This is a genomic window from Pseudomonas versuta, from assembly GCF_001294575.1.
Classification (GTDB): Bacteria; Pseudomonadota; Gammaproteobacteria; order Pseudomonadales; family Pseudomonadaceae; genus Aquipseudomonas; species Aquipseudomonas versuta.
Genome location: NZ_CP012676.1, coordinates 457,731 through 513,999 on the forward strand (window position 1 = coordinate 457,731; position 56,269 = coordinate 513,999).

Below are 56,269 nucleotides of genomic sequence, written 5' to 3' on the forward strand. Positions count from 1 at the left end.
TCACTGGCTTGAGCATGGTGGCGCACAAGGCCGGGGTGAAGATCAAGGCAACCAGTACCGACAGGGCCATCGCCGAAACAATGGTGATCGAGAACTGTTTGTAAATCACGCCGGTAGAACCGCTGAAGAAAGCCATTGGCAGCAGTACCGCCGACAGCACCAGGGCGATACCGACCAGAGCACCCTGGATCTGCTCCATGGACTTTTTGGTGGCTTCCTTGGGGGGCAGACCTTCTTCGGTCATGACCCTCTCGACGTTTTCCACCACCACAATTGCATCGTCCACCAGCAACCCGATGGCCAGCACCATGCCGAACATGGTCAGGGTGTTAATGCTGAAGCCTGCAGCGGCCAGAATCCCGAAAGTACCGAGCAATACTACCGGCACGGTCATCGTGGTGATGATGGTGGCGCGGAAGTTTTGCAGGAACAGGAACATTACCAGGAACACCAGTACGACAGCTTCGACCAGGGTTTCGAGAACCCCTTCGATCGATGCGGAAACCACCGGAGTGGTGTCATACGGGTAAACGACTTTCATGCCCGGCGGAAAGAAGGGCTCCAGGTCGCTGATGGTGGCGTGCAGAGCCTTGGCCGTATCCAGAGCGTTTGAACCCGGTGCCAGCTTGATCGCCAGACCCGAGGACGGTTTGCCGTTGTACTGGGCGCTGATGCTGTAGTTCTCGCCACCCAGGGCGACTTCGGCTACATCGCTCAGGCGTACCTGAGAGCCGTCGGTGTTGACCTTGAGCAAGATCTTTTTGAACTGCTCGGCGTTCTGCAGACGGGTTTTACCGATGATGGTAGCGTTCAGCTCCTGACCCTTGACGGCAGGCAGGCCGCCCAGTTGCCCGGAGGACACCTGTACGTTCTGCGCGCTGATGGCCGCTTTAACGTCCACCGGAGTCAGGTTGTATTTGTTCAGCTTGGCCGGGTCCAGCCAGATACGCATGGCGTACTGGGCACCGAACACCTGGAAGTCGCCCACACCTTCGGTACGGGAGATCGGGTCCTGCATGTTGGAGACGATGTAGTTCGACAAGTCGTCCTTGTTCATGCTGCCGTCTTCAGACACCACGCCGATTACCATCAGGAAGTTTTTCACTGCCTTGGTTACACGGATGCCTTGCTGCTGTACTTCTTGAGGCAGCAGTGGCGTTGCCAGGTTGAGCTTGTTCTGCACCTGAACCTGAGCGGTGTCAGGGTCGGTGCCTTGCTCGAACGTGGCCGTGATGGTCATGCTGCCGTCGGAGTTACTTTCCGAGGCTACATAACGCAGGTGGTCAATCCCGTTGAGCTGTTGCTCGATCACCTGAACCACGGTGTCCTGTACGGTTTGCGCCGAAGCGCCCGGGTAGGTCACAGAGATCGAAATGGCCGGAGGCGCGATGCTCGGGTATTGGTTTATCGGTAGTTTGAGGATCGATAGAGCTCCGACCAGCATGATCACCAGGGCAATTACCCAAGCGAAAATCGGACGGTCGATAAAAAATTTCGACATGGTTTACTCCCCTTTACTGCCTGCAGCTTTTTCTGTTGCCGGGGCAGATGCCGGGGTTTCGCCTTGTGGTTTTTCCATGATTTTCACTTCAGCACCAGGCTTGATGAATTGCAGCCCGTCGACGATCAGGCGATCACCTGCGTTCAGACCTTTTTCTACCAGCCAGTCACTGCCCACGGTGCGGGAAGCTTGCAGCACTCGCAGTTCCACTTTGTTGTCCGGCCCAACAATCAGAGCCGTCGGTTGACCCTTGAGGTTGTGGGTCACGCCGATTTGAGGGGCCAGAATTGCATCGCTGTTGATACCGGCTTCCAGTTGCGCATGCACAAACATGCCCGGCAACAGAGTGTCGTCAGGGTTTGGGAACACGGCGCGCAGGGTCACGGAACCAGTAGTCTCATCGACTGAGACTTCGGTGAATTCAAGACGACCTTCTTGCTGGTATTCACTGCCGTCCGGAAGTGTCAGCTTGACCTTGGCGGCATTTTCACCGGCCTTCTTCAAGCGGCCACTGGCCAGATCACGGCGCAGTTCGAGCATTTCGACCGAGGACTGAGTCACGTCAACATAGATCGGGTCCAGTTGGGTGATTACGGCCAAAGCGTCAGCCTGGCCACTGGTTACCAGTGCGCCTTCAGTAAACAGCGAGCGACCGATGCGGCCGGTCAGAGGTGCCAGGACCTTGGTGTAGCGCAGGTTGACCTGAGCGGTATTCAAGGTTGCTTCAGCTTCCAGGCGGGCGGACTCGGCGTTGTCGTATTCCTGACGGCTTACGGCTTGCTCTGCGACCAATTGCTTGTAGCGGTCAGCAAGTGATTTTGCTGACTGCAACGTGGCCTTGGCGCTCAGTACGTTGCTTTCGTAGATCGAAGGATCGATCTGATACAACTGCTGGCCGACTTTAACGTCGCTGCCTTCTTTGAACAGGCGCTTGAGAATGATTCCGTTCACCTGTGGGCGGACTTCTGCCGAGCGATAGGACGTGGTGCGGCCTGGCAGGTCAGTGGTCAAGGTAAAGGGTTGGGTTTTCAGCGTCACGACGCCGACCTGAGGGATTTGCGGGGCAGGTGCCGCCTCTTCCTTTTTACATCCGCTGAGCAGCGAAGCTAGGGCGATGGCAGCAACCAGAGCGGTAACAGCTGGCTTGAATTGCATGAAAATCCTCGGGTCAGGCACGCGAAAGCGCACAAGAATAGTGGAAGGGTAAAGAAAGCTGTTCCGGGTGGATAAGTAGCTTGCTAAGGAATATACTTACATTCGTGTATGTTTGTAAATAGCAGGGGCGTGTCGCAACAGGCGTCGCAAAGCCCTTTTCAACGTATGAAGTAGTCCGGGATAAGGCAGAACAAACGCCACCCGATATCGGTTTGGACGAGTGACCGCAATTGTCCGGACCCTCCTGATTGAGGTTTGTATTGCCATGGTGCGTCGTACCAAAGAAGAAGCTCAGGAAACCCGGAGCAATATCCTTGAAGCTGCCGAGCAGGCCTTTTATGAACGGGGCGTTGCGCGTACTACGCTGGCTGATATTGCAGCGCTGGCGGGCGTGACCCGGGGCGCGATTTACTGGCATTTCAGCAACAAGGCCGAGCTGGTACAGGCCATGCTGGACAGCTTGCATGAACCTCTGGAGGAGCTGGCCAAAGCCAGTGAAAGCCAGGACGAACTTGATCCGCTCGGGTGCACGCGCAAGCTGTTGATTCATTTGTTTCGCCAAGTTGCCATCGATCCAAAAACCCGGCGTATCAATGAGATTTTGTTTCATAAATGCGAGTTCACTGACGAGATGTGTGATTTGCGTCGTCAACGCCAGGTGGCGAGCGTCGATTGTAACAGTCGAATCGAGCTCGCCCTGAGTAATGCCATTCATCGCGAGCAACTCCCGAAAAACCTTGATGCCCGCCGTGCAGCTATCTGTCTGCATGCCTATATCGACGGTATTCTCGGTCAATGGCTGCTGGTTCCCGACAGTTTCGAGCTTCACAAGGAGGCTGAGTCCTGGGTCGACATCGGTATCGAGATGCTGAGTCTGAGCCCGGGTTTACGCAACTAAGGGCAAATTCGTGATGAGTCTAGTCGGATCGAACGATAAGGCGAGGGAAGATTCACCTCAGCTGTGCGTAGGCCTTCGAGAAGCCTTTATATACGTCTAGGGCGAGGCTTTAAAGGTAGCGAGCTAAGTATTTTGTAGGCCAATTGTTAAGCACGCTGGCGATCCTGCTTTATGTCGGCTAATAAGCTGCCTGTCATTTATTTCAAGGCAGGTGCTGCCTGTAATTATTTCTGCGGATGTATCACTGATCCCTAGAGTTCGCGTTCCAGCATCCCCTACACTCGGTCAACGCTCAGGCTTCAGGCCTTAGCAGCCAACATCGCAGAGCGGGCGTCTGTCAGCATGTTTGCGCGCTCTGACTCAAGCAAACCCGCTGCGACCGGGTTGTATGCGTCGTGGCAAATTCGAGGAGCAAAATGTGAACAAGATTTACTCGAGTGCTGAATCCGCTTTGCAGGGGCTGGTCGAAGACGGCATGACCCTGGCCGTGGGTGGTTTTGGGTTGTGCGGTATCCCGGAGGCCCTGATCGCGGCCTTGCGTGACACGGGCAAACGCGAGCTGACGGTGATCAGCAACAATGCAGGCGTGGACGGGTTCGGGCTTGGTCAACTATTGACGACTCGTCAGATCCGAAAAATGATTTCTTCTTATGTTGGCGAGAACAAAGAGTTTGAACGCCAGTACCTGGCCGGCGAGCTTGAGCTGGAGTTTACGCCCCAGGGGACGCTGGCAGAAAAACTGCGTGCAGGCGGCGCGGGGATTCCGGCGTTTTACACCAAGACCGGTTACGGCACCCTGGTGGCAGAAGGCAAGGAAACACGTGAGTTCGATGGCGAATGGTATGTGATGGAGCGTTCATTACGCGCCGACGTAGCCCTGGTTAAAGCCTGGAAGGCCGATAAGTCCGGCAATCTGTTATTCAATAAAACCGCGCGCAATTTCAACCCGCTGGCAGCAATGGCGGCCAAGGTCTGCGTGGTTGAAGTAGAAGAAATCGTCGAAATAGGCGAGATCGAACCTGATCAGGTTCATTTGCCCGGGATTTACGTACAGCGTCTGGTACTTAACGCCACCCCGGAAAAACGCATCGAACAACGCACTGTGCGGAGCGCCTGAACATGGCCTGGACTCGTGAAGAAATGGCGCATCGCGCCGCCCAAGAATTGCAGGACGGTTTTTACGTCAACCTTGGTATTGGTTTGCCGACTTTGGTAGCCAACTATATCCCCGAAGGTATGGACGTCTGGCTGCAAAGTGAAAACGGCCTGTTGGGTATTGGCCCTTTTCCTGGCGAAGACGAAGTGGATGCTGACCTGATCAACGCAGGCAAACAAACCATTACCACCTTGCCCGGCAGCAGCTTTTTCAATAGCGCTGATTCGTTCGCGATGATCCGCGGCGGGCACATCAACTTGTCGATTTTGGGAGCCATGCAGGTCTCCGAGAAGGGCGATCTGGCTAACTGGATGATTCCGGGCAAGATGGTGAAAGGCATGGGCGGAGCCATGGACCTGGTCGCTGGAGTCAAACGTGTGGTGGTGCTGATGGAGCACACCGCCAAGGGCGGGGCTCACAAGTTGCTCAAACAGTGCGATCTGCCGCTCACAGGCGTGGGCGTGGTTGACCGGATCATTACCGATCTGGCCGTGCTCGATGTCACCGATCAAGGGCTAAAGCTGGTTGAACTGGCTTCAGGTGTCACGCTGGAACAACTCAAAGAGGCGACCGGCTGCGCAATTAACGGCTGACCAGCTATCTGAGGGTGGATTGCGGCCGTATCGCCAGCAAGCCGGCTCCCACACTGTAGCTGTCCTTCACATACGCACTGATACCTCACTCATTCCCTGTGGGAGCCGGCTTGCCGGCGATACAGGCGACGCGATGGATCAGGCCTGTCGCCCAAAACACAAAAAAGCCCCGGCTCGAAGGAGACGGGGCTTTTTGCTGCAGCGTGAATCAGCGTTCCAGATCTTTGATCTTGCCTTTCACACCATCAAACTCTTCCGCGTCCGGCAGAGCGTCTTTCTTCTCAGTGATGTTTGGCCAGATTTCAGCCAGCTCAACATTCAACTGAATGAACTCTTGCATGTCCGCTGGCACTTCATCTTCAGAGAAGATGGCTTGCGCCGGGCATTCAGGCTCACAAAGCGCGCAGTCGATGCACTCATCCGGGTGAATCACCAGGAAGTTCGGGCCTTCGTAAAAGCAGTCCACCGGACAGACTTCTACGCAGTCGGTGTACTTGCACTTGATGCAGTTGTCGGTGACGACGAAGGTCATTTCTAATTTTCTCCTCAGGCGGCGGCAGCGAAGCCCTTCCAGGACGGGTTCGCCGGGTTCGGGAGTGATATCTACAGACCAGGCTAAAAGGCCAGTAGCATCCCGAACCGCGCGCGATTCTATCAGCTTGAAAGCATCAGCGTTAGATGCGTGTCTTTAATGTGTAGAGCAAATCAAGTGCTTTACGCGGCGTCATGTTGTCCAGATCTAGCTTGGATAGGTCGTCCAGCACCGGATGAGGCAGGCTGGCAAACATGTCGCTTTGCTGTGGCGGCGATTTTTTACCGGGCGTCGGACGAGGCGCTTCATGGGGCAGGCTGGTTGTCTCCAGACGGCTCAAGTGTTCGCGGGCACGTGTGATTACCTGAGGGGGGACGCCGGCCAGCTGGGCTACTGCCAGGCCATAGCTCTGACTCGCCGGGCCCGGTAATACATGGTGCAGGAACACGATTCGCTCATTGTGCTCGGTTGCGCTCAAGTGCACGTTAGCCACCAGCGGCTCATTTTCGGGCAGTACGGTCAGCTCGAAATAGTGCGTGGCAAACAAGGTGTAAGCGCGCAGTTGGGCGAGACGTTCGGCCGCAGCCCAGGCTAGAGAAAGACCGTCGAAAGTACTGGTACCGCGTCCAACTTCATCCATCAGCACCAGGCTGCGTTCGGTGGCGTTATGCAGGATGTTGGCGGTTTCACTCATTTCAACCATGAAGGTCGAACGCCCGCCCGCCAGGTCATCGCTGGAGCCGATCCGGGTAAAGATCCGGTCCACCAGCGACAGCTCGCAACTGGCAGCAGGTACGAAACTGCCGATGTGTGCCAGCAAGACGATCAATGCGGTCTGGCGCATGTAAGTAGATTTACCGCCCATATTAGGACCGGTAATAACCAGCATGCGGGTGTTGTCATCCAGTGCCAGGTCGTTGGCCACAAACGGTGTAGTCAACACTTGCTCGACCACCGGATGACGCCCCTGGTTGATGCGCATGCACGGCTCATCGACAAAGCGCGGGCAGTTCAGGTCGAGGTTCAGCGCGCGTTCGGCCAGGTTGCTCAGTACATCCAGTTCGGCCAGCGCCGCGGCGGTGTCTTGCAGTGGCGGCAGCTCGCCGATCAGGGTTTCGAGCAGTGCTTCGTAGAGCATTTTCTCGCGGGCCAGTGCACGGCTTTTCGCAGACAGGGCTTTATCTTCGAAGGCTTTAAGTTCCGGGGTGATAAAGCGCTCGGCACCTTTTAATGTCTGGCGGCGGATGTAATCAGCCGGGGCTTGCTCGGCCTGCTTGCTTGGCAGCTCGATAAAGTAGCCATGCACCCGGTTGTAACCGACCTTCAAATTGGCCAGGCCGGTCCGGGCTTTTTCACGGGCTTCCAGATCAATCAGAAATTGTCCGGCGTTCTCGCTCAGTGATTGCAGCTCATCCAGCTCGGCGTCGTAACCGGTTTTCAACACTCCACCGTCGCGGATCACCGCAGGCGGGTTGTCGTTAATCGCTTTTTCCAGCAAGGCGGCCAGCTCGGGATAAGTACCGGTGCTGATGGCCAATTGCTGCAAATGCGGCGCTTCGAGCCCGAGCATTGCGTCTTGCAGTTCGGGCAGGGCGCTCAAGGCATCGCGCAATCGCGCCAGATCTCGCGGGCGTGCATTGCGCAGGCCGATGCGGGCCAGAATACGTTCCAGATCGCCAATTTCTTTGAGCTGCGGCTGCAGTTTTTCGAACCGGTAGCCATCCAGTACGCAGGTAATCGACGACTGGCGGGCCAGCAGCACAGGCAAGTCGCGCAGCGGACGGTTCAGCCAGCGGGTCAGCAAGCGGCTGCCCATCGATGTCTGGCAGCGGTCTACTACCGACTGCAACGTATTGTCGCGGCCACCGGCCAGGTTGGTGTCCAGCTCCAGGTTGCGTCGACTGGCACCGTCAAGCACCACGGTATCGTCTAGGCGTTCATGGCGCAGGCTGCGTAAATGGGGCAGGGCGGTACGCTGGGTTTCCTTGGCGTAGCTGAGCAAGCAGCCGGCGGCACCGATGGCCAGGGTCAGGTTCTCGCAACCAAAGCCTTTAAGGTCCTGGGTCGAGAACTGTTGGCACAGGCTTTTCAGGGCCGAGTCGCGCTCAAAGTCCCACGGAGCGCGGCGCCGAACGCCACGGCGTTTTTCGGCCGGCAGGCCTTGAGGCCAGTCGTCCGGGATCATCAATTCAACCGGGTTTATACGCTCAAGCTCGGCCAGCAGGTTTTCCCAGCCTTTGATTTCCAGCACCGAGAAATTGCCGCTGGTGATGTCCAACACCGCCAGGCCAAACAAGCGCTCGTCGCCCAGCACTGCTGCAATCAGATTGTCACGACGCTCATCCAGCAGTGCCTCATCGCTGACCGTACCTGGTGTGATGATGCGCACTACCTGACGGTCAACCGGGCCTTTGCTGGTTGCCGGGTCGCCGACCTGCTCGCAAATTACCACCGACTCGCCGAGTTTAACCAGCTTGGCCAGGTACCCTTCGGCCGCATGATAGGGAATCCCGCACATCGGGATCGCCTGCCCGGCAGACTGCCCTCGCGCCGTGAGCGTAATATCCAGCAACTTGGCGGCCTTCTTCGCGTCTTCATAGAAGATCTCGTAGAAGTCGCCCATGCGATAGAACATCAACTGATCAGGGTGCTGGTTTTTCAGGCGCCAGTACTGCTGCATCATCGGCGTGTGGCTGGAGAGGTCCGAGGTGTTTTTACTCATGAGGGGGCTTTGGCGGATTCGTTTTAAAAGTTGGGAAAGGCAGGCGCGCAGCCTGAGGTTTCATAATGGGCGCAAGGTTAACATGTCAGCCGCCCGTATCTACAGGGGCGCTCCGGCCTGCTATTAATAGAAGAAATTGCGTTTGCCATCTCTAAACTGCACCAGCACTATTCCCGCCATGCCTAAACGAACTGTTTCAACTGTCCTCAAAGAACTGCTAGTGCATCACCGGATCAGCGCCATGGCGCTGCACCGCAGCACCGGTGTGCCGCAGTCCACGCTGTCGCGAATTTTGAGCGGCAAGATTGTCGATCCCTCTGATCGGCACATCTCCAGAATTGCTGAATACTTTCACATCAGCACAGACCGGTTGCGCGGTCGGGACGATAGCCATCTGCTTTCACCGACCGAACCCGAGCAGCTGCACCCCGAGTTGCACGATATCTGCCTGTGGGATGACGACACCCCTGTGGCGGAGGACGAGGTATGCATTGCGTTCTTGCGTCAGGTTGAACTGGCGGCAGGCACGGGGCGATTTTCCATTGAGGAGAGCGAGCGTGCCAGGCTGCGTTTTGGCAAGCGCAGCCTGCGCCACAACGGTGTGGAGTTCGACCAGGCGAAGTGCGTGACAGTGCGCGGGGACAGTATGCTGCCGGTGTTGCGCGATGGTGCAACCGTTGGCGTCAATGCGGGCAAGCGCACGATCGAGGAGGTCATCGACGGTGATCTATATGCGATCAATCACAACGGGCAACTGCGGGTAAAGCAGCTCTATCGTTTGGCGGGCGGCATTCGCTTACGCAGCTTTAATCGTGATGAGTACCCGGATGAGGACTACGGCTACAGCGAGCTGGAGGACGAGCAACTGGTGATTCTAGGCCATGTGTTCTGGTGGGGGATGTACGCCCGGTAGTGCTGATTATCAGAAACAGCCCACGTAACAGTGGGCTTTTTTTTGCTTTTTATCAGACTGTTCCTACAGCTTTTGTCCTGAGCGCAGGCTTGTGAAGACGTATTGAAAAATATATGCATTGATGCATTGACTGTATATCCATACATGCATAGTCTTTGCTTCATGGCGGTCCTCAAGCGCAGGGAGGCGACGTTACCGATAGCGCCCGCTTTACAGCCCAGGCCAAAGATTGGCGCTTATCAATAAGGATTCAGGAGTGATGACATGATGAATGAACCGCAAGTGCTGCTGGAGATGCCGGTTTTTCTGGTCATCCTTCTCGCCTTGGTGGGTGGCGTCTTTGGTGAAATGTGGCGGGCCGACAAAGACGGCGCCAGCGGGTGGTTGCTGGTCCGGCGGCTGGCACTGCGCTCGGGGGCGTGCATGGTGTGCGGGGTCTCGACTTTTATGCTGCTGTACGCGGCAGGCATGTCCATTCTGGCGGCAGGGGCTTTTGGTTGCCTGACGGCTTTGGCCGGAGCGGATGCGGCCATCAGTCTGTACCAGCGCTGGGCTGCAAAGCGGCTTGGAGTCGATGGTTCTACTGCTGACTCTCGGATAGAGCCGTAAGAAAAGTCTTTTTCTTGTGCGGGATGTTAGTCGCGACTGTTCGGTCGTCTTGCAACACCTGTCTGCTCGTGTAGGTTATGGCGCTCACAGACTCCAACGGGAGAGAACCATGGACCCAATATCTCAACTCGCGGCTGAACTTGGGCACCAGTTACAGACTCTGAACGCTCAAGTAACGACTGCTGAATCCTGTACCGGCGGTGGTATTGCCGAAGCCATCACTCGAATCGCCGGCAGTTCCGCCTGGTTTGAGGCGGGTTTTGTCACGTATTCCAATCAGCAAAAAACCAGACAGCTAAATGTTCCGCCAGCTTTGTTTGCCCAGGTAGGTGCTGTCAGCCGCGAGGTAGTCGAGGCGATGGTGCGTGGGGCGCAAGCGCAAAGTTCTGCCCGGTTTGCCGTAGCGGTAAGTGGTGTGGCCGGTCCGGGGGGCGGTTCTGTCGACAAGCCGGTTGGCACCGTGTGGCTGGCCTGGGGGGTTGGCAGCGAGGTATCGACCGAGCGCAGGCACTTTCCCGGCAATCGTGATGAAGTCCGTCGGCAAACAGTGATCGCGGCTCTGGAAGGCCTAATACGCCGAACGGTACGAGAAATAAAAAATCAGGGGTAGGCGATCGTTTATCGCTGTGGAATAATACTGGCTACTTATACAGTTATCGGCCGTCAGGCCTTATTGATTACGAGAGGACTTTAATGGACGACAACAAGAAGAAAGCCTTGGCTGCGGCCCTGGGTCAGATCGAACGTCAATTCGGCAAGGGCGCCGTGATGCTGATGGGTGATCAAGAGCGCCAGGCAGTCCCGGCGATCTCTACCGGCTCGCTGGGTCTGGACATCGCGCTGGGCATTGGCGGTTTGCCAAAAGGCCGTATTGTTGAAATCTACGGTCCGGAGTCTTCGGGTAAAACCACTCTCACGCTGTCCGTGATTGCCCAGGCGCAAAAAGCCGGTGCAACTTGCGCCTTCGTCGATGCCGAACACGCGCTTGACCCTGAATACGCTGCCAAACTGGGTGTAAACGTCGATGATCTGCTGGTATCCCAGCCGGACACTGGCGAACAGGCCCTGGAAATCACCGACATGCTGGTGCGTTCCAATGCGGTTGACGTGATCATCATCGACTCCGTTGCTGCACTGACACCCAAAGCTGAAATTGAAGGCGATATGGGCGACATGCACGTCGGCCTGCAAGCCCGCCTGATGTCGCAAGCGCTGCGTAAAATCACCGGTAACATCAAGAACGCCAACTGCCTGGTGATCTTCATTAACCAGATCCGCATGAAAATCGGCGTGATGTTCGGTAGCCCGGAAACCACCACTGGTGGTAACGCGCTGAAATTCTACGCTTCGGTTCGTCTGGATATCCGCCGTACCGGGGCGGTGAAAGAAGGCGACGTGGTTGTTGGTAGCGAAACCCGTGTCAAAGTGGTCAAGAACAAGGTCGCACCTCCATTCCGTCAGGCAGAATTCCAGATTCTTTACGGCAAGGGCATCTACCTCAATGGCGAGATGATCGACCTGGGCGTGCTGCACGGTTTCGTCGAAAAAGCTGGCGCGTGGTACAGCTACAACGGCAGCAAGATCGGTCAGGGCAAGGCCAACTCCGCCAAGTTCCTGGACGACAACCCTGATATCAAGGATGCCCTTGAGAAGCAGCTGCGTGAAAAACTGCTGGGTCCAAAGACCGACAGTGAGCTGGCAGAAATGAAGACCATGCCCAAGCTGAGCAAGGCCGCCAAAGAAGCTGCGGCACTGGCTGAAGCTGAAGAAATGGAAAACGCTACTGACGGCGATAACTGATAGACACCATGACGGCTGTTCTGGATAACCTCGTCGCTGTACGACGAACTGCAATGGACCTGCTCGCGCGACGTGAGCATGGTCGAGTCGAGCTGACGCGTAAACTGCGTCAGCGGGGTGCTTGCCCCGACATGATCGATATCGCCCTTGACCGTTTAACGGAAGAGGGGCTGTTGTCGGAGTCGCGCTATCTTGAGAGTTATATTTCCTACCGTGCCGGCTCTGGTTATGGCCCTTTGCGTATTCGCGAAGAGCTAAACCAGCGCGGTTTGCCGCGTGGAGATGTCGAGCAAGCGTTGCGCGAATGTGGTTTCAACTGGCAAGAAAAGTTGGAAGATACATGGCGCCGCAAGTTTTCCGGCCAGATGCCATTCGATGCTAAAGAGCGTGCCCGTCAAGGGCGCTTCTTGAGTTATCGGGGGTATCCGCTTGAAATGATCGGGCGCTTGCTCAGTGGTCGAGAGTTTGATGACTGATCATTATCAGTTTTGCTCTATCACAGCCCACTCAGGCTATTAGTAGGAGCGAGCTTGCTTGCGATGATCTTGAGTTCAAATACTCAGACCTGATCGCCAGCAAGCTTGGATCCTGCAGCGCAGTTGTGGTGTTACACGCTCACGGCTACCGCTACGTCACCGGCTCACTCAGTGCTGGACGGCGCGTATCATCGACTTCAGCCCAGTTCTGCGGCAGGTTGATAAAGTCTACCAACTCGCGTAACCGCCCTTGATTGCGACCACTAAACGCAAAGCTCAAGCACGTGAGGTGATTGAGCTTGGGGTCATCGTGTTCAAAACCCTCATACCCCTGCTGGTGGAAGCTGCCGGTCAGGCAAATATCGGCAAATGTTTGCTGTATGTGCTGCAGAGCCGAGATGCTGACAGGCTGCTTCATGCGAATCACAAAAGTCTTGGTCAACCAGCGGCTTGAATGGAAGTTGCTGTAGAACTGATTGATTTCAGCTACTGCCTCTTCGGCAGTGTGGACCAGGCGCATCAATTTCAGGTCATTGGGCAGAATGTATTGGTGGGCCTCAAGCTGATTGCGAATAAAGTCCAGTGCGCTTTGCCAGAATGTTCCGCCGGGGATGTCCAGTAACACTACGGGTACCAAGGGTGTCTTGCCGGTTTGCATCAGTGTCAGTACTTCCAGCACCTCATCCAGAGTGCCAAAGCCGCCAGGGCACATGACCAGCGCTTCGGCTTCTTTGATAAAAAACAGTTTGCGGGTAAAAAAGAAGTGAAACGCCAGCAGGTGGCTTGAATCGTGGATGGTAGGGTTGGCCCGCTGTTCGAAGGGCAGGGTGATATTAAAACCCAGACTGTGCTCAAGCCCGGCACCTTCATGGGCTGCAGCCATGATGCCCGCACCGCCGCCGGTAATTACCATGAAGTCAGATTTTGCCAGTGTAGCCCCCACCTGCCGGGCCAGTGCATAGAGTGGATGCTCTATCGGGGTGCGCGCCGAGCCGAAGACAGTCACTTTGCGCTGGTCCTTGAACTGCTGCAGAACCCGGAAGGTTTTTTCGAGTTCGCGAATGGCTTGCAGCGTGATCTTGGCATTCCAGCGATCGAAGTCGTCGTGGGCCATGCGCAAAATGGTCAGCATCATCTCGCGATAAAGGGGGCGGTTCGAGCTATCGGGAGCAACCTGTTGCAGTTGCTCATCGATCTGCCGCGCAAGCTCCAGGCCCTGGCTTTCGAGAAGCGCTAGGTGGTCATTGGATTGATCAGGCATGTACTTCTCCTTGTGTACAACATCCAGAATGGCGCCGAAAACGCAGACACCATGTGTCTGTCTTGATGGCTTGATCATGGTCTTGCCACGTCTAGGCTGGCAATAGCTAATTGCCTGATGTGCATGAAGATTGGTTGCAGGGAGAGAACCGCAGAGGCAGGAGCAGTGAGTGATTCACACGCCGTATGGGATTACGGCGTGTTGACACAAATGAAGGGGGGATCAGTTTTTCCGCTGGCAGTTGTCAGCGCCGATGTCCTGGACCATTACCGGTTTGTTGGTTTTATATTCTCTGATGTCGAAGCGCATGATTGCGCCCTTGGCCATCAGTTTCCGGAAGTTCGGGTTGCTACAGACGCTACGGCCCAATTGCGGCACTGCGGCTTCAGGGGCAGAGCGCATTTGCGCGGCCAGGGTCGGGCTGGCTTCCAGATTGTTGATCAGGACGGTGCCATCGACGGTAAACCCTTTGTCCAAAAGGTCTGCATTGATAGCGCGGGGTTTTCCTTCATTACTTTTTTCAGCAACCTGCTGCAGGGTTTTATTCAAATTAAATTCTGCAAGAGAGGCCGCTTGTGCGCCCAGTGGCAGTGCAAGCAATAGAGCGACGGCTGGAATGATAGTGCGCAACATGAATCTCTCCTGATTTACATGACGCAGGCTTTGACCCGTCATAGATCTGTGCGTTCAGTGGCGCAGAAGTATAAGGCCAGCATTAGCAGACAGGAAATGCTCAAGGTCATGGGTTCGAGTGGCGGCGCTCTGCCTCTGTTAGACTTCGTGCCTTTCTATTGTTTATCCGCTTTTGCGCCAGCTCATGGCGAATGAGCGGTCGGCGCTCTAAGTAAAAAACCATGACCCAGATGACCTTCTCCCCTAATGCTGTGGCCCGTTTGCGTGACGAGCGTGAAGAGGAGAGCACCAAGCCCTATTTGTCGCGGGGCTCACGAGCACCGCGCTGCCATACCTGTCGTGTAATTGATAGCCATTGCCTGTGCAGTTGGCGGCCCAAGGTCAACTCACGCTCGGGTGTGTGCCTGATCATGACCAAAAAGGAAGTGTTCAAGCCCAGCAATACAGGCTGGCTGATCGCTGATGTAGTGAGTGACAACTTCGCCTTTATCTGGTCGCGAACCGAGACCGATGAGGCGTTGCTCGCTTTGTTGTCTGATCCGCAGTGGCAGCCCTATCTGGTATTCCCCGGAGAATATGTCGAAGCAGGACGTGTGACCCACACGGTCGATATCGACAGTAGCAAGCGCCCGCTGTTTATCTTGCTCGACGCGACCTGGACTGAAGCGCGCAAGATATTTCGCAAGAGTCCGTACTTCGATGCCTTGCCTATTTTGAGCCTGTTACCGGAAAAACTCTCACGCTACCGTTTGCGCAGATCTACCCGCAGTGAACATTTGTGTACCGCCGAAGTGGCCAGTCTGTGCCTTGATCTTGCAGGCGATAGCCAGGCATCAAATGCTCTGGACGCGTACTTCGATGTATTCAGCCAGCATTATCTGGATGCCAGAAATCAACTGCCGATGAATGAATCGAGTGTGGCGCATCAGGAGCTGGGTGTTTTCTGTAAAAGACCTTCCCAGGAATCGGGCTCAATAGACTAAAGAAGTAGCGCTACAATTTTCGCGCAAGTACAGGCGAGCATCCACGCTGGTTTGGGTGATGGCGCTGTAATGGCCTGTACTTGGACCGCGGCGTCAAGTTTTCAACTTGACCACCCTCGTCGTGCTGGGCATGCTTGGCGCCGATTCGGCTGCAGTTGCTGCTAAAGCGCTTATATTTTCCGACGTTTAGCGTAAATCGCGACCTTTGATGCACAGTCTTTCACTGTTGCTCGAATTGCCTTAGCGAGTGCTGGAATACATCAGGGCTCGCCTGAAAAACAGGATCATCTAAAAAATGGCCACATACGAAATCCTGATAGCCGACGACCACCCACTGTTTCGCAGTGCCTTGCATCAAGCCGTGAGTCTGGGGCTGGGTTCTGATGTTCGTCTGGTTGAGGTTGCCAGTATTGCTGAGCTAGAAACACAGCTGGCAGCAAAGGCTGATTGGGATCTGGTACTGCTCGATCTGAACATGCCCGGCGCATATGGTTTCTCGGGCCTGGTATTACTGCGAGGCCAATACCCGCAAATCCCTGTAGTGATGGTTTCGGCCCAGGAAGAAGCCTCGATCATGGTGCGCTCCCGTGAATTCGGAGCCAGTGGCTTTATCCCTAAATCCAGCTCGCTGGAAGACATTCAGAAATCGGTACGTGCTGTGTTGGATGGCGATGTTTGCTGGCCGCCGCAGGCGTTTGAAGATGTACAGGTGTCAGACGAAGCCAAAGCTGCCAGCGAGGGCCTGGCCAGTCTCACGCCCCAGCAGTTCCGGGTGTTGACCATGGTCTGCGAGGGGCTGCTGAACAAGCAGATCGCTTATGAGTTGAGTGTTTCCGAAGCGACCATCAAGGCTCATGTAACGGCTATTTTCCGTAAGCTGGGTGTTCGTACCCGGACGCAGGCTGCGTTACTCTTGCAGCAACTTGAATCAATTTCGAGCCACTAACCTGCCAGTCTTCACGTTTTTTTTACAAAGCGTGAACTAGCGTGCCCCTCTCATTTTTTGCGCAGTAGCCTCTTTATGTCGCCTTTTAAAGGTAAAACCGGATTTAAACGGATTTTGAATGCTGGCGGTTACTCGCTGGACGGTTTGCGCGCAGCCTTCACCGGCGAAGCGGCTTTTCGGCAGTTGGTGCTGCTTAATGTTGTGCTGATCCCGCTGAGCTTCTTTCTGAATGTCAGCCGGGTTGAGCGCGCATTGTTGATCGCGGTATGCCTGTTGGCACTGATCGTTGAATTGCTGAATTCGGCGATTGAAGCGGCCATTGACCGCATCTCGCTTGATCTGCATCCACTGTCCAAAAATGCCAAGGATATGGGCAGCGCCGCCCAGTTTGTGGTGCTGACCATGATTGCTGTGGTGTGGGCAGTGATTCTGCTTTAAGCGATTGTCGGCAATACGATCTCGTCGCTGCGCTGAACCCCTGCGGTGAAAGCGCGGCACAGTTCCAGAAATTCGCGCATGGCGGAGGTCTGATACTTTTTCTTGTGCCAGATAAAGAAAAACTGCCGGGCCAGATCCAGGTCGGGGGTCTCTACAGCCACCAGGCTGCCGCGTCGAAAGGCGTCGCGCAATGCCAGGCGAGAAATGCAGCCAATCCCCAAGCCTGACTCCACTGCGCGTTTGATTGCTTCGGTATGTTCCAGTTCGAGACGGATATTGAGCGTGCTTTGGTGATGGCGCATGGCCTGATCAAATGTCAGGCGGGTACCGGAGCCTTGTTCGCGCAAGATCCATGCTTCATGGGTCAACTCCTGCAGAGTGGCGTGGCCGCGTGCGGCGAGTGGGTGTTGCGGTGCGCAAAACACTACCAGTTCATCTTCAACCCAACTCTGGACTTCGATGTCGGGGTGGCTGCAGTCGCCTTCAATCAGACCCAGATCAATTTCATAGTGGGCAACTTGCTGCACGATATGCGCAGTGTTTTGCACAATCAGTTTCACCTGGCTTTCCGGGTGAGCCTGCATGAAGCTGCCGATCAGCAAAGTGGCCAGATAATTGCCAATGGTCAGGGTCGCGCCCACGGTCAAGGAGCCAAACCCGGACTTGCCGTTGAGCAGGTCCTCGATTTCCTTGGCTTGATCCAGCAGGGCAACCGCTTGTGGCAGGAGTTGGCGGCCCAGCGCGTTGAGACTTAAACGTTTGCCTGCGCGATCGAACAACTGGCAGCTGGTCTGGCGCTCGAGTTCGGTGATTGAGGTGCTGGCGGCGGACTGTGAAAGGGACAACAAGCCGGCAGCGCGAGACACGCTCTCTTGTTGGGCGACGGCAACGAACACCTGGAGTTGTCTGAGAGTAAATCGCATATCGATATAACCGATAACCCTTATCTTAATAATTCAGTTAACAGATATTGTCGTCGCCATTAGAATGTTATGCAATCGCGCTCATAGTCAGCGCAGGCGAATTTAGGAGCCCCGTACATGAGCAACATGAACCACGAACGTGTCCTCAGTGTTCATCACTGGAACGACACCCTGTTCAGCTTCAAGTGCACCCGCGACCCGGGTCTGCGCTTTGAGAACGGTCAGTTCGTGATGATCGGCCTGCAACAGCCCAATGGCCGTCCGCTTATGCGCGCCTATTCGATTGCCAGCCCTAACTGGGAAGAGCATCTGGAGTTCTTCAGCATCAAGGTGCCGGATGGCCCGCTGACTTCCCAGTTGCAGCACTTGAAGGAAGGCGACGAGATCATCATCAGCAAAAAACCGACAGGCACCCTGGTGCTTGACGATTTGAAGCCGGGCAAGCATTTGTATCTGCTGAGCACTGGTACTGGCCTGGCACCATTTATGAGTGTCATCCAGGATCCCGAAACCTATGAGCGTTTCGAAAAAGTGATCCTGTGCCACGGTGTCCGTTACGTCAACGAAGTTGCCTATCGTGAATTCATCACCGAGCACCTGCCGCAGAATGAGTTCTTCGGCGAAGCGCTGCGTGAAAAGTTGATCTACTACCCGACCGTGACCCGCGAGCCATTCGAAAATGAAGGCCGTCTGACCGACCTGATGCGCAGCGGCAAGCTGTTCAGCGACATTGGCCTGCCACCGATCAACCCGCAGGACGACCGCGCCATGTTGTGCGGTAGCCCGAGCATGCTCGATGAAACCAGCGAAGTGCTTAACAGCTTCGGCCTGAAAGTTTCGCCGCGTATGCGCGAGCCTGGTGACTATCTGATCGAGCGCGCCTTCGTCGAGAAGTAAGCCCGGCCGATAAAAAAAGTGGGAGCTGGCTTTGCCAGGCTCCCACTTTTTGTTTGTGGCTAATGCTTTGCAATCACCTCAAGTACGCGGATGACGCCGGGCTCGGGGTAGTGCCAGCGTACGTCCAGGTCCCAAAACTGTGCGCCATATTCGCGCTCTGCCGTAGGTGTCTGGTAGGCCGGGCGCGGGTCTTGAGCCAGGCACTGCTCGATCAGCTCCACCAGCGGCTCCTGGAGGCGCAGGGCCTGCGCGTGTGCCTGCTGCAGGGCTGTATCGGCCCAGTGCACGGGAATCAGCACAGGTGCGGCGCTGGCCATGCTGTTGCTGGCACTGTCAATGATGTCGGCGTAGGGTACGTACGGTTTGATGTCGAGAATCGGCGTCCCGTCCAGCAGGTCAATTCCCGAGATAAACAGCCGACCGGCTTCAACCCTGTCCAGTTTCACCACGGACTGGCCAATGCCATTCGGGCGATGGGTCGCGCGGGTGGCAAACACCCCCATCGACTTGTTGCCGCCCAGTCGTGGCGGACGCACTTTGAGTCGGGGTTTGTCTTCAAGTGCCTGATGGAACACAAACAGCAGCCAGATATGGCTGACGTGCTCCAGGCCTTGCACGGCATCGCCTTGATCGAAGGGGGCGTCCAGTTCCAGCACGCCACGGGCGGCCGGGGCCAGTTGAGGCTGGCGCGGAATGGCGAATTTCTCTTTGAAGCAAGAGCGCACAAAACCGATCGGGGAGACGCTGTAGGTCAAAAGTCATGCCTCTGTAGGAGCGAGCTTGCTCGCGATCGCATCACTGCGGTTATCCAGAACAATCGGGTTGTCTGCATCGCAGGCAAGCCAGTTCCTACAGGATTTATGGCGCCTGAAGGCTGAGTATCAGCCGCGAATACGCAGGGTCAGACCCTTCAGGAAGTTGCGCAGCAACTGGTCGCCACAGGTGCGGTAGTTGGTGTGGCCGAACTTGCGGAACAGGGCGCTCAGCTCAGGTTTGGAGACTGGAAACTCCGAAGCCTTGAGGATGGCGTGCATGTCGTCTTCTTTGAGTTCAAAGGCCACGCGCAGTTTTTTCAGGATGACGTTGTTGGTCACCGGCACTTCAATTTTGACCGCAGGACGGCTGTCATCCTTGCCGCGTTTGAAAATCACCAAGCCATCAAGGAAATGCGCCATCACTTCGTCCGGGCAGCGCACAAAACCTTCTTCTTCGTCTTTTTTCAGGTAGGTCAGTACGTCTTCTTTAGTGACGTCCAAGCCACCCAGCTTGATGATTTCAACGACTTTGTTGTCGCTGATGTCGAGCATGTAGCGCACGCTGCGCAGTACGTCGTTATGAATCATGTGGTCAATCCTGATATTCAGCAGTGAGCACCGCAGGCGTTGCTGCGGTGTCGAAATGTTCGGGGGCAGTACGCTGTTTAGAACTTTTCTTTGGTCGTCATGTAGCGCCATTGGCCAACGGGCAGCTTGCCCATCGACACGCCGCCGATGCGAATCCGGCGGATGGAAATGACGGTAAGGCCGACGGCCTGGCAGAACAGTGCGATAACGCCTGGCTGAGGGTTTTTCATCGCAAAGCGTAGGCGGTTTTCACTCTGCCAGCTGGCTTTTACCGCAGGCAGCTCGCGACCTTTGTAGGTCATGCCGTGATTGAGGCGGTTCAAGCCGTGGGGAGCCATTTCGCCAGAGACTTCGACCACGTACTCCTGCTCGATCTTGTTGGCATCGGCGGTCAGCTTGCGGACGATTTTCCAGTCCTGGGTAAACACCAGCAAGCCGCTGGCGTTGGCCTGCAGTTCGTTGCCAACGGTGAGGCGCAGAAAGTGCCCCTTGAGCGGACGCTTGCCGTAGCGGTGTTCTTCGCTCAGGGATTCGGGGCCGATCAGGGCCATGGCGCTGTCAGTATCCAGGCCAGCGGGGGCGTTCAGCAAAATGGTCACAGGCTCGGGTGCCGTAGCCTTGGCTTGCGGGTCCAGCTCGACTTTCTGGTTGTCGACCTTAAATTGCGGCTCGTCGATGACTTCGCCATCTACCGTGACCCAGCCACCTTCAATGAACAGTTCGGCCTCACGGCGGGAGCAGCCGACGAGTTCGATGAGGCGTTTGGAGAGACGTATCGGTTCAGACATGACAGGGGCCGTAAAGGAATTGGGCGGCTATTGTACCCGCCTGGCGCCGGTTAAGCCCGGCAACATTTGCCTTATGCGCGTGTTGGGCGCTTATACCGCAGGTGCAGCAGCGGATAAGGCTGGCCCATGCCGTCTTTTTCGCTGCGCCCGACGATCTCAAAGCCTTGTTTGAAATAAAAGCCGATGGCTTGCGGGTTTTGCAGGTTGACGTCCAGAGCCTGTGCATTCAATTCATCCATGGCGAATTTGAGCAGGCACTTGCCAATGCCTTGTCCCCGGAAGTGCGGGTGGATGAAGAGCATTTCAACCTTGCCTGCCGCCACACCGGCAAAACCGCTGATGCGTTTGGTGACAGGATCCTTGCAACAAATCAGCATCACCGCGTCCAGATATTGGTCTCTGACCAGTTGGCGCAGTAGTTGAATATAACTGTCGGGCAAGAAGTCATGGGTGGCGCGAACCGAGGCTTCCCACACGTCGGTCAATTCATCGAAGTCCGTAAGGCGTGGCGTATGGATAGCCCATTTCTGTTGCATCGTACGTGTCTCCTGACACTGATGATGGAAGCGACAGGTTAACGATAGTCGTAAAAAAAGCCCTGACGCGAGCGCGGCAGGGCTTTTTGAGCAGTGATCGCTGTTTAGATCACTTCAGCCCACAAGTCATACTCGTCGGCATCGGTTACGCGGCACATGATCTTGTCACCGGGCTTGATATCTTTCTCGGTGGCGATGAATACGTTGCCGTCGATTTCCGGGGCATCGAAAAAGCAGCGGCCAACAGCGCCCTGTTCGTCCACTTCGTCGATCAGGACCTCGATCTCCTTGCCGATTTTCATCTGCAGGCGGGCAGCGCTGATGGCCTGCTGGTGGGCCATGAAGCGGTCCCAGCGGTCTTGCTTGACGTCATCCGGCACGATGGCCGCGTCCAGCAGGTTGGCCGGAGCACCTTCCACAGGGGAGTACTGGAAGCAACCTACGCGATCCAGTTGCGCTTCTGTCAGCCAGTCGAGCAGGTACTGGAAGTCTTCTTCGGTCTCGCCCGGGAAGCCAACAATAAAGGTCGAGCGGATGATCAGGTCCGGGCAGATGACGCGCCAGTTCTTGATACGGGCCAGGGTCTTGTCTTCAAACGCCGGACGCTTCATGGCCTTGAGCACTTTCGGGCTGGCGTGCTGGAACGGGATGTCCAGGTACGGCAGGATTTTGCCGGCGGCCATCAGCGGGATCAGTTCATCGACGTGCGGGTACGGGTAAACGTAGTGCAGACGCACCCAGACACCCAGCGAGCTCAGCGCTTCGCACAGTTCGGTCATGCGGGTCTTGACCGGCGCGCCGTTCCAGAAGCCGGTGCGGTACTTCACATCAACGCCATAGGCGCTGGTGTCCTGAGAAATCACCAGCAGCTCTTTGACGCCGGCCTTGACCAGGCGCTGAGCTTCGTCGAGTACGTCACCCACCGGGCGGCTTACCAGCTTGCCGCGCATCGAAGGGATGATGCAGAAGCTGCAGCTGTGGTTGCAGCCTTCGGAAATTTTCAGGTAGGCATAGTGACGCGGAGTCAGTTTGACGCCTTGAGGCGGCACCAGATCGATCAGCGGGTTGTGGTTCAGGTTAGGCGGTACGGCGTCGTGAACAGCATTGACCACTTGCTCGTACTGCTGCGGGCCGGTGACGGCCAGTACGCTTGGGTGAACATTGCGGATGGCGCTTTCTTCCACGCCCATGCAGCCGGTCACGATGACCTTGCCGTTTTCCTTGATGGCTTCACCAATCACTTCCAGTGATTCAGCTTTGGCGCTGTCGATGAAACCGCAGGTGTTGACCACAACGACATCGGCGTCCTGGTAGGTGGAGACGACATCGTAGCCTTCCATACGCAACTGCGTGAGGATGCGCTCGGAGTCGACCAGGGCTTTGGGGCAACCCAGGGAGACAAAGCCGACCTTTGGGGCAGCTGGCGTGGTAACGGTGGACATGGCGAACCTCGGTATGTAGTGACGTTACATGCCCGTAAAGGCTGCACGACGAACGGGCGCTTAATGCGCCTCTGATCAAAAAAAGTGCGCAATTTTAGCTATGGTCAACGCACTTGACCAGCGTTATACGGGGATTTACGACGAGTGCTGCGCTATGCTGCGCGCCGTTGCGAAAATAGGGTTTTTAATCAGCGTAATTTCGTCAATGTGAGTCGCAAAATCAGCGCATGCTGCTGATCAAAATAATGCAAACCATTAAGAAGCACGGTCCAGGATCGTAGGAGTGGTTGATGGGGCAGGTAAGTAGTCAGGCAGCAGAAGACGGTCATTCAAAGGTAAAACCCATCGGGATGCTGGTTGCTGCGGTTGGTGTGGTGTACGGCGATATCGGTACCAGCCCGCTATACACCCTTAAAGAGGTGTTTTCGGGTGGATACGGGGTGCAGGTCAATCACGATGGCGTGTTCGGCATTTTGGCGTTGATCCTGTGGTCGTTGATCTGGGTCGTCTCGATCAAGTACGTGCTTTTTATTCTGCGGGCCGACAACGAGGGCGAGGGCGGGATCATGGCCCTTACCGCGTTGGCGCGACGTGCCGCTGCACCTTATCCCAAGCTGCGCTCGGTGCTGGTCATCCTGGGGCTGATCGGGGCTTCGCTGTTTTACGGCGACAGCATGATCACTCCGGCAATCTCGGTATTGTCGGCGGTAGAAGGGCTTGAGCTGGCGTTCAGCGGCCTGGATCGCTGGGTGGTGCCAATGGCCCTGGTTGTCCTGATAGCGCTGTTTTTGATCCAGCGCCGTGGTACCGCGATGCTGGGCAAGCTGTTTGGTCCGATCATGGTGCTGTGGTTTCTGGTGCTGGGCGGGCTCGGGATACACGGGATCTCGCAACACCCTGAAGTGCTGAATGCGTTGAACCCTGTCTGGGGTGTGCGTTTCTTTGTCTCTCACCCGGGCATGGGGGTCGCCATTCTGGGCGCTGTGGTGCTGGCGTTGACGGGGGCTGAAGCGCTGTATGCCGACATGGGGCACTTTGGGCGCAAGCCGATTGCCCGGGCCTGGTTCATTCTGGTCTTGCCCGCGCTGGTGCTGAACTACTTCGGCCAGGGTGCCTTGTTGCTGGAAAACCCGGAGGCGGCGCGTAACCCTTTCTACCTGTTGGCGCCAAGCTGGGCGCTGGTGCCTTTGGTGGGCCTGGCTACGCTGGCGACAGTGATTGCATCTCAGGCCGTCATTTCCGGCGCATTCTCCTTGACCCATCAGGCCATTCAGCTGGGTTATGTCCCGCGTATGCATATCCAGCACACCTCCAGTGCCGAACAGGGGCAGATTTATATCGGTGCGGTGAACTGGTCCTTGATGGTCGGAGTGATTTTGCTGGTGCTGGGCTTTGAGTCCTCCGGTGCTCTGGCTTCGGCCTACGGTGTAGCCGTGACCGGGACCATGCTGATCACCAGTATTCTGGTATCGGCGGTGATGTTGCTGCTGTGGAAGTGGCCGCCTGTTTTGGCGGTTCCGGTATTGATTGGGTTTCTGCTGGTAGACGGCCTGTTTTTCGCCGCCAACGTGCCGAAGATCGTTCAGGGCGGGGCGTTCCCGGTTCTGGCGGGGATCGCGCTGTTCATCCTGATGACGACCTGGCGCCGGGGTAAGCAGTTGTTGGTTGATCGCCTCGATGAAAGCGCGTTACCGCTGCCGCTGTTTATCAGCAGTATCCGGGTACAGCCGCCGCACAGGGTGCAAGGTACGGCGGTATTTCTGACCGCGCGCCCGGATGCAGTCCCCCATGCGTTGTTGCATAACCTTCTGCATAACCAGGTGCTGCATGAGCAGGTCGTTTTGCTTACTGTGGTCAACGAAGATTCGCCGCGGGTACCTGCACAGCGGCGTTTCGAGGTGGACTCCTATGGTGACGGCTTCTTTCGGGTGATCCTGCACTTCGGTTTTATGGACGAGCCGGATGTGCCTGAAGCATTGAAACTGTGCCATCTCGATGAGCTGGACTTCAGCCCTATGCGCACCACCTACTTCCTGAGCCGGGAGACGGTGATTGCCTCCAAGCTGGTGGGCATGGCCCGTTGGCGTGAAGCGCTGTTTGCTTTCATGCTGAAGAACGCCAACGGCAACCTGCGGTTCTTCAGGTTGCCCGTTAACCGGGTGATCGAACTGGGCACCCAGGTCGAGATGTAGTCCTGTTCGGGTGACACAAAAAAGCCCCGGCTCGTGAGAGTCGGGGCTTTTTCATTGCTGCCTGCAAATCTACTGTAGGAGCGAGCTTGCTCGCTCCTACAGGTTGCGGGGGTTACGGCGCGGTTGCCTGATGCTTTTTGATGATGTCTACCAGGCGTTGGGCCAGTGCCGGGTAGTTCTCGTCAAAGTGATGCCCACCTGGCAGTTTCATGCTTTCACCGACGGCAGTCTTGGCGGTGCAGCCGCTTTCATCGACTTCTTCGGCGCCATAGATGCACACCACTTTGGCGGCGGGTAGCCTGGACATTTCTTCGCCTGTATCCGCTTCTGCACCGGCTTTGCCAAGCCAGCCATCGACGTGGATTTCAAAGCTGCCGCTGCGGGCGAAGGCCAGCAGGATGATGGCGTCGACACGCTTTTGCTCGGCTTCAGGCAGGCGGTTGAACGTGGCAGGCAACACGTCTGCACCAAACGAATAGCCGACCAGCACAAAGCGCTGGGTGCCCCACTTCTGGCGGTAGTGCTGCATCAGTTCGGTCAGGTCGGTGGCGCTTTGCTCGGGAGTCTTGTGCTGCCAGTAGTAGCGCAACATGTCGATGCCGACGACCGGGTAGCCGATCTTCGCCATCTCGCCGGCCACGTCGCGGTCCAGATCGCGCCAGCCGCCGTCACCGGACAGGAACAGGGTCACGGTGCTGTTTTGCTGGCCGGCCGGCACTTCAACCACAGGCATATTGAGCCCGCCGTTTTCATTGCCCACCAGTATTTTGCGCAGTTCATTGCTCAGTACTTGGGGGTAGTGAATGTCGTAGTCGCTGATGCTGGTCTGTGCATTCGCTTGATCGCGTACGAAGGCGGCGCTCGGATCGTCAGGGTTGTCGTTCCAGGCCACCAGCCAATTGCCGTGTGCCGCAGATTTAGGCAGGGGCAGGGTGCAGTCGGGCTGTTCGAGCTTGAAACCGACTGACACGGCTTGTGCCTTGTCATCGGTTTGCCCGGCCAGCCAGCGCCAGGCCAGGGTTGCGCCAGGGCCTATGCCACTGACCAGCGTGGCAGGGCCGTCAAGCTGTTGCAGCGCGGTCTGCAGTGCTTGTTGCTGCAGGGTGCAATCTTCATTGGGCAGGATCACCTGCACCAGTTGCGCTTTGCCGCCACGGCTCAAGGCCATCAGCTGCGTGTCGCTCAGTGCTTCTTCGACCGGCGTGGCTATGACGACCCGGGCCTTGGCTTTCTGGCCGGGTATCACTTTGGTCAGGGTTGAGCCATCGGTTTGGCTCAGGTGCTCTATCGTCGGCTCCGGGGCAGGGCGATTCCAGAACCAGTAGCCGCCTGCTGCAAGCGCGACCAGAACTATCAAGGCAAGCAATAAAAACCGCCAGGAACGATGTTTCATTAACGTTTCACCAATCCAGTCAAGCCGCCTGCAATCAGGGCGGCGGTATCAGCCAGTGCCACCAGCGGATCAAGTCCCGCGGGCACGGCCATATAACGAGGTTCCCAGTCAGGCTGGAATTTGTCTTTAAAGCGACGCAAACCCTGGAAGTTGTACAGGTGCTCGCCGCGCTGGAACAACATTGACCCCAGACGCTGGGTCAAGGGCGCTCCGCGACGCGGTTGCAGGCCGGACAGGGGTACCATTCCCAGGCTGAAACGTGCGTATCCATGCTTTTTATAATGTTGAATCAGGCCGACCATCATGAATTCCATGGTCAGTTTTGGGGCTTGCGGGTGGGCACGCATCAAGTCGAGGCTCGACAGTTCATGACTGTGGGTCTCAAGCAGGTTGGCGAATGCTACCGGGTTGCCCTCAAAGCGAATAATGGCTACGCGAAAGTGCTTGATGTATTCCGGGCTGAACCTTCCCAGCGAAAAGCCTTTTTCGCGTACGTTCTTGCCGGTCAGCCAGGCATCTGAAATCACCTTGAGCTCATCCATCGGAGCCTCTCCCGGCTCGTGGATCTCCAGGGACAGGCCATCACGGGTGCCGCGGTTCCAGGTGTAACGCAGGTCCTTCATCTCCTTGCCTTTGGCTTCGAGATCAAAGCGGTGCAAGTCGACCCGGGCCTCTTCACCGAGTTTGATCGCAGTCAGGCCGATGTCCATATAGAACGGCAGATTCTCGGCGCGCACCTGATAAAACACCGGGCGGGCATGATAGATATCGCACAGGTCACGGAACTGCCAGATCAGCTCGGCGCGTTGCTGGTTCGGCCCGATCGGGTCATACAGCGCTACCAGGCTGCGGCCGCGGCGGGCGTACATCAGGAAGGCGCTGTCGTCCGGGTGAAACAGCAGGGCTTTGTCGCCGGTCAGGGCCAGACCCCCATCGGGTTGATCGGAGGCGAGGAGGATTTTTTCGGCTCTCTCCAGTTCGCCCGCATCCGGCAAGTGGATGACCGGGCGTGCAGTGCGCAGCAACCAGGTCAGGGACACAATCACCAGCAGTACAGCCGCGCCCATCAGTGAGCGCAGGCCGCGTGGGGCGTCAGAGTCCAGAGTAAACTGCCACCACAGTTGATGGCTGTAGGGGACGTCCTGGTAAGCGAACAGCAGCAGCCAGATGGAGGCGCCCAGCACGCAAATGCTGGCGACCAGGTACAGCGGCGAAAACGGCAGTTCGGTCAGGCGGCTTGGGCGGTAGAACGAACGGCGAAACAGCCCCAGCAGGCTGGCGGTCAGCACCAGGATGGAGGCTTCTTCCCAGTCAAAGCCTTTGAGCAGCGAAAGCACGGCCCCCACCAGCAGCAAAATGGTGGTCAGCATCCAGGCGGCCGACAACCGTCGACGCAGGCCTTGGGCCAGCAGCAGGCAGAGTACGCCGATCAGGCTGGCGCCAAAGTGCGATGCGTCAATCAGGCGATGCGGGATCAGGAAGCCAATATGTTCAAGGCGGGTGTCGATTTCGGGGGTGGCACCCGAGAACAGTAAGACGACCCCGGACATAAACACCAGAACGGCCAGGATCGGTGCAGCGAGACCTGAGGCTACCCGCAGGCTTTGGCGGGTATGAATCAGTCGCTGGGCTTCGTTGAGCAGTAGCATCAGGCATGCGACCAGCAGCGGCAGAATCACATAGATCATGCGATACAGCAGCAGGGCTGCAGCCAGTGGGGCGGCACCCAGCTGGTTGGCGAAGGCGGCCAGCAAGATGGCTTCAAAAACCCCGACGCCGCCAGGCACGTGGCTGAGTACGCCGGCAGCCAGCGCCAGCAGATATACCAGCAGGAATGGACCGAAAGGTGGTGCTTCAGGCAGCAGTAAATACAGGACGGTAGCCGCCGCGGCGACGTCCAGCGCAGTAATCACCAGTTGCAGCAGGGTCAGGCGCGGGCTTGGCAAACGCAGTGTGCGGCGACCTGCCTTCACCAGCAGGTTGTCGGGAATCGGCTGCTCGGGCAGGCGTCGTCGATAAATACCCAGCGCCAGCAAGCCAAACAGTGCCAGAACCGCAAAAGCAATCGCCGCTAATATATAAGCAGGGATATGCAGGGCGGCAGAGGCCGCAGGCAGGTTGCTCAGGGTCGCGAGCGCCGCCAGGGGCGGTAGCGCGCAGCCCAGCGACAGGCTGGCAAATAACGTCATGTGCGCGACTTCAGATGCACCTACGCCATGCCGTGCATACAGGCGATAACGTACGGAGCCGCCGGACAGCAGCGACAAGCCGATGGCGTTGCCTATGGCAAATGCCGTAAAGCCACCCAAGGCCAGGGTTTTGGGTGGCAGCTTGACCCCCGCATAGCGGCTGGCGGACCACTCGTACCCGAGCAGAATCACGAACCCGACGGCGGTCGCAGCCAGTGCGCCGAGGAGGGCGGGTTTGGGGACTTCCAGAATTGAGTCTTGCAGGGCGTACAGATCCAGCTCGCTGAGCAGGTGACGGCACGCGATCAGCGCAATCGCAAACAGCAGTAAAGTGAGTGCAAGTCCGATGGGTTGACGGTATTTGCTCAACAAATCCAGCCAGCGCAAACGGGTTGCGGCAATCGGGTGGGCTGCTGTAACGGATTCTTTAAGTTCTGGCGAGTTATCGGGCATCAATCACCTCGTGGATCGTGCGCGACAGGATGGAGGCATAAACTCAAGTTACCAATCCTTTTGGTCAAAATTATTCAAAATGTTGCCGGTCGTTTGTCTGATGTTCAGGTTTGGCATGTGAAAAAAAGGTAATTGCTGGCGCATAGCATAGTCGAACGGACTTTCAGAAATATGATGTTTATTTTTTGATGGTTGTCTGCGGCAGACTTTTCGAGCGCGCACAAAAAAGGCCACTCTTTCGAGTAGCCTTTTTTGATGTTTGGTTGCGGGAGCCGGATTTGAACCGACGACCTTCGGGTTATGAGCCCGACGAGCTACCAGACTGCTCCATCCCGCGTCTGTGGGGTGGATTCTACAGCGGATCGCTGAGGTGTCAACCCCTAAATCTCGTAAGCAATTGAAATACCCGGATTTAATCCTGCTTCTGCAGTCGGGCAGGGGGGGAGAAAACACCCGGGCACAAAAAAGGCCACTCTTTCGAGTAGCCTTTTAATGTTTGGTTGCGGGAGCCGGATTTGAACCGACGACCTTCGGGTTATGAGCCCGACGAGCTACCAGACTGCTCCATCCCGCGTCTGTGGGGCGCACTCTACAGGGATGCGGTGGAGTGTCAACCTTTAATGCATAAATGCAGTAAATAAGATCAGCCAGGTGGTTTTTCGGTGGCCGACCCATGCAAGGCATCTCAATCCTGCGGGAGTGAGATGGCACGCGCTGTGGGCTTCACGATTGCTCCGCTACACAAGGGGCGATGTGCCCGCGAGTATGATCGCTTCTGCGTGAGTCAGTTACAAAACTGACGCGCACAAAAAAGGCCACTCTTTCGAGTAGCCTTTTTCGATGTTTGGTTGCGGGAGCCGGATTTGAACCGACGACCTTCGGGTTATGAGCCCGACGAGCTACCAGACTGCTCCATCCCGCGTCTGTGGGGTGGATTCTACAGCGATACGCTGGGCTGTCAAACCTTAATTTAGAAAAAAGTGTTCTGGTTCAATTGGTTAGATAAAAAGGAGGGTTATAAAAACCGCTGCAGGGCAGGTGGCATATAGGGTGTAGCTCTATCAGGGGCAGTAATTCGATTAGAAAAACAAATTCACGCGCGGGATTTCCTACGCCTGTCGGGGAGAAAACACACTACTGGTGCTATATACAGTTCTCGGTGACATACTGCTGATCTGCATTGCCTACCACTATAAAGAACACCGTCTTACATGACTCAGCGCAAAATCATCCACGTCGACTGTGACTGTTTCTATGCCGCTATTGAAATGCGTGATGACCCGAGCCTGGCGAACAAGCCCATGGCAGTAGGAGGGTCGGCTGATCATCGCGGGGTCATCTCTACCTGCAACTATGAAGCGCGGGCTTATGGCGTGCGCTCGGCGATGGCATCCAGGCATGCGCTGAAGTTGTGTCCGGACCTGGTCATCGTTAACGGCAGGATGGATGCTTATAAAGAAGCCTCCAAAGAGATACATGGCATCTTGCGTGATTACACAGAGCTGATTGAGCCGTTGTCGCTGGATGAAGCTTATCTGGACGTGTCTGACAGTCCGCATTTTGCCGGAAGCGCTACCCGTATCGCCCAGGATATCCGGCGCCGTGTTTCCAATCAGTTGCACATCACTGTGTCTGCCGGTGTTGCGCCCAACAAATTCCTGGCCAAGATTGCCAGTGACTGGAAGAAACCCAACGGGCTGTTTGTGATTACCCCGGACCAGGTCGATGACTTCGTTTCGGCGCTGGCAGTCAAAAAGCTGCATGGGGTGGGCAAGGTCACGGCCGACAAGCTTGGGCGTTTGGGGATTGAAACCTGCCTGCAATTGCGAGACTGGAACAAGCTGGCGCTGGTGCGTGAGTTCGGTAGTTTCGGCGAGCGATTGTGGGGGTTGGCACGTGGGATAGATGAGCGTCTCGTGCAGAGCGACAGTCGTCGTCAATCGGTCAGTGTTGAAAATACCTACGATACGGACTTGCCTGATCTGGCCAGTTGCCTGAACAAACTCCCAGAACTGCTCGATACCCTGAATCGGCGCATTGCACGCATCGATAGCAGTTATCGTCCCGGCAAGCCATTCGTCAAAGTGAAGTTTCATGATTTCACCCAGACCACGCTGGAGCAGTCCGGCGCCGGGCTTGATCTTGAGAGTTACCAGGATTTATTGAGCCAGGCATTTGCACGCGGCTCCAAGCCCGTTCGATTGCTCGGGCTTGGTGTGCGTTTACAGGATTTGAACAGCGGTTATGAACAGTTGGAGTTGTTCAAGCGTTAGCTGACACCGGGATCTGCCACCAGCCGGCCGGCATTTTGGGTCAGCGACTGAAGGAATTCACGTTGTAACTCGGGATCGTTGCGCGTGAGTTCAATCAGGCTTTGCTCCAGTTCGCTGGCTTCTTCTTCCAGTCCCAGTTCTGATAGGCGCTTGACCCTGTGCACCCACTGGTTGACGTCGTCACCCTCCAGATCGTCATAGATCAGGTTGTGCGCTTCAAGCAACTTTCCGCGCAGGCTACTGCTGATCGACAGCGTCGAGTCAGAGTGAGTTTCGTCCTGAGCGTCTTCAACCGTGATGGTCAACTTGCTGATGCGATTCAGGTCTTGCTCGGCAAAAGGGCTGTCCAGCAGGTTGAGGCGCAACACACCATTACGGTCAGTGGTGAGTTCGTGGGTCTGCTTGCCGGCTTTGACCACGACCGGGCGCTCGGCCCACGGCAGGCTTGAATATTCAAGACGCTTGTCGCGTTGAACGTCCTCGATGCCAGCCAGGTTCTGCTCGGCACGGCCGTGGGATTGCACGTTCATTGCCGGGTTCACACCTGCGAAACCGTAGTTGATCCAGTCTTTGGTCACGCTGTCAGGCAGTTGGCCAAACATGAAGACGTTAAGCACATTGGCACCCACCCCGGCGACAATTGCCACCGCACCCAGCGGAACCTCATAGATTTCGCGCCAGGGCTGATAAGGCGTATAGCGGTCGTAATGCCGGGTGACATCGAACTCAGTGACTTCAAAGGTTTTTTGTTCATGGATGCGCACACGGCGTTGCGGCAGCTCAAGCACCGAAGGTGAGCCGACATCTATCTGGAGGCTGTGGGCCAGAAGTTTGCGCTCTATGCGCTCCTCGTGTTCGCTGCGTTGCGACATGTGATTGGCACAGCCGCTCAACAGCAGGGCGCCGCACATGGCGGCGCCCCCGAGGGTTAAGGTACTTCGAGTGAACATGGCGTCTCTATTCGGATTCAGCGACTGATGCGCGCCTGAAGGAAGGCAAGGACATCGGCAACGGGCAGGGCTTGCGCCTCTGCTTCGGTGCGGCTCTTGTATTCCAGGTTACCTTCGGCAAGGCCGCGGTCGCTGACGACGATCCGGTGCGGGATGCCGATCAGTTCCATGTCGGCGAACTTGATGCCGGGGCTGGTTTTTTTGTCGCGATCGTCCAGCAGTACTTCATAACCGGCGGCCGTCAGTTGGGCGTAAAGGTCATCAGTTGCCTGGCGAACAGCTTCGGTTTCGTAACGCAGTGGCACCAGTGCCACCTGGAAAGGTGCCAGGGCATCACTCCAGATAATGCCGCGCTCGTCATTGTTCTGCTCGATGGCAGCTGCCACCACGCGGGAAACGCCGATGCCGTAGCAACCCATTGTCAAAGTCACAGGCTTGCCGTTTTCGCCCAGCACTTGGCATTTCATCGCTTCGCTGTACTTGGTGCCCAGCTGGAAGATATGACCGACTTCGATGCCGCGCTTGATTTCCAGTGTGCCTTTGCCGTCCGGGCTCGGGTCGCCGGCAACCACGTTGCGCAGGTCGGCAACGGTTGGTACAGGCAGATCGCGTTCCCAGTTCACGCCGAAGTAGTGCTTGTCGTCGATGTTGGCACCGACACCGAAGTCGCTCATCAGCTCGACCGAGCGATCAATGATGCACGGCAGTGGCAGGTTCAGCGGGCCCAGGGAGCCAGCGCCGGCGCCAATGGCGTCACGCAGTTCTGCGTCCGAAGCCATGGTCAGCGGGCTTGCTACCAGCGGATGGTTGCCGGCCTTGATTTCGTTCAGTTCGTGATCGCCACGAATGACCAGCGCGATCAGTTTGCCTTCTTCGGCAGCATGCACGATCAGGGTTTTGACGGTTTTCTCGATCGGCAGGTTGTAGCCTTCTACCAATTGAGCAATGGTCTTGGCGTCAGGCGTATCGACCAGGCGCAGTTCTTCAGTGGCTGCTGCGCGCGCGGTTTCGCTCGGGATGGCTTCGGCTTTTTCGATGTTGGCCGCGTAGTCCGAACCGTTGCTGAACACGATGTCATCTTCGCCAGAGTCGGCCAGCACGTGGAATTCGTGGGAGCCGGCACCGCCGATGGAGCCGTTGTCCGCTTCAACCGGGCGGAAGTTCAGGCCCAGGCGCGTGAAGACATTGCAGTAAGCCTGGTGCATACGGTCATAAGTGACCTGCAGCGAAGCGCTGTCTGCGTGGAACGAATAGGCGTCCTTCATGATGAACTCGCGGCCGCGCATCAAACCGAAGCGCGGGCGGATTTCATCACGGAATTTGGTCTGGATCTGGTACAGGCTGATCGGCAACTGTTTGTAGCTGTTCAGCTCATTGCGGCACAGGTCGGTGATGACTTCTTCATGGGTCGGGCCCACGCAGAATTCGCGACCGTGGCGATCTTTAAGGCGCAGCAGCTCGGGGCCGTACTCTTCCCAGCGGCCGGATTCCTGCCACAACTCAGCCGGTTGAATGCTCGGCATCAGCACTTCGAGAGCGCCAGCTGCGTCCATTTCTTCGCGAACAATGGCTTCGACCTTGCGCATGATCCGCAGGCCCATGGGCAGCCAGGTGTACAGGCCCGAAGCAAGTTTACGAATCATGCCGGCGCGCAGCATCAGCTGATGGCTGATGACGACCGCGTCGGAAGGCGTTTCTTTCTGTGTGGCGAGCAAATATTGACTGGTGCGCATGGTTAGTCGTTGCCGTGCTGATGACTTGAAATGACTGGGCATTGTACGGCCGGGATGTGTTGCCGTACAGGGCAGGCGGGGGAGCGGGGTGCTCCCCGGTAATTACGGGTTTTTTTCGAGATTGACCACAGGGTTCAGGCGTGCGCGGCGGCTCTCCTGATACCAGTGCAAACTGATCAGCAGCAGCGTGGGTATACCCATGACGGCAGTGATGATGAAGAAGTTGTGGTAACCGAACTTTTCGACCATGACCCCTGAGTAGCCGCCCATCAGGCGCGGCAGCAGCAGCATGATTGAGCTGAGCAGGGCGTATTGGGTGGCAGAGAACTTGAGGTTGGTAAGGCTCGACAGGTACGCCACAAACGCCGAAGTCGCGAGGCCGGAGCTGAAGTTGTCGAGAGAGATGGTGACAATCAGCATTTTCAGGTTGGGGCCCATATCGGCCAGCAGCATAAACAGCAGGTTAGTACCGGCCGAAGCGGCACCGCCAATCAGCAGTATCGGCAAAATGCCGAAGCGCACGATCAACAGGCCGCCCATGCCGGCGCCAACCAGAGTCATGATCAGACCGAAAATCTTGCTCACGCCTGCGATCTGATCTTTGGTAAAGCCCTGGTCGATATAGAACACGTTGGCCATGACACCCATGACGGTGTCCGACATGCGATAGGTGGCGATCAGGCCAAGCAGCAGAAAGGCCTGCCAGCGATAACGCAGGATAAAGTCGTTGACCGGTGTCAGTACCGGCGCCAGCCCGCGACGTCCGATGGACGACAGGCAGAGCACGGTGAGCAGGGTGTAGAGGATCGCACGCAGGAAGGCCCGGTCTTCCAGCACCAGGTTCATTGGGCTCACACCTTCAAACAACACCCCGGCAAAATCGGTGTTATAGAGCTGGGTGAACATGGCCGGCACTGAGACCAGCAGCACGATCAGGACAAAAACCGATGCCAGCTGGTGGCCAAAACTGTAGCGACCTGCCTGGAGCTGGGTGCGCAATGGCACCGGCGGCTCGCGCATGAAAAAGGTGGTCAGCAGCGCCGGCACCATCAGCAGCCCGAACAGCACATAAGTGCCGGTCCAGGCAGAGTGCTTATAGTTGAAGCCCGTTGAGCCGAACCCTTCGGCAAAAAACAGGGCGCCAGCAGTGGCCAGCAACGCGGCCACCCGATAGCCGGACATATAACTGGCCGCCAGTGCGGCCTGACGGCTGTCGTCGGCAATTTCCAGGCGATAGGCGTCCACGGCAATGTCTTGCGTTGCAGAGGCGAAGGACACAACAACAGCAATGGCTATCAGCCACGAAAGATGTTTTTGCGGGTCGCAAAAGCCCATGCCGATCAGGCCGAGGATCACCAGGGTCTGAGACAGCACCAGCCACGAGCGGCGTCGACCCAGTTTTCCGAGCAGCGGCAGGCGCCATTGATCGAGCAGCGGCGACCACACCCATTTAAAGGCATACGCCAGGCCGATCAGGCTTGCATAACCAATGGTTTCTCGAGCCACACCGGCTTCGCGCAACCACACAGAAAGCGTTGAGAACACCAGCATGTACGGTAAACCGGCGGCAAAACCGAGCAGCAACAGTACAAGGGTTGAGGGGCTGGAATAGGCAGCTAGCGCTTCGCGCCAGGTTTTACGGGGCATGGACTCGAGTCTGCCTCTGATTGCGGAATCAAAGGGCGCACTCTAACCGCAGTGCTCTATCGGGCGCCAGCCATGGCGTTGTAAATCCACGCGACTATTCACAATGCTCAAGCCTTCGCTGCGTAAACGGGCCCGTTGTTCATCCCCGGACGGACTACCTGCAGGCAGACTGATGCGCCCGCCCGCGGCCAGTACCCGATGCCAGGGCAGGCGAGAGCCTTCGGGCAACTGGCTGAGCGTGCGCCCGACCCAGCGCGCTGCCCGGCCCAGGCCTGCCAGCTCGGCGAGCTGCCCATAAGTCACCACGTAGCCTGCGGGCACCTGCATTAATGTCGAATAGAGTGCCGTGCGGCGGATTTCAGCTGCCGACAGCGGCACTTCATTGGCGTTTTCCAAGGGTGAGATTCTCTGCGTCATGACTTGAAAAATATTCCGGGCTGTCTTTAAGCAGGGCTGATCAAGGAACTACCCGGGTATGAGCCGGTCTTCCTATGCCATGGGCATTTCTATCCGGATAATGCCGGCATCTTTTCGCAAATCTGAGTTTCGCACCTGCTTATGTTGTCCAGAACCCTGTTATGCCTTGCCGTCTTGAATGTGTCCACGCCTTTGCTTGCCGATACGGTGTGGTTGAAAAACGGCGACCGCCTGAGCGGCAAGATCAAAGTGTTTGATGGTGGCAAATTGCTTATTCAGACCGATTACGCCGGGGCCGTTCCCATTGACTGGAAGCAAGTCAAAACCCTGGAAAGCGACCAGGAGTTGCTGGTCAAGCAGGATGCCTATGTCGGAGAGAAGGCCAAGTCGTTAACGGCGGCAGAAGACGGCAAGGTCACTCTGGCCAACGGGGAAGCGCCTAAAACGGTAGAGCTGGCCAGCATCCAGCAGATCATCAAGCCCAAGCCAGTGATTGAAGACCTGGTCTGGAAGGGTAACGTTGATGTCGCGCTGGACTACAAGCGTGCCGAGAAAAAGACCGATGACTACGATATTGACTTCAAGACCACTGCTCGTCACGGGGCCTGGCGCCACCACGCCGAAGGTGAATACAACCGTGAGTTCCAGAACGACGTTGTGACCACTGATAACTGGAGTGCCGAATACGCACTTGACCATTTCATTGACGAAAAATGGTACTGGCAAGGCCGTCTGACCTACAAACGCGACGAGGTGGAAGATATTTCCCGCCAGCGCACAGTGGGTACGGGCCCGGGCTACCAGTTCTGGGATGATGAATTGGGCGCCTTTTCGCTGGGCTCACTGTTGAACCGTACGGACTATGAATACTCCGACGGCAAGAAGGACAACTTCTACTCCCTTGCCATGAAGTGGGACTACAACCGGTACTTGATGGGCAAGACGGTTTCGATTTTTACCAGCGGAGAGCTCGGCAAGCCTCTGGAAGGCGCATCGGATTACAGTCTCGATGCTGAAATCGGCCTGCGTTACAAAGTCACCGAATGGGCTTCGCTTAACCTCAAGGCGGAAAAAGACCTGATCGGCTCCGGCAGTGGTACGGACAATGCCCTTAACAAAACCCGCTACAGCGCGGGTTTTGGCGTGTCATGGTGATTTTGTAGTCGCCGGGTTTCACTGTGGGAGCTGGCTGCCTGCGATCTGGATAACCCGCGGGTCTAATGCTCATCGCGAGCAAGCGCCTTCATACAGAGAGCGGGCCGGTTAGATCCGTAGCCCGCCATCAAGCTCCAGAATCCGCCCGCTGTAGTAGTCATTCTCTAAAATGTACGCCGCCGAATGGGCGATTTCTTCGACTTTGCCCATGCGCTTGAGCGGAATGCCGGCAGTCATCTTTTCAAGAGCTTCGGGTTTCATGCCCAGGGTCATTTCTGTTTCGATGAACCCGGGAGCAATCCCGGCAACGCGAATTCCGTAACGTGCCAGTTCCTTGGCCCAGGTGACGGTCGCAGCTGCTACTCCGGCCTTGGCCGCCGAGTAATTGGTTTGCCCGACGTTACCTGCGCGCGATATGGACGAAATATTGATGATCGCGCCCTGCTGGTTCAGCTCGATCATCTTTGCCGCCACCTCACGGGTGCACAGGAAAACACCGGTCAGATTGACGTCGATCACGGCTTGCCATTGCGCAAGGCTCATCTTGGTCATAACGCCGTCCTTGACCTTCAGCAGCAGCCCGTCGCGCAAAATGCCGGCGTTATTGATCAGGCCATTAATGGCACCAAAATCATCTGCAATCTGGGCCACAGTCTGGGTAACCTGCTCCTCATCCGCGACATTGCACAGATACGCCCGGGCCTCAACGCCATGTGCCTGGCAAGCGGCTATGGCTAGTTCGAGTTTTTCCGGATTCAGGTCAACCAGTGCCAGTCTGGCGCCCCTGGCCGCCATATACTCGGCCATGGCCCGACCTAGTCCTTGGCAACCGCCAGTGATAATGATTACTTTGTCTTTCAGTTGCATAACAGCCCTCGGCAGCAATTCAGAGAGAGTCCTTGCAGGCCTTTGAAATGCGCCCTGAACTCGTCCGTTTCGACGGATTTTTTATTAAGGAGTCATAAGTTGAGCGTTGAAGCTGCCAAGCATGCCCGAGAATTACTGCTCAAGGAATACCGTGGAGCTTTGTCCACGCACTCCAAAGCCATGCCGGGTTTTCCCTTCGGTTCAGTGGTTCCTTATTGCCTGGATGAGCAGGGGCGGCCACTGATTCTGATCAGCCGGATTGCCCAGCACACCCACAACTTGCGCAAGGACCCCAAGTGCTCGCTGATGGTGGGCGAGCGTGGTGCCGAAGATGTTCAGGCGGTTGGCCGCCTGACATACCTGGCTGAAGCCGAGCAATTGACCGAGACTGCGGCCATTGACGCCGCCGCCGAGCGCTATTACCGCTACTTCCCCGAATCGCGCAGCTATGACACCGCCCATGATTTCGATTTTTGGGTGCTGAATCCGGTTCGCCATCGTTATATCGGTGGGTTTGGCGCCATTCACTGGCTCGAGCAGGTCACGTTGCCCAATCCGTTTGCCGCAGACGCCGAGCAACGAATGATTGAGCACATGAACAGTGATCATGCCAGCGCCATTGCGCATTACGTCAAGCTGGCCGGTTTACCCGTGACGGAGCCTGCCCGGATGGTCGGTATCGACAGTGAAGGCATGCACTTGCGTATTGGCGACGGCCTTTACTGGCTGGGTTTTGCGCAGACCTGCAATACTTCGACACAAGTACGCGAAGCCCTGGTTTTTCTGGCTCACGCGCAGCAATGGCCGAAAAAACAGACGGCATAGCCTTGAATTCAGGAAGGCGCGCCGTCATCTAAGCTGGGTTGGAAGATATTCTTCCGGAGAGGAATCATTCGATGCGCGCTTTTCTATTGCTCTTTCTGTTGTTTCCAGTGCTAGAGCTGTATGTCTTTTTCAAGGTCAGCACCGCTATCGGGTTTTTCCCTGCGTTGCTGCTGATCATTGCCGGCTCCATGCTCGGAGTTCTGGTGGTACGCGTTGCCGGTCTGGCCACAGCTCTGCGGGCGCGAGAAAGCCTGAGTCGCGGCGAGTTGCCGGCCCAGCAAATGCTTGAAGGCTTGATGCTGGCCCTAGGTGGCGGTCTGATGGTACTTCCGGGCTTTATCAGTGATATCGCAGGTCTGTTGCTGCTGTTCCCGCCCGTGCGTCGTTTTCTGGTCAACCGTCTGCGCAAGCGGGCAGAAGAGCAGGCCATTCGTCAGCGTGCATTTGCCGATGATTTTGCGGCGGCCAGCCGACCGGGTACTCATCAGCCTTTGGGTCGAGAACCGAACGTGATTGAAGGCGAGTTCGAACATCGCGACAAGTAAGGTTTTAACGTTTTCCACACGGCACCCAGGGTGCCGTGTTTGTTTTCTGGCGTTACACAGGGCTAAAAAATTCAGCGGCGTGCCCTTGTAATCAGTTGATACGCCCTTATGTAACGGACACCGCAGGGTTTTGCTGGCAACAGCAGGTACCTTTAAGCGAATCGCACCCGGCATTTCCGGACTTGCAAACCCCGTCGGTATAAACATCGGCCGATGAACACCACAATTAGGAGAGATCGACAATGAAGCTTCGTCCTCTGCATGACCGCGTCGTAATCCGTCGCAGCGAAGAAGAAAAGAAAACCGCTGGCGGTATCGTTCTGCCGGGTTCAGCTGCCGAAAAAGCCAACAGCGGTGAAATCATTGCCGTTGGTACTGGTCGCGTTCTGGACAACGGTGAAGTACGTGCGCTGGCTGTGAAAGTGGGTGACAAGGTTGTGTTCGGCCCTTACTCCGGCAGCAACACTGTAAAAGTCGACGGCGAAGACCTGCTGGTTATGGCTGAGAACGAGATTCTCGCTGTAATCGAAGGCTGATTTACCGCTCCTTTTCCCGTTACTACAAAGTATTTAAGGAAGAACGAACATGGCTGCTAAAGAAGTTAAATTTGGCGATTCCGCCCGCAAAAAAATGCTCGCCGGTGTAAACGTCCTGGCTGACGCAGTTAAAGCGACCCTGGGCCCTAAAGGCCGTAACGTGATCATCGAGAAGAGCTTCGGCGCTCCGACCATCACCAAGGACGGCGTTTCTGTAGCCAAAGAAATCGAACTCAAAGATCGTTTCGAAAACATGGGCGCGCAGCTGGTTAAAGACGTTGCTTCCCGTGCAAACGATGACGCTGGTGACGGTACTACCACTGCAACCGTTCTGGCTCAGTCGATCGTCAACGAAGGCCTGAAAGCCGTCGCTGCCGGCATGAACCCGATGGACCTCAAGCGCGGTATCGACAAGGCGACCATCGCCATTGTCAAAGAGCTGAAGTCCCTGGCCAAGCCATGCGCTGACAGCAAGGCAATCGCTCAGGTAGGTACCATCTCTGCCAACTCCGACAGCTCCATCGGCGACATCATTGCCGAAGCCATGGAAAAAGTCGGTAAAGAAGGCGTGATCACTGTTGAAGAAGGCTCGGGCCTGGAAAACGAACTGTCTGTTGTTGAAGGCATGCAGTTTGACCGTGGCTACCTGTCCCCGTACTTCGTCAACAAGCCAGAGACCATGACTGCCGAGCTCGACGGTCCGCTGATCCTGCTGGTAGACAAAAAGATCTCCAACATCCGTGAACTGCTGCCAGTTCTGGAAGCTGTTGCCAAAGCCGGCCGTCCGCTGCTGATCGTTTCCGAAGACGTTGAAGGCGAAGCCCTGGCGACTCTGGTTGTGAACAACATGCGCGGTATCGTTAAAGTAGTTGCTGTTAAAGCACCTGGCTTTGGTGACCGTCGCAAGGCAATGCTGCAGGACATCGCTGTTCTGACTGGCGGTACCGTTATCTCCGAAGAGATCGGCCTGAGCCTGGAAAGCGCTACCCTGGAACACCTGGGTAATGCCAAGCGCGTAACCGTGACCAAAGAAAACACCACCGTTATCGACGGTGCTGGCGTTGAAGCAGACATCCAGGCTCGCGTGACTCAGATCCGTGCCCAGGTAGCTGACACTTCGTCCGACTACGACCGTGAAAAACTGCAAGAGCGTCTGGCCAAACTGTCCGGCGGCGTTGCAGTGATCAAGGTTGGCGCTGGTTCCGAAGTTGAAATGAAAGAGAAGAAAGCCCGCGTTGAAGACGCCCTGCACGCTACCCGTGCAGCCGTTGAAGAAGGCGTGGTACCTGGCGGTGGCGTGGCACTGGTTCGCGCTCTGCAGGCAATTGATGGCCTGAAAGGCGACAACGCTGATCAGAACGTCGGTATTGCTCTGCTGCGTCGTGCTGTTGAAGCACCTCTGCGCCAGATCGTTGCCAACTCCGGCGACGAGCCAAGCGTAGTTGTCGACAAAGTGAAGCAGGGCACAGGTAACTACGGTTACAACGCTGCCACTGGCGAATACGGCGACATGATCGAAATGGGTATCCTTGACCCGGCCAAAGTGACTCGTTCGGCTCTGCAGGCAGCTTCTTCGATTGCCAGCCTGATGATCACCACCGAGGCGATGATCGCTGAGATCCAAGACGACAAGGCAGCTGGCGGCGGTATGCCAGACATGGGCGGCATGGGTGGTATGGGCGGCATGATGTAAGCCGGCTTTACCCCGAAACGCAAAAGCCCCGCCTGAGTAATCAGGCGGGGCTTTTTTGTATCTGAAGAAACATGGACCTCTGTAGGAGCGAGCTTTTGAGGCTCGCTCCTACAAGGGTTGGTTACTTCTGCGTAATCTGCACCGGTGCTTCGGCTAGCGGTTTCCAGCTCAGCAACTGCTGCTTGTAGCCGTAGCTGGCGACCTGGTAGTAGGTGATCGCTCGTTCAATCAATGCATCGGTGGCCGGAACGCGGGATTCAATACTGGCAGTCAGTGCTTCGTCGTGACGACGCAGGCCCTGACGCGGGCTCAGAATCGCCAGGTCCTTGCCATCAAACAAGCCCAGGTGCTGATAGTTGCCCACGACCACGCGCGGTGGCAGAGGGTTTTCCTGCAGCAGGTTGCGGCCAAAGAAGGTCGACTGATAATCCATGTTCAGCAAGCCGAGCAAGGTCGGCGCCAGGTCGATCTGGCTGGCCAGCTGTGCACTCTCGCGGGCTTCGATCAGTTGTGGCGCATAGATAAACAACGGGATCTGGTAGTTGGCGATCGGTAAGTCTTCCTTGCCGGCGCTGCCAGCCGTGTGGTCAGCCACGAAAATGAAGATCGTGTTGTCGAACCACGGCTTTTGGCGCGCATCTTTGAGGAACTGGCCGATGGCGTAATCGGTGTACTTCACCGCACCGTCGCGACCATTACCCGACTTGATGTCGATTCGGCCTTCCGGATAGGTGTAGGGACGATGGTTCGAGGTGGTCATCAACTGCAGCAAAAAAGGCTTTTGCTGGGCGTAATCGGCATCGGCCAGCTTCAAGGTTTCGCGGTACAGGTCTTCGTCAGCCATGCCCCACGCATTTTTGAAGTGGATATCGGCTTCATTCACGCTGCTTTGGTCAACAACGCGGTAACCGTTGCCACTAAAGAATGCGTTCATGTTGTCGAAATAACCGCGGCCGCCGTAGACGAACACGCTGTCATAGCCCACGGCATTGAGTTGCTGGCCAAGGCTGGCAAAGCCGCTTTCGCGACCGATACGCTTGACGATGGAGCGGCCCGGCGTAGGAGGAATGGCCAGGGTAATTGCTTCGAGGCCCCGATCGGTGCGGGTACCGGTGGCATAGAAGTTATTGAAGTACAGGCTCTCTTTACGCAACTGATCCAGGTTCGGCGTCAGGTTGCGGCCGTCACCGTTGCTGCCCAGATACTTGCCGCTCAGGCTTTCAATGGTCACCAGCACGATGTTTGGCTGGCGCGCAGTACCCGGGTTGTCGATGTTGCGACGGATATCCAGCGGGTCCTTGCCGACAAACGTTGCATTTGGCTCTGTCAGCTCGGCGCGCAACTGTTTGGCCACCACGTCGGCAGGCAGGCTGGCGTAGAACTGCTGGTAATCCAGTTCGTTGTTACGAAAGGCAGCGAAGAACTGATAAGGGCCGTTGCTCGCCAGTTCATGCTGATAGGCGTTGCCGCCCTGGCCGCGCGGGCCATCCTGATCAAGTACTTGCAGGCTCAAACCCGCAACCAGCAGCAGCCCGGCGAAGGTCGCCAGGCGCCCGCGAAAGTTCGGCAACGGGGAGTTCATGGCGGCGTTGAACGGTTTGCGCAGGGCAACACTCAGAACAATGGCAGCCACGCCGATGGCACTGAGCAACAGGCCGATCGGATACGACTCGAGCACGTTGTTCAGGACTTCATCGGAGTAAACCAGGTAATCCACGGCGATAAAGTTAAAGCGCACACCGAACTCGTCCCAGAACAGGAATTCGGCCACTGCGGTGAACAGCATGGCGAACAGGCTCACGGTCAGCAGGCCTTGCAGGAACCAGCGATGACCACGACGGCGCCACAGGGCGGGCGGGCACAGCAGCAAATACAGGCCCAGCGGCAAGGCGGCGTAGGTCAAAAAACCCAGATCGTAGAGCAGACCAATGCCAAACACCGGCAACCAGCTATTACCGGCCTCGCCCAGATGGGTGAACAGTAAAACGCCTCGGGTGATTAAAAAGGTCGCCAGCCAGCAGCCAGTCAACAGGAGCAGATAGCGCATTGGCGCGGTGTACAGCAAACGCATTAGTGTTTTTCCTTAAACCCGTGGGGGGCGTGAGTGTGCGGGCGCCACTGTATTGGCTTTGTGAACCGTTAGTAAAAAAAATGTCAGATTTGGGTGTTTTTTAACTAAATAGAGTGTTGGCCTTGCGGCGCTGGCTCTCGGTCGTGCTAAGACTTAAGCTGCGCGGGCCAAGACGGCCGTAACTGCGTACGGAGAAAGTGCCCATGCGAATTCTACTGGTTGAAGACAACCGCGATATCCTTGCCAATCTGGCGGACTACCTGGGGCTTAAAGGCTATACCGTTGACTGTGCGCAGGACGGTTTGTCGGGTCTGCACCTGGCGGCTACAGAGCATTACGACCTGATCGTGCTCGATATCATGTTGCCCGGCATTGACGGTTACACCTTGTGCAAGCGCTTGCGCGAAGATGCGCGACGCGACACCCCGGTGATCATGCTGACCGCCCGTGACCAGCTGGACGACCGCCTTCAGGGTTTCAAGTCCGGCGCGGATGACTACCTGCTCAAACCCTTTGCATTGTCGGAACTGGCGGCACGCATTGAAGCCGTATTGCGCCGCGCTCAAGGCGGCGGGCGACGCGAGCTGCAAGTGGGCGATCTGAAATACGACCTCGACACCCTTGAAGTGACCCGCGAAGGGCGTTTGCTCAAGCTCAATCCGGTGGGCCTCAAGTTGCTGGCCGTATTAATGCAGAAAAGTCCTCATGTGTTGCGCCGCGAAGTGCTGGAAGAGGCATTGTGGGGGGACGACTGTCCTGACAGCGACAGCTTGCGCAGTCACGTCCATCAGTTGCGTCAAGTGATCGACAAACCGTTCGACAAGCCTTTATTGCAAACCGTACATGGTGTGGGCTACCGCCTCGCCGAGAGCCGTGATGGAGTTTAAGCAAAGCCTTGCCCAGCGGATCATCATTGCCTTTGCCCTGATGAGTGCGCTGGTGGCGGGTACGTTCGCCCTGGGCATTGTCGCCACCGTTCACCTGGTTGAAGAAAAACTCATTTCAGCGGGCCTGGGCGGTGACCTGCAGCGTCTGCTGCTGATGGACAACATTGCCGACTGGAACCACCGTCCCGAGCCTGACCAGCTGTTTTATTACAGTGGCGGGCGCGGCGATTTCGCTCTTCCCAAAGACTTGCGCCATCTTGATCCGGGCTTTCATGAAGTGTTTCGCGACCAGCTGTCGTATCACGCCATGGTTGAAGTGGTCGATGGCCGGCGCTATGTGCTGCTGCAAGACCAAAGTGATTTTGAAGAACGTGAGCGCGTGTTGTTTGCCGTGGTCGTGGTCGGCTTTGTACTGGCATTGGCACTGGCGGTCTTTTTAGGCTGGATCCTGGCCCGTCGGGTAATGGCCCCCGTGGTGCGTCTGGCGCGTCAAGTACGGCATCGTGATCAGTTGTTGGGCCTGGCTCCGCCTCTGGCTCCCGACTATGCGGCCGATGAAGTGGGCGAGTTGGCGGTGGCGTTCGACGCGACGCTGGGACGTCTGCGCGACACCCTGACCCGGGAGCGGCTGTTCACCAGTGACGTGAGCCATGAGTTGCGTACCCCCCTGATGGTCTTGGCCAGTTCCTGCGAACTTCTGCTGGAAAATCCGGCGCTGGACCCGCGCAGCCGCTCGCAAGTCGAGCGAATCTCGCGCGCCTGTGAAGAAATGCGCGAATTGGTTCAGACCTTCCTGATGCTGGCCAGGGCGCAGCACGAAGACGCCAGCATGTCGCCGAAAGTTACCCTCACTACCGTGGCCGAAGGCCTGATCAGTTTGTGGCGCGGCCCCATTGAAGCCAAAGGCCTGACCCTGATCTACGATCCGGGGCATCCACTGGATACGCTCTATAACGCGACCTTCCTGCACGCCGTCATGGGCAACCTGCTGCGAAATGCCCTGCACTACACCGACACCGGATTTATCCGGCTGAGCCTTGAACCCACCGGATTTGTGGTGGAAGACAGCGGTGTAGGGATCCCCGAAGAAAAACGCCAGGCCATGTTCCAGCCTTTTGTACGAGGCAGCGAAAAACGCGGAGAAGGTTTGGGCCTGGGGCTGTCCCTGGTGCAACGGATCTGTGACAGCCAGGGCTGGCGCGTAACATTGACCACCATGGAACCTAACGGTTGCCGCTTTCACGTTGAATTGAATCCGGCAGATATCTGACACGTCCTGCCATGGCCTGCGTTCTGCAGGCCATTTCCCTTTTCGGGTTTAGTCATTAAAGTGGCCCAGAGCCATCATTCGTGATCTGTAAAACCCTGTAACGTTTGTTCGGGCCATGGCACGAAATTTTCACCCGCTGATGACCTGATGCATACGTTCTCCTGATTAAGGTAGCGCTTACCAGCTTCAGGAGAGCCGTCATGAGCTCCACAATCAAACTCAAGTTTTCTGAAAAGTACGATCAGCAGCACGCCGCCGAGTACCTGGAAAAACATCAGGACGGGCTCGCCCGACGCCTGTCGCACAAGCGTGATGAGCAGTTGGCGCGCAAGGCCCTGGCATTGGCCGGCGAGCCGGGCCTGGTACTGGATCTGCCTTGTGGTGCAGGGCGTTTCTGGCCGTTGCTGGCCGAAAAGACCAACCGCGAAATCATTGGTGCGGATTACTCTGCATCCATGCTGCAAGTGGCATCGCTGTCACAGCCCGAGGAAGTGGTCAAACGGGTACGGCGCTTGCAGACATCTGCATTTGATATCGATCTGCCAGATAACGCGGTCGACAGTATTTTCAGCATGCGCCTGCTGCACCACATTGGTGATGCAAGTCACCGGATGGCTTTATTACGGGAGTTTCATCGTGTCAGCCGAGACAGCGTGATTGTCTCGTTATGGGTCGATGGCAACTTCAAAGCCTGGAAACGCAAGCGCCTGCAACTTCAGCGTGAAGCGGATGGCGGGTCGGACGGTTACCAAAATCGCTTTGTGTTACCGGCTGTGACTGTTGAAGCCGAGTTCAGAAAAGCCGGTTTCACGATTCAAAATCATTTGGATTTTATCCCGCTGTATGCAATGTGGCGGGTTTACATATTACGTAAGAGGTAACCCATGGCCGTTGAATTTGTATCTCCACCCCAAGCTGCAACTGAAGACCGCTTTGAGTACTACTGGCAGCAGCAAGGCGAGTGGGTTGAAGAGCCGAATCAGCGTCGTGGCGGTGAGAGTGGTGTGCAGCGAATTCAAGATGCCAGTGGACGCTTGCTGTATGCCAAACGCCAGGTGGGCCATATTTATCGCAGCTGGCGATACCCGCTGGGTCGGCCGACGGTATTGCGTGAGCGCGATGCGCTGTTGGCAATGAACCGTTTATCGGTAGGTGTACCCGAACTGGTTTACTGCGGGGCTAAACAGGGGGCGGACAAGCAATGGCGGGCACTGCTGGTAACCGCAGCCCTGGACGGTTTTGTTGAAATTGACAACTGGTACGCCGCCGGTGAGCACGAGCGCCATGGTGAAGCGATCCATGAGCGGGTGCTTGAAACCATTGCCCGGACCCTGGCGCGCATGCACCTGGGGCGTTGGCAGCATGGTTGTCTGTACCCCAAACACGTCTTTGTGCGTGTCATCGGGAGCGGTGAAAGTGCAAAGGTCGATGTAGCGCTGCTTGACCTTGAAAAAAGCCGACAACGCCTGACTCAGCACAAAGCTGCCTCGCACGATCTCAAGCAACTGCGTCGCCATTCGTCGTGGAGCGCCGCTGACTGGAACAAATTGATCTACTTTTACGAGAAGGTGTTTGGCAGCGCCATCAAAGGGTTACGGTGATGAAGCGAGAAATAGCACGAGGTTTGTTTTTACTGGGCGCTCTGGCCATTGCTTCCGTGGCGCTGGCCGCATGGGAGCAGCCTGTTACTCAGGTATTGAGCGGAGCAGGCGGGGGGGACAGTTGTCCGCTGCCGCGCGTTGCGAAAGTATCCCGGGCAGCAACGCCGGATCACGACCTGTTGCTGTTCATGTTTGGTATGACCCAGGGAATGAAGTCTCAGGGGTGAAGTTTTCGAATTGTTGCTGCAGGCCTGACCAAGCCCCCAGGAGCTTTCGGGGGCGTGCCACAGCGGCAATCGGCAGGTTTACATCACATGCAAGTGGTTGTCCCACAGCCCCGATGGCAAATCCAGCGGCGTGGCTGTCAGTTCACTCTGGCGGCAATCATAGAAACGGCAACGGCCCTGGCCGGACGTAACTACAAAGCCATCTTTCACGGCCGCAACTCCCGCACAGTCGGGCAGTGGCGCATCCAGCCGTAAGTCACCGCTGTCCAGATCCCAGACAAAGAACCGGTTTCCCCGTGGCGCTGTCAGTGCGACCAGCCGCAAGGTGCTATGTACCGCCACACTGGCCGTGTAATGGCCCATGGCACGCAATTGCTGCTCCGCCACCGGGAAAGGCTCGAATGGCTGACCTGGCCGCTTGATCGCCAGTAACTCGGGCAAAGTGTGGGCGTCGCCCATGAATTGCTGACAGGCAACGATGGTGCCGTCGGTGGCAATCGCGAGATGACGCACGCTGTTCATCTGCTGGCTCAAGGTTTCTTTGCTCAGCAAGCTCCCGTCGCGCTGCATCAGGACCAGACTGGGCTCCATCGCATTGAGATTCATCTCGACCCGACTTTCGGCTTCAGTACGAATGCCGCCGTTAGCCACCACCAGCGTCTCGCCGTCGGGCATCCATGACACCTGATGCGGGCCAACGCCATGGGTAGGGATTTCCCCGCGGTGAATCAGGCGCTCGCCTTCAAAGCGATAAACCCCCAGCAAACCACGGCCCGGATCGGTAGTGTCATTTTCAGTGGTGTATAGCCATTCGCCGTCCTTGTGGATCACCGCGTGGCCATAAAAATGCCGGTTGGGCAGCGACTTCAGGGTTTGCAGCAGCTGGCCGTCCGCAAGGCTGATCAGGTAGCTCTCGGTACCGGGGCGTCGTGCCACAAACAGCGCAACAGGCAGCGAAGGGTGATTGATGATGTCATGGCAGCGCTGACCGACCCGGGTGCTGAACACCAGGGTGCCATCCAGACGGTAGCCGACGGCAAAGTGATTGCCGTCCACATCGTCGCGCGCACTTAGCAGCAGCGGGCTCTGGCCTTTTTGTTTAAACAGTGACCAGCCGCCCAGCGTGACGGCGCTCAGTAGTAATCCACCGAGCTTGAGAGCTTGCCTGCGCATCATCGATCCCCCGTTCATCAATCGCCGTCGTTGGCGTTAAAGCCCAGCTGAATGCCCAGCGCCTTGGCCAGTTCGCCTTCGTGCAGGCGGTGAACCACGTTCAGGCTGTCGTAGATGGCATTCAGTTGGGCACGACCGGCGTCGTCAGCCAGCATGTCATTGAGCGAACGCTGGTTGTCATTGAACAGCTTCAGAGAAGCGGCATAGGCAGCGTCGATCTTGTCGGCCAACGGCTTTTGATCAGCGGGCAACAAGCCACGCAGGCCTTTGTTGTCTACACCGACCCAGACGGTCTGTGCGGCCGCGAGGCTGGCCGCCAGGCTTTGCAGCGAAGACTGGCTGCGCCATGCATCCGCCTGGAATGGCTGGGCGATGCCCTTGCTCTGGCGACCCATGGGCGTGCCGAGTTTTTTCTTCAGGGTGTCGAGTGCCGTGACCTGTACCCGCAACAAATCAGCAATGGCCTCGTGGGAGTCGGCATAGCGCTGGTTCGGGAACTTGGTCATTTGCGCGAGCATGCCGTCCGTGCTGTTCCAGCTGGCCAGAATCTCTTCGGCCAATTGTTTCTGGCGCTCGCCAATAGCGCTCAGCAGCGGGCAATAACGGGCTTTTTGCGCAGCGTCAGCGAGGTCGATATTGCTGTCGAACAGAATGTATTCGTAGGCCGACAGGCCTTGTACTACCACGCTGGACTTGGCCAGTGCATCGGCATCGATCTGGGGCTGGGCAACTACCAGTTGCTCAACCTGACGGCCGACCAGGTTTTTCTTGTCCGGCCAGAACTGTACCTGCCACGAGCGGTTGCCCTCGGCCAGCGGACCGATCAGCAAGGGTTGCAGCTCGGCCCAGGCCTTTTGTGCGTGCAGGAAGTCAGCCTTGGCGGTTTCCAGTGTTTCCTTGCCCTGGCAGAAGGCCAGAGCGCTGACAGCCAGTTGGCGGTCAGCTTCGACCCAACGGCTGTAGGTCGGCAAAATCACTTGTTTGGCAATCGCAGCCGAGGTGACGGCTTGCGGGTCTTGTGGCGAGCAGGCGGCCAGGGCGATTGCCGCAAGGCTGGTGAACAAAAGCTTGGGTCGAAACATGTCGGGGTCCCCGATCTTGTAAGGCGTTAAAGAGAGTTCAGGAACGCCAGCAGCGCAGCGCGCTGCCCGGCATTGAATTGCAGCACCTGCTGCCTGGCCGGTTCGGCCTCACCACCGTGCCACAGCACAGCTTCGAGCAGGTTGCGGGCGCGTCCATCGTGTAAAAACTGGGTGTGACCACTGACCGTTTGCGTCAAACCAATACCCCACAGTGGCGGCGTACGCCAGTCGCGGCCAGAGGCGGCGAACTCGGTGCGATTGTCGGCCAGACCGTCGCCCATGTCATGGAGCAACAGATCGCTATAAGGATGAATCACCTGATTGGCCAGTTCGGGTTCGGCGGCATTGGGCAAGGTGGTAAACGTCGGCGTATGGCACGACGCACAGCCTGCCTGATAAAACAGGTTTTTGCCGGCCAGCACCTGGGGCGAACCGACATTGCGTCGCGCAGGCACGGCAAGGTTGCGGGTATAGAACTCGACCAGGCGCAGGATGTTGTCACTGACCTCGGGCTCGCCATCCGGGCCATTGCCGTTGGGAGCTTGAAGACAGTCAGTTTGGGCCGCGGTGCAATCATCAAACGGTCTCAGGGACGTGGTGAGCCCCATATCACCAGAAAAGGCGTGAACGTTTTGTTGATTGAGATTCGGTTGGCCGGCTTTCCAGCCAAAACGCCCCAGAACAGTTTTTTGTTGTACGTCATCCCAGACCCGGTTCGGATGTCCGGCGATGCCCTTGCCTTTGTTGGCATTGGCCAGAATCGCCTCTTCGGGGATGGCCTCAAGCAGACCCAGGCCAATCATCGGCGGTGCAATCCGTGCCGAGAAACGCGTATCCGGGTGCATCGGGCCATACCCCGGCTGGGTGATTTGCAGCGTCGGTTTGCGCAACTCGACTTCAGTGCCGTCCTTGAACTGTACAAGGACCGGTTGGTAATCGACCCGTACCTTGCCCTCGGGGGCAACGCCGGGCACGGCCATGTCCTGCAACTGGCCGCCATAAACGGGTTCCGGGACGATCCCGGTTTGCTCGATCAGCCTGGCATAGGCGGGCTGGTCGGGAATTGACAGGCGCACCAGCATGGATACCGAATTGATGGCGTCAGGCGCTGGCGGGTGGCCGCGCCCGTCCTTGATATGGCAGTTCTGGCAGGCATTGGTGTTGAACAGCGGGCCCAGACCATCACGCGCGGTGGTGGTAGAGGGGGCGATGACCCACGGGCTGCGAAAGAAGCTGTTGCCGACGCTGAAATCCAGACGCCGGCTTGGCGACAGATTGGCAGAGGGCATGGAGAACGCATTGCGGTCGCTTTTACGCACTGTCGCATCCCCGCCGGAGCGGGCTTCGCCGGGCTCTGGTTTGGTAAAACGCGGGGCATCATCACAGCCGCCAAGGCCCAGGGCCAATAGCAGCAGAGACAGGCGAAGAGGCAACAAAGGCATCAAGCGTCCAGTTCAGCGAGCAAAATCGAGGGCGCAAAGTTTATCAGGGAAGGTGAATTGAAATAAGAGGGATTAGCATTTGGTTTGATTTGGAACAGGTTTGCGTTGGTGCGCAAGATTCCAGGGTTGATGGGAGTTCCCCCGACCCTGTAGGAGCGAGCTTGCTCGCGAGCTTTTCAAGAACTCGCCCATCAATATGGGCTCGATAAAAAGCTCGCTCCTACAGGGGTGTGCGGTGCCGAATAAAAAAGGCGGCCCGGGGGCCGCCTCATCATTCACTCAAACGCGGCAGATCAAAAATCGTGATCGGCGTTGTCCGGGTTCAGGTCGTTGATGCCCAGCTTGCCGGCTGCCTGTTCGATAGCGCCGGTCTGCTTGACCAGTGCAGCGATGGCGTCGCGTACCACCTGGTTGCCTTTGTCATTGCCTGCAGCGATCAACTGGTCGTAGTGCTCGCCCTTGTTGGCAAGATCAACCATGACCTGGATCTTGGCTTCAGTGTCGGCCAGATCGGACTTCAACGTAGCGTCGGTAGCCGGGTCAACCGCCACTACCAGTGACGACAGGCTTGGGCCGGTCATTTTGCTGCCATCAGTGCGCACGTACTCGCCCAGGTACACGTTACGAATGCCTTTGGCGTCGTAGAAGTGCGAGTTGTGGGTGTTATCGCTGAAACAGTCCTGCTCGTCTTCAGGGGAGTTGGCTTCCAGCGACACTTTCATGCGTTCGCCTGCCAGTTCGCCCAGCGACAGGCTACCCATGCCAAACAGCATTTTGCGCAGGCCGTTTTGCGGGGTGTCGGCTTGCAGTGTGGCGCGGTAGTTATCGGCTACGTCCGGGGCCCAGTTGCCGACCATGTCGTTCAGGTCGTTGACCAGCAGTTGGGTGACCGCTTTGAGGTAAGCGCGACGGCGTTCATTGTGGCCGCCGGTGGCACCTTCGCCTTCAAGGTAGTCCGAAGCCGGGCGGTTGCCCGCGCCTGGGCCGGTGCCGTTGAGGTCCTGGCCCCAAAGCAGGAATTCGATCGCGTGGTAGCCGGTCGCCACGTTGGCTTCGGAGCCGCCCAGCTCGTTCAGGCTGGCCAGGGTTTCGGGAGTGATTTCGGTCACGTCGACCTTGTCTTCGCCGATCTGGATCTGGGTGTTGGCAATGATATTGGCGTTGGCGCCCGGGTTACCCAGTGCGCCGGCGTAGCTGGCGTCAACGTAGTCGATCAGGCCTTCGTCCAGTGGCCAGGCATTCACCTGACCTTCCCAGTCATCAATGATGGTGTTGCCGAAGCGGAACACTTCGCTTTGCAGGTAAGGTACGCGCGCTTCAACCCAGGCTGCACGGGCGGCTTTGAGGGTGTCATCGTTTGGCTTGGCGAGGAATGCATCGATAGCCGTTTGCAGTTTTTTCGCACCGGACTCGGCGTCGCTGAACACCGCATGAACCATGTCGGCGTAATGCGCGACAACAGCTTTGGCGGCTGCTTCATCGACTTTCGCCGCTGTGATGTCGGTCGCTGGCGTTGCGGTGCTGGTCGCTGCTGCCGGCGTAGGAGCCGCCGCAGTTTTTTCCTTGTCCTTGTCGCCACAACCGGCGAGTGAGATAGCAATGGCCAGCAGACTGGCGGTAGCCAGGGGCATACGAATCATGGCGAAAATCCTGCTTCGAGAGGTGGGACAAGCGTGCGGCTGCACACAAAACTGCGACATGATGCGAAAGATATGCATTTTGTGTAAAGGGTAGCGTTGTAAATATTTCTTATTTACATGAGCCCGGGCCGGATTCAGGGTCAATAATCAAACACCGCCCTGCCCACCAAGGACACCGGTCGCCTGCGCCTGTTTCAGGTAAACGCTCAGCTCCCGCGCACCAAGGGGTTTGCTGTACAGATAGCCCTGGCCCTCATGACAACCTTCATTGATCACATAGGCTTCTTGTTCGAGGGTCTCGACGCCTTCGGCAATCACCTGCATGCCGAGGCTTTTACCCAGCTGAATAATCGCCCGCACGATAGTGGCATCGTCGTCATCGTCAGCCAGGTCCTGGACAAAGCTTTTATCAATCTTGATTTTGTCCAGCGGCAGGCTCTTGAGGTAGCTCAGCGATGAATAGCCGGTGCCAAAGTCATCGATTGCGATGAGGGCGCCGGAGCTGCGCAGGCTCAGCAGGTGTTGGGCGGCAGTGCTGATGTCTTCCATCAGGCCGGTTTCCGTGACTTCCAGCTCCAGGCTGCGTGGCGGCAAACGGTAGTCCAGCATCAGGTTATTGACCACCCGCGGCAGTTCGACGTGGTGGAGTTGTACGGTAGAAAGGTTGACTGCCATGCGCAGCTCACTGAAGCCCTGATCGTGCCATTCGCGCAGTTGGCGGCAGGCCTGGTCCAGCACCCACTCGCCGATGGCAATGATGCTGCCGTTTTTTTCCGCCAGCGGAATAAACAGGTCTGCAGGGACCATACCGTGCTCCGGGTGCTGCCAGCGCAGCAACGCCTCGACACCGACCACCCGATGGTCGCTGTAACGGATCTGGGGCTGGTAGACGAGGTGGAGCTGGTTTCTGGGCAGTGCTTCGCGCAGGTCTTTTTCCAGTTCGCGCCGGCGTCGCATCTCGCGGTCGACGCTGGCGATGTAAAACTGATAACGGCTGCGCGAGCGGCTTTTGGCCAGGGTCATGGTTTGCTCGGCTTTTTGCAGCAACTGCTCGAAGGTGTCGCCATCCTCGGGAAACAGGGTGATGCCAATCGTGGCGCGCAAGCGGATGTTTTGCCCGTCTATATGGAAGGGCGTTTCGAGTTCATCAAGGATGCCCTGGGCTTGCTCGGCGGCTTCGTAGGGTTGCTCGATATGCGCTTGAACCAGCGCGAACTGGTCACCGCCCAGGCGTGCCAGAGCCCCCGGGCTGGCGCTGTGGGCACGAATACGATCAGTCAGGGCCTGCAACAGCCGGTCGCCGGTTTGATAGCCAAACTGTTCGTTGATGCTTTTGAAATCGTCGAGCCCCACACACAAGACGGCAACACGGCGTTGCGAACGGCGGGCTTCCAGCAGAATTTTCCCCAGCTGGGTCTGTAGTTGCTGTCGGTTGGGCAGGCCGGTCAGAAAGTCGTACTGAGCCATACGCAACAACGAGTTTTCCGCTTCGCGGCGCAAATCGGTATTGCGCTCGATGGAGGCCAGCAACTGGTTGGCGGTGTTAACCCACAGCCCCAGTTCATTGTGCTCGTGGCCTTTGAGTGGTGCCATTAATTGCTCACCGGGGCGGTCAGGATTAATGCTGGTCAGGTGCCGGATGATTTTTGACAGGGGTTTGGTCAGAAGCCAGTGATAAACCAGATACAGCACCAGTGCCATCAACAATGCGCGCAACACACCGGAGATGAAAATGATCACGGCGTTGGTAACAAAATCTCTGCCGTACGTGGCCGTGTCGAGCGTTATGTTCAAGTCGCCGTAATACTCGCTGCCCGGGTCACGGTTCATCAGCGCAATGCTGTCCGTGTATTGCCGGCCCAAAATAAGGTCGGTCAGCCATCGGCTTGACGAGTTGTGCAAGGGGCGTGATTTTTCGGCAAGGATGGCTTGATTGGGGTGTCCGATGGACGCCTGGCGTACGGCATCGTCCTGGAACAGGCCTTCGATGACCTGCATGGCCATATCGTGGTCCAGGCTATATACCGCCTGCGTTGAGGGATCGCGGAACATGTCGAGGATGCGCTCGGCATCATTGGCCACGGCCTGGCGGGTTTCGTAGGCATCGAAAACGATTTGCGCGCAACCAAGCAATGCTCCTACGGCCAGCGCCGACAGCAGCACCATTCGCAGCAACTTGACCGATAAGCTGTGTTTGAGTTCCTGCTTCAAAGCGCTCTTCCTTGTTTCTGCCGATAATGCCTTTTGCGATGGGGCTGAATGACTGTTGCGGATGTTCGAGGCAGCAATTGCGCAAGGTCAACACTGGCTATTGTGTCGGTATATTGCTTGGTTAACTTGAGTGGCTGAACAAAATAAATCCGGCCCTTGATACCGGCTTGCCGAAATGTCCCGCCGTGTGCGCTTCGGCGCTTATAAACAGGCAAAAAAAAACCCGGCATGCCGGGTTTTTTTTTACTTGGAGTCAGGCTTATGCAGTAAAGGTTTTGCCTTCGAACTGCTCAGCAACGAACTTCCAGTTAACGAGGTTCCAGAACGCTTCAACATACTTCGGACGTACGTTGCGGTAGTCGATGTAGTAAGCATGTTCCCAAACGTCGCAGGTCAGCAGCGGGGTGTCGCCGCTGGTCAGCGGGTTACCGGCGCCAATGGTGCTGGCCAGGGCCAGGGAGCCGTCAGCTTTCTTCACCAGCCAGCCCCAGCCGGAGCCGAAAGTGCCGATGGAAGTCTTGCTGAACTCTTCCTTGAACTTGTCGAACGAACCGAAAGCTGCGTTGATGGCATCAGCCAGCGCGCCGGTAGGTTGGCCGCCGCCGTTTGGCGTCATGCAGTTCCAGTAAAAAGTGTGGTTCCAGACCTGAGCGGCGTTGTTGAAGATACCGCCCGAAGAGGTTTTAACGATCTCTTCCAGGGTTTTGCCTTCGAACTCGGTGCCTGGCACCAGGTTGTTCAGGTTCACGACATAGGTGTTGTGGTGCTTGTCGTGGTGAAACTCCAGGGTTTCTTTGGAGATGTGCGGCTGCAGGGCATCGTGTGCGTAGGGCAGCGGCGGCAATTCGAAAGCCATGATGATTCTCCTAATCAGGTCAGTTGCGATGAGCGCAAGGCCGATCACGGGCGGCCAAACACGCGCCGACGAGTTTTTACTCTTAGCGGCGCAGGGGCTGGATCATAGCACCGGGGGTGCGGCAAAACCACGCAACAACTGTGTGGGATAGAGGTTCCAAAGATTTTGCAAGCGCTCTGGTCAGCATCAAGCAGCACTTATTAATTGATACGCCACGCTGAACATCATCACTGCCACCAGCAAGTCCAGCAAACGCCAGGTCGCCGGACGTGCCAGCCACGGCGCCAGCCAGGCGGCGCCAAGAGCCAGGGCGGAGAACCACATCAGTGAAGCACTGGCCGCCCCTGCGACATAAGCGCCGGGTTCGGTTTGCTGGGCGCCCAGGGAGCCGATCAG

At 56.9% G+C, this 56,269-nt stretch carries 51 protein-coding genes and 3 tRNA genes (2 of these 54 only partly in view); 24 read left to right on the plus strand and 30 right to left on the minus strand.

Features of this window, described 5'->3' with window-relative positions; translation table 11 throughout:
- Together AOC04_RS02120 and AOC04_RS02125 are read right to left on the minus strand one after the other, a co-directional pair.
- On the minus strand, positions 1 to 1,501 hold the 5' end (the start) of the coding sequence (locus AOC04_RS02120) for an efflux RND transporter permease subunit (protein WP_060690945.1). Its footprint begins 1,655 nt before the window's first position; only the first 1,501 of its 3,156 coding nucleotides appear in the window; its start codon is at positions 1,499 to 1,501; the stop codon falls past the left edge of the window.
- A 3-nt stretch (positions 1,502 to 1,504) separates the two neighbouring features.
- Positions 1,505 to 2,656 (minus strand): efflux RND transporter periplasmic adaptor subunit, encoded by a 1,152-nt coding sequence (locus tag AOC04_RS02125; protein ID WP_060690946.1) that lies wholly within the window; start codon positions 2,654 to 2,656, stop codon positions 1,505 to 1,507.
- A gap of 265 nt (positions 2,657 to 2,921) precedes the next feature.
- Between AOC04_RS02125 and AOC04_RS02130 the strand changes: the two genes are divergently transcribed.
- The 3 genes from AOC04_RS02130 to AOC04_RS02140 all read left to right on the plus strand — a co-directional run bounded on the left by AOC04_RS02130 (position 2,922) and on the right by AOC04_RS02140 (position 5,303).
- Positions 2,922 to 3,554 (plus strand): TetR family transcriptional regulator, encoded by a 633-nt coding sequence (locus AOC04_RS02130; RefSeq protein WP_060690947.1) that lies wholly within the window; start codon positions 2,922 to 2,924, stop codon positions 3,552 to 3,554.
- Positions 3,555 to 3,972: 418 nt separating this feature from the next.
- Positions 3,973 to 4,671 (plus strand): CoA transferase subunit A, encoded by a 699-nt coding sequence (locus tag AOC04_RS02135; RefSeq protein WP_060696848.1) that lies wholly within the window; start codon positions 3,973 to 3,975, stop codon positions 4,669 to 4,671.
- A gap of 2 nt (positions 4,672 to 4,673) precedes the next feature.
- A complete protein-coding gene (locus AOC04_RS02140) occupies positions 4,674 to 5,303 on the plus strand; it encodes a CoA transferase subunit B (RefSeq protein WP_060690948.1) in 630 nt (209 codons plus the stop codon).
- A 208-nt stretch (positions 5,304 to 5,511) separates the two neighbouring features.
- Here the strand turns inward: AOC04_RS02140 and fdxA are convergent, their stop codons facing one another.
- Together fdxA and mutS are read right to left on the minus strand one after the other, a co-directional pair.
- A complete protein-coding gene (gene fdxA, locus AOC04_RS02145; protein ID WP_003443045.1) occupies positions 5,512 to 5,835 on the minus strand; it encodes a ferredoxin FdxA in 324 nt (107 codons plus the stop codon).
- Between the two features lie 142 nt (positions 5,836 to 5,977).
- On the minus strand, positions 5,978 to 8,557 hold the full coding sequence (gene mutS, locus AOC04_RS02150; protein ID WP_060690949.1) for a DNA mismatch repair protein MutS: 2,580 nt from the start codon (positions 8,555 to 8,557) through the stop codon (positions 5,978 to 5,980).
- A 178-nt stretch (positions 8,558 to 8,735) separates the two neighbouring features.
- On the opposite strand from mutS, the gene AOC04_RS02155 reads away from it, so the two are divergent.
- From AOC04_RS02155 to recX, 5 genes are all read left to right on the plus strand, one after another.
- The gene (locus AOC04_RS02155) at positions 8,736 to 9,470 is read left to right on the plus strand and encodes a LexA family transcriptional regulator (RefSeq protein WP_073508880.1); all 735 of its coding nucleotides are present in this window, start codon (positions 8,736 to 8,738) and stop codon (positions 9,468 to 9,470) included.
- 264 nt (positions 9,471 to 9,734) lie between these two features.
- A complete protein-coding gene (locus AOC04_RS02160; RefSeq protein ID WP_060690951.1) occupies positions 9,735 to 10,079 on the plus strand; it encodes a phage holin family protein in 345 nt (114 codons plus the stop codon).
- 109 nt (positions 10,080 to 10,188) lie between these two features.
- Positions 10,189 to 10,689 (plus strand): CinA family protein, encoded by a 501-nt coding sequence (locus AOC04_RS02165; protein WP_060690952.1) that lies wholly within the window; start codon positions 10,189 to 10,191, stop codon positions 10,687 to 10,689.
- Between the two features lie 83 nt (positions 10,690 to 10,772).
- Positions 10,773 to 11,879, plus strand: a complete 1,107-nt coding sequence (gene recA / locus AOC04_RS02170) for a recombinase RecA (protein ID WP_060690953.1) — start codon at positions 10,773 to 10,775, stop codon at positions 11,877 to 11,879.
- Between the two features lie 8 nt (positions 11,880 to 11,887).
- Complete coding sequence (recX, locus tag AOC04_RS02175) at positions 11,888 to 12,355, plus strand: recombination regulator RecX (protein ID WP_060690954.1); 468 nt, start codon at positions 11,888 to 11,890, stop codon at positions 12,353 to 12,355.
- Between the two features lie 151 nt (positions 12,356 to 12,506).
- Here the strand turns inward: recX and AOC04_RS02180 are convergent, their stop codons facing one another.
- Both AOC04_RS02180 and AOC04_RS02185 read right to left on the minus strand, forming a co-directional pair.
- The gene (locus tag AOC04_RS02180; RefSeq protein WP_060690955.1) at positions 12,507 to 13,616 is read right to left on the minus strand and encodes an LOG family protein; all 1,110 of its coding nucleotides are present in this window, start codon (positions 13,614 to 13,616) and stop codon (positions 12,507 to 12,509) included.
- Positions 13,617 to 13,838: 222 nt separating this feature from the next.
- A complete protein-coding gene (locus AOC04_RS02185; protein ID WP_060690956.1) occupies positions 13,839 to 14,249 on the minus strand; it encodes a PA3611 family quorum-sensing-regulated virulence factor in 411 nt (136 codons plus the stop codon).
- Between the two features lie 230 nt (positions 14,250 to 14,479).
- Here AOC04_RS02185 and AOC04_RS02190 point away from each other — a divergent pair, with 230 nt between their 5' ends.
- From AOC04_RS02190 to AOC04_RS02200, 3 genes are all read left to right on the plus strand, one after another.
- Entirely contained in the window at positions 14,480 to 15,232 is a 753-nt protein-coding gene (locus AOC04_RS02190; protein ID WP_125878512.1) for a tRNA-uridine aminocarboxypropyltransferase, read from the plus strand.
- A 295-nt stretch (positions 15,233 to 15,527) separates the two neighbouring features.
- Positions 15,528 to 16,178, plus strand: a complete 651-nt coding sequence (erdR, locus tag AOC04_RS02195) for a response regulator transcription factor ErdR (protein ID WP_060690958.1) — start codon at positions 15,528 to 15,530, stop codon at positions 16,176 to 16,178.
- A 75-nt stretch (positions 16,179 to 16,253) separates the two neighbouring features.
- Positions 16,254 to 16,616, plus strand: coding sequence for a diacylglycerol kinase (locus tag AOC04_RS02200; RefSeq protein ID WP_003443016.1), 363 nt, complete (start codon positions 16,254 to 16,256; stop codon positions 16,614 to 16,616).
- Here the strand turns inward: AOC04_RS02200 and AOC04_RS02205 are convergent.
- Positions 16,613 to 17,539, minus strand: coding sequence for a LysR family transcriptional regulator (locus AOC04_RS02205; RefSeq protein WP_060690959.1), 927 nt, complete (start codon positions 17,537 to 17,539; stop codon positions 16,613 to 16,615). The two genes, AOC04_RS02200 and AOC04_RS02205, sit on opposite strands and share 4 nt — an antisense overlap.
- A gap of 117 nt (positions 17,540 to 17,656) precedes the next feature.
- Here AOC04_RS02205 and fpr point away from each other — a divergent pair, with 117 nt between their 5' ends.
- On the plus strand, positions 17,657 to 18,436 hold the full coding sequence (gene fpr / locus AOC04_RS02210; protein WP_019827846.1) for a ferredoxin-NADP reductase: 780 nt from the start codon (positions 17,657 to 17,659) through the stop codon (positions 18,434 to 18,436).
- Between the two features lie 59 nt (positions 18,437 to 18,495).
- Here fpr and tsaA read toward each other — a convergent pair whose 3' ends face one another.
- The 5 genes from tsaA to rimO form a co-directional block, all read right to left on the minus strand.
- A complete protein-coding gene (tsaA, locus tag AOC04_RS02215) occupies positions 18,496 to 19,191 on the minus strand; it encodes a tRNA (N6-threonylcarbamoyladenosine(37)-N6)-methyltransferase TrmO (protein ID WP_060690960.1) in 696 nt (231 codons plus the stop codon).
- Between the two features lie 126 nt (positions 19,192 to 19,317).
- Positions 19,318 to 19,779 carry a YehS family protein gene (locus tag AOC04_RS02220; protein WP_003443012.1) on the minus strand — a complete coding sequence of 154 codons (462 nt, stop codon included), beginning with the start codon at positions 19,777 to 19,779 and terminating at the stop codon, positions 19,318 to 19,320.
- A 77-nt stretch (positions 19,780 to 19,856) separates the two neighbouring features.
- The gene (locus AOC04_RS02225; RefSeq protein ID WP_060690961.1) at positions 19,857 to 20,567 is read right to left on the minus strand and encodes an rRNA pseudouridine synthase; all 711 of its coding nucleotides are present in this window, start codon (positions 20,565 to 20,567) and stop codon (positions 19,857 to 19,859) included.
- 71 nt (positions 20,568 to 20,638) lie between these two features.
- Positions 20,639 to 21,103, minus strand: coding sequence for a GNAT family N-acetyltransferase (locus tag AOC04_RS02230; protein ID WP_060690962.1), 465 nt, complete (start codon positions 21,101 to 21,103; stop codon positions 20,639 to 20,641).
- A gap of 104 nt (positions 21,104 to 21,207) precedes the next feature.
- The gene (gene rimO / locus AOC04_RS02235) at positions 21,208 to 22,545 is read right to left on the minus strand and encodes a 30S ribosomal protein S12 methylthiotransferase RimO (RefSeq protein ID WP_060690963.1); all 1,338 of its coding nucleotides are present in this window, start codon (positions 22,543 to 22,545) and stop codon (positions 21,208 to 21,210) included.
- Positions 22,546 to 22,835: 290 nt separating this feature from the next.
- Here rimO and AOC04_RS02240 point away from each other — a divergent pair, with 290 nt between their 5' ends.
- On the plus strand, positions 22,836 to 24,737 hold the full coding sequence (locus tag AOC04_RS02240; RefSeq protein WP_060690964.1) for a potassium transporter Kup: 1,902 nt from the start codon (positions 22,836 to 22,838) through the stop codon (positions 24,735 to 24,737).
- A gap of 112 nt (positions 24,738 to 24,849) precedes the next feature.
- Here the strand turns inward: AOC04_RS02240 and AOC04_RS02245 are convergent, their stop codons facing one another.
- From AOC04_RS02245 to AOC04_RS02265, 5 genes are all read right to left on the minus strand, one after another.
- Positions 24,850 to 26,130, minus strand: a complete 1,281-nt coding sequence (locus AOC04_RS02245) for a virulence factor family protein (RefSeq protein WP_060690965.1) — start codon at positions 26,128 to 26,130, stop codon at positions 24,850 to 24,852.
- Complete coding sequence (gene mprF, locus AOC04_RS02250) at positions 26,130 to 28,772, minus strand: bifunctional lysylphosphatidylglycerol flippase/synthetase MprF (protein ID WP_060690966.1); 2,643 nt, start codon at positions 28,770 to 28,772, stop codon at positions 26,130 to 26,132. The genes AOC04_RS02245 and mprF overlap by 1 nt, the downstream gene beginning before the upstream one ends.
- 260 nt (positions 28,773 to 29,032) lie before the next feature.
- Positions 29,033 to 29,109, minus strand: a tRNA-Met gene (locus AOC04_RS02255).
- Between the two features lie 160 nt (positions 29,110 to 29,269).
- A tRNA-Met gene (locus tag AOC04_RS02260) sits at positions 29,270 to 29,346 on the minus strand.
- A gap of 271 nt (positions 29,347 to 29,617) precedes the next feature.
- Positions 29,618 to 29,694 (minus strand) — tRNA-Met (locus tag AOC04_RS02265).
- A 289-nt stretch (positions 29,695 to 29,983) separates the two neighbouring features.
- Between AOC04_RS02265 and dinB the strand changes: the two genes are divergently transcribed.
- Complete coding sequence (dinB, locus tag AOC04_RS02270) at positions 29,984 to 31,045, plus strand: DNA polymerase IV (protein ID WP_060690967.1); 1,062 nt, start codon at positions 29,984 to 29,986, stop codon at positions 31,043 to 31,045.
- On the opposite strand, the gene AOC04_RS02275 is transcribed toward dinB, so the two are convergent.
- From AOC04_RS02275 to AOC04_RS02290, 4 genes are all read right to left on the minus strand, one after another.
- Positions 31,042 to 31,995 (minus strand): hypothetical protein, encoded by a 954-nt coding sequence (locus AOC04_RS02275; protein WP_060690968.1) that lies wholly within the window; start codon positions 31,993 to 31,995, stop codon positions 31,042 to 31,044. The genes dinB and AOC04_RS02275 overlap by 4 nt on opposite strands.
- Before the next feature lie 17 nt (positions 31,996 to 32,012).
- Complete coding sequence (locus AOC04_RS02280; RefSeq protein ID WP_060690969.1) at positions 32,013 to 33,728, minus strand: proline--tRNA ligase; 1,716 nt, start codon at positions 33,726 to 33,728, stop codon at positions 32,013 to 32,015.
- Positions 33,729 to 33,830: 102 nt separating this feature from the next.
- Positions 33,831 to 35,375, minus strand: coding sequence for an AmpG family muropeptide MFS transporter (locus tag AOC04_RS02285; protein ID WP_060690970.1), 1,545 nt, complete (start codon positions 35,373 to 35,375; stop codon positions 33,831 to 33,833).
- 42 nt (positions 35,376 to 35,417) lie between these two features.
- Complete coding sequence (locus AOC04_RS02290; protein WP_060690971.1) at positions 35,418 to 35,792, minus strand: MGMT family protein; 375 nt, start codon at positions 35,790 to 35,792, stop codon at positions 35,418 to 35,420.
- A 141-nt stretch (positions 35,793 to 35,933) separates the two neighbouring features.
- On the opposite strand from AOC04_RS02290, the gene AOC04_RS02295 reads away from it, so the two are divergent.
- A complete protein-coding gene (locus tag AOC04_RS02295) occupies positions 35,934 to 36,947 on the plus strand; it encodes a DUF481 domain-containing protein (protein ID WP_060690972.1) in 1,014 nt (337 codons plus the stop codon).
- A 108-nt stretch (positions 36,948 to 37,055) separates the two neighbouring features.
- Here AOC04_RS02295 and AOC04_RS02300 read toward each other — a convergent pair whose 3' ends face one another.
- Positions 37,056 to 37,814 carry an SDR family oxidoreductase gene (locus AOC04_RS02300; RefSeq protein ID WP_060690973.1) on the minus strand — a complete coding sequence of 253 codons (759 nt, stop codon included), beginning with the start codon at positions 37,812 to 37,814 and terminating at the stop codon, positions 37,056 to 37,058.
- Between the two features lie 99 nt (positions 37,815 to 37,913).
- On the opposite strand from AOC04_RS02300, the gene AOC04_RS02305 reads away from it, so the two are divergent.
- The 4 genes from AOC04_RS02305 (at position 37,914) to groL (ending at position 41,413) form a co-directional block, all read left to right on the plus strand.
- Positions 37,914 to 38,639 carry a HugZ family pyridoxamine 5'-phosphate oxidase gene (locus AOC04_RS02305; protein WP_060690974.1) on the plus strand — a complete coding sequence of 242 codons (726 nt, stop codon included), beginning with the start codon at positions 37,914 to 37,916 and terminating at the stop codon, positions 38,637 to 38,639.
- Positions 38,640 to 38,710: 71 nt separating this feature from the next.
- A complete protein-coding gene (locus tag AOC04_RS02310) occupies positions 38,711 to 39,184 on the plus strand; it encodes an FxsA family protein (RefSeq protein ID WP_060690975.1) in 474 nt (157 codons plus the stop codon).
- A 242-nt stretch (positions 39,185 to 39,426) separates the two neighbouring features.
- Positions 39,427 to 39,720: a co-chaperone GroES gene (locus AOC04_RS02315; RefSeq protein WP_003442977.1), complete on the plus strand. Its 294-nt coding sequence runs from the start codon at positions 39,427 to 39,429 to the stop codon at positions 39,718 to 39,720.
- A gap of 49 nt (positions 39,721 to 39,769) precedes the next feature.
- A complete protein-coding gene (groL, locus tag AOC04_RS02320) occupies positions 39,770 to 41,413 on the plus strand; it encodes a chaperonin GroEL (RefSeq protein WP_060690976.1) in 1,644 nt (547 codons plus the stop codon).
- 121 nt (positions 41,414 to 41,534) lie between these two features.
- Here the strand turns inward: groL and AOC04_RS02325 are convergent, their stop codons facing one another.
- A complete protein-coding gene (locus tag AOC04_RS02325; protein WP_060690977.1) occupies positions 41,535 to 43,484 on the minus strand; it encodes an LTA synthase family protein in 1,950 nt (649 codons plus the stop codon).
- Between the two features lie 203 nt (positions 43,485 to 43,687).
- On the opposite strand from AOC04_RS02325, the gene colR reads away from it, so the two are divergent.
- The 5 genes from colR to AOC04_RS02350 all read left to right on the plus strand — a co-directional run bounded on the left by colR (position 43,688) and on the right by AOC04_RS02350 (position 47,469).
- A complete protein-coding gene (gene colR, locus AOC04_RS02330) occupies positions 43,688 to 44,371 on the plus strand; it encodes a two-component system response regulator ColR (protein ID WP_060690978.1) in 684 nt (227 codons plus the stop codon).
- Complete coding sequence (locus AOC04_RS02335; protein ID WP_060690979.1) at positions 44,361 to 45,641, plus strand: sensor histidine kinase; 1,281 nt, start codon at positions 44,361 to 44,363, stop codon at positions 45,639 to 45,641. Before colR ends, AOC04_RS02335 begins: the two co-directional genes overlap by 11 nt.
- 200 nt (positions 45,642 to 45,841) lie before the next feature.
- On the plus strand, positions 45,842 to 46,522 hold the full coding sequence (locus tag AOC04_RS02340) for a class I SAM-dependent methyltransferase (protein ID WP_060690980.1): 681 nt from the start codon (positions 45,842 to 45,844) through the stop codon (positions 46,520 to 46,522).
- A gap of 3 nt (positions 46,523 to 46,525) precedes the next feature.
- Entirely contained in the window at positions 46,526 to 47,242 is a 717-nt protein-coding gene (locus AOC04_RS02345; protein WP_060690981.1) for a lipopolysaccharide kinase InaA family protein, read from the plus strand.
- Positions 47,242 to 47,469, plus strand: a complete 228-nt coding sequence (locus tag AOC04_RS02350; protein WP_060690982.1) for a hypothetical protein — start codon at positions 47,242 to 47,244, stop codon at positions 47,467 to 47,469. The genes AOC04_RS02345 and AOC04_RS02350 overlap by 1 nt, the downstream gene beginning before the upstream one ends.
- 78 nt (positions 47,470 to 47,547) lie before the next feature.
- Here AOC04_RS02350 and AOC04_RS02355 read toward each other — a convergent pair whose 3' ends face one another.
- The 7 genes from AOC04_RS02355 to AOC04_RS02385 all read right to left on the minus strand — a co-directional run.
- Positions 47,548 to 48,645, minus strand: coding sequence for a DUF1513 domain-containing protein (locus AOC04_RS02355; protein WP_060690983.1), 1,098 nt, complete (start codon positions 48,643 to 48,645; stop codon positions 47,548 to 47,550).
- 14 nt (positions 48,646 to 48,659) lie between these two features.
- Positions 48,660 to 49,724, minus strand: coding sequence for an imelysin family protein (locus tag AOC04_RS02360; protein ID WP_060690984.1), 1,065 nt, complete (start codon positions 49,722 to 49,724; stop codon positions 48,660 to 48,662).
- A 26-nt stretch (positions 49,725 to 49,750) separates the two neighbouring features.
- Complete coding sequence (locus tag AOC04_RS02365) at positions 49,751 to 51,166, minus strand: di-heme oxidoreductase family protein (protein WP_060690985.1); 1,416 nt, start codon at positions 51,164 to 51,166, stop codon at positions 49,751 to 49,753.
- A gap of 293 nt (positions 51,167 to 51,459) precedes the next feature.
- Positions 51,460 to 52,806, minus strand: a complete 1,347-nt coding sequence (locus AOC04_RS02370; protein ID WP_060690986.1) for an imelysin family protein — start codon at positions 52,804 to 52,806, stop codon at positions 51,460 to 51,462.
- A gap of 147 nt (positions 52,807 to 52,953) precedes the next feature.
- Positions 52,954 to 54,972 (minus strand): putative bifunctional diguanylate cyclase/phosphodiesterase, encoded by a 2,019-nt coding sequence (locus AOC04_RS02375; protein WP_418054943.1) that lies wholly within the window; start codon positions 54,970 to 54,972, stop codon positions 52,954 to 52,956.
- Positions 54,973 to 55,276: 304 nt separating this feature from the next.
- Positions 55,277 to 55,873, minus strand: coding sequence for a superoxide dismutase (locus AOC04_RS02380; protein ID WP_060690988.1), 597 nt, complete (start codon positions 55,871 to 55,873; stop codon positions 55,277 to 55,279).
- Positions 55,874 to 56,059: 186 nt separating this feature from the next.
- Positions 56,060 to 56,269, minus strand: partial view of a LysE/ArgO family amino acid transporter gene (locus AOC04_RS02385; protein ID WP_060690989.1) — the 3' portion only. Its footprint extends 393 nt past the window's final position; the window shows 210 of its 603 coding nt (coding positions 394–603); its start codon lies off the right edge, out of view; it ends in the stop codon at positions 56,060 to 56,062.

What these genes read in the sequence shown, in the direction of transcription:
- AOC04_RS02355 (WP_060690983.1), bottom strand. Translation starts at nt 48,645, where the DNA reads ATGATGCGCAGGCAAGCTCTCAAGCTCGGTGGATTACTACTGAGCGCC.
- AOC04_RS02370 (WP_060690986.1), bottom strand. Translation starts at nt 52,806, where the DNA reads ATGATTCGTATGCCCCTGGCTACCGCCAGTCTGCTGGCCATTGCTATC.
- AOC04_RS02240 (WP_060690964.1), top strand. Translation starts at nt 22,836, where the DNA reads ATGGGGCAGGTAAGTAGTCAGGCAGCAGAAGACGGTCATTCAAAGGTA.
- recX (WP_060690954.1), top strand. Translation starts at nt 11,888, where the DNA reads ATGACGGCTGTTCTGGATAACCTCGTCGCTGTACGACGAACTGCAATG.
- AOC04_RS02165 (WP_060690952.1), top strand. Translation starts at nt 10,189, where the DNA reads ATGGACCCAATATCTCAACTCGCGGCTGAACTTGGGCACCAGTTACAG.
- rimO (WP_060690963.1), bottom strand. Translation starts at nt 22,545, where the DNA reads ATGTCCACCGTTACCACGCCAGCTGCCCCAAAGGTCGGCTTTGTCTCC.
- AOC04_RS02350 (WP_060690982.1), top strand. Translation starts at nt 47,242, where the DNA reads ATGAAGCGAGAAATAGCACGAGGTTTGTTTTTACTGGGCGCTCTGGCC.
- AOC04_RS02375 (WP_418054943.1), bottom strand. Translation starts at nt 54,972, where the DNA reads ATGGTGCTGCTGTCGGCGCTGGCCGTAGGAGCATTGCTTGGTTGCGCG.
- AOC04_RS02380 (WP_060690988.1), bottom strand. Translation starts at nt 55,873, where the DNA reads ATGGCTTTCGAATTGCCGCCGCTGCCCTACGCACACGATGCCCTGCAG.
- AOC04_RS02230 (WP_060690962.1), bottom strand. Translation starts at nt 21,103, where the DNA reads ATGCAACAGAAATGGGCTATCCATACGCCACGCCTTACGGACTTCGAT.
- AOC04_RS02155 (WP_073508880.1), top strand. Translation starts at nt 8,736, where the DNA reads ATGCCTAAACGAACTGTTTCAACTGTCCTCAAAGAACTGCTAGTGCAT.
- AOC04_RS02335 (WP_060690979.1), top strand. Translation starts at nt 44,361, where the DNA reads ATGGAGTTTAAGCAAAGCCTTGCCCAGCGGATCATCATTGCCTTTGCC.
- mprF (WP_060690966.1), bottom strand. Translation starts at nt 28,772, where the DNA reads ATGCCCGATAACTCGCCAGAACTTAAAGAATCCGTTACAGCAGCCCAC.
- AOC04_RS02295 (WP_060690972.1), top strand. Translation starts at nt 35,934, where the DNA reads ATGTTGTCCAGAACCCTGTTATGCCTTGCCGTCTTGAATGTGTCCACG.
- AOC04_RS02185 (WP_060690956.1), bottom strand. Translation starts at nt 14,249, where the DNA reads ATGTTGCGCACTATCATTCCAGCCGTCGCTCTATTGCTTGCACTGCCA.
- erdR (WP_060690958.1), top strand. Translation starts at nt 15,528, where the DNA reads ATGGCCACATACGAAATCCTGATAGCCGACGACCACCCACTGTTTCGC.
- AOC04_RS02280 (WP_060690969.1), bottom strand. Translation starts at nt 33,728, where the DNA reads ATGCGCACCAGTCAATATTTGCTCGCCACACAGAAAGAAACGCCTTCC.
- groL (WP_060690976.1), top strand. Translation starts at nt 39,770, where the DNA reads ATGGCTGCTAAAGAAGTTAAATTTGGCGATTCCGCCCGCAAAAAAATG.
- AOC04_RS02245 (WP_060690965.1), bottom strand. Translation starts at nt 26,130, where the DNA reads ATGAAACATCGTTCCTGGCGGTTTTTATTGCTTGCCTTGATAGTTCTG.
- AOC04_RS02285 (WP_060690970.1), bottom strand. Translation starts at nt 35,375, where the DNA reads ATGCCCCGTAAAACCTGGCGCGAAGCGCTAGCTGCCTATTCCAGCCCC.
- AOC04_RS02310 (WP_060690975.1), top strand. Translation starts at nt 38,711, where the DNA reads ATGCGCGCTTTTCTATTGCTCTTTCTGTTGTTTCCAGTGCTAGAGCTG.
- AOC04_RS02360 (WP_060690984.1), bottom strand. Translation starts at nt 49,724, where the DNA reads ATGTTTCGACCCAAGCTTTTGTTCACCAGCCTTGCGGCAATCGCCCTG.
- AOC04_RS02225 (WP_060690961.1), bottom strand. Translation starts at nt 20,567, where the DNA reads ATGTCTGAACCGATACGTCTCTCCAAACGCCTCATCGAACTCGTCGGC.
- AOC04_RS02325 (WP_060690977.1), bottom strand. Translation starts at nt 43,484, where the DNA reads ATGCGTTTGCTGTACACCGCGCCAATGCGCTATCTGCTCCTGTTGACT.
- mutS (WP_060690949.1), bottom strand. Translation starts at nt 8,557, where the DNA reads ATGAGTAAAAACACCTCGGACCTCTCCAGCCACACGCCGATGATGCAG.
- AOC04_RS02200 (WP_003443016.1), top strand. Translation starts at nt 16,254, where the DNA reads ATGTCGCCTTTTAAAGGTAAAACCGGATTTAAACGGATTTTGAATGCT.
- fdxA (WP_003443045.1), bottom strand. Translation starts at nt 5,835, where the DNA reads ATGACCTTCGTCGTCACCGACAACTGCATCAAGTGCAAGTACACCGAC.
- dinB (WP_060690967.1), top strand. Translation starts at nt 29,984, where the DNA reads ATGACTCAGCGCAAAATCATCCACGTCGACTGTGACTGTTTCTATGCC.
- AOC04_RS02275 (WP_060690968.1), bottom strand. Translation starts at nt 31,995, where the DNA reads ATGTTCACTCGAAGTACCTTAACCCTCGGGGGCGCCGCCATGTGCGGC.
- AOC04_RS02365 (WP_060690985.1), bottom strand. Translation starts at nt 51,166, where the DNA reads ATGCCTTTGTTGCCTCTTCGCCTGTCTCTGCTGCTATTGGCCCTGGGC.
- AOC04_RS02290 (WP_060690971.1), bottom strand. Translation starts at nt 35,792, where the DNA reads ATGACGCAGAGAATCTCACCCTTGGAAAACGCCAATGAAGTGCCGCTG.
- AOC04_RS02300 (WP_060690973.1), bottom strand. Translation starts at nt 37,814, where the DNA reads ATGCAACTGAAAGACAAAGTAATCATTATCACTGGCGGTTGCCAAGGA.
- AOC04_RS02345 (WP_060690981.1), top strand. Translation starts at nt 46,526, where the DNA reads ATGGCCGTTGAATTTGTATCTCCACCCCAAGCTGCAACTGAAGACCGC.
- AOC04_RS02160 (WP_060690951.1), top strand. Translation starts at nt 9,735, where the DNA reads ATGATGAATGAACCGCAAGTGCTGCTGGAGATGCCGGTTTTTCTGGTC.
- AOC04_RS02140 (WP_060690948.1), top strand. Translation starts at nt 4,674, where the DNA reads ATGGCCTGGACTCGTGAAGAAATGGCGCATCGCGCCGCCCAAGAATTG.
- colR (WP_060690978.1), top strand. Translation starts at nt 43,688, where the DNA reads ATGCGAATTCTACTGGTTGAAGACAACCGCGATATCCTTGCCAATCTG.
- AOC04_RS02180 (WP_060690955.1), bottom strand. Translation starts at nt 13,616, where the DNA reads ATGCCTGATCAATCCAATGACCACCTAGCGCTTCTCGAAAGCCAGGGC.
- fpr (WP_019827846.1), top strand. Translation starts at nt 17,657, where the DNA reads ATGAGCAACATGAACCACGAACGTGTCCTCAGTGTTCATCACTGGAAC.
- AOC04_RS02190 (WP_125878512.1), top strand. Translation starts at nt 14,480, where the DNA reads ATGACCTTCTCCCCTAATGCTGTGGCCCGTTTGCGTGACGAGCGTGAA.
- AOC04_RS02340 (WP_060690980.1), top strand. Translation starts at nt 45,842, where the DNA reads ATGAGCTCCACAATCAAACTCAAGTTTTCTGAAAAGTACGATCAGCAG.
- AOC04_RS02125 (WP_060690946.1), bottom strand. Translation starts at nt 2,656, where the DNA reads ATGCAATTCAAGCCAGCTGTTACCGCTCTGGTTGCTGCCATCGCCCTA.
- AOC04_RS02315 (WP_003442977.1), top strand. Translation starts at nt 39,427, where the DNA reads ATGAAGCTTCGTCCTCTGCATGACCGCGTCGTAATCCGTCGCAGCGAA.
- AOC04_RS02130 (WP_060690947.1), top strand. Translation starts at nt 2,922, where the DNA reads ATGGTGCGTCGTACCAAAGAAGAAGCTCAGGAAACCCGGAGCAATATC.
- AOC04_RS02205 (WP_060690959.1), bottom strand. Translation starts at nt 17,539, where the DNA reads ATGCGATTTACTCTCAGACAACTCCAGGTGTTCGTTGCCGTCGCCCAA.
- recA (WP_060690953.1), top strand. Translation starts at nt 10,773, where the DNA reads ATGGACGACAACAAGAAGAAAGCCTTGGCTGCGGCCCTGGGTCAGATC.
- AOC04_RS02220 (WP_003443012.1), bottom strand. Translation starts at nt 19,779, where the DNA reads ATGATTCATAACGACGTACTGCGCAGCGTGCGCTACATGCTCGACATC.